This window comes from Methylobacillus sp. DLP286 (assembly GCF_056636515.1).
The window spans coordinates 113,361-170,894 of record NZ_CM153145.1 but is presented as its reverse complement, the minus strand read 5'-3'; the positions used below and the strand labels follow the sequence as shown (position 1 = coordinate 170,894).

Sequence of the window (57,534 nt, the reverse complement as noted above, 5' to 3'; positions counted from 1 at the left end):
TAGGATCGTCACTACCTGAAAGCGTTTGCAACGCAATCTGCTGGGCAATGCCCGGGCTCAAGTATCCCTTGCCCTGTGCCACTTCGCGCACCGCCTGGACCAGATCGTCCGCCGCGCCGGACTTGGCAACATAAGCCCTGGCGCCCGCCCCTAAAGCCTGTGATGCAAACGCCGCATTCTCATGCATGGAGAAAATAATCACACGGGCCTGGGGATAACGCGCAATGATGCGCCGCAAGGCCTCCAGCCCGCCCATACCCGGCATGGACATATCCATCACGACGACGTCGGGCACATGCTCGCCATAGAACTGGTACGCCTGCTCCCCGCTGTCCGCCTCGGCAATGACCTCCACGCCGTCATTTTGCTCAAGCAAGCGCCGCAGACCGGAGCGGACGACCTCATGGTCGTCCACCAACATGACGCGAATATTCACACTCATTGTTTATCCCCTACTGATTCTTGTAATGGCAATTCGACGTTGACGCGCGCGCCGGCAGCCAAAGCGCTTTCCAATGAGAAACGCCCTCCCAGGCCTTCCACGCGCTCCCGCATGCCCGCCAGCCCAAAACCGGATGGCAACTGGGCAGTATTGAATCCTCGTCCGTTATCCTCAACCGTAATCCTGAGCATAGCGCCCTCGATACTGATCCGTATATCCACCTGGCTGGCATGGGCATGCCGGGTCACATTGGTCAGGCACTCCTGCACGATGCGATAGACCGCGATAGCCGTCGTCTCATCCTGGACGTCGTCGAGACGCTCGGGAATGTCAAAACGCACTTCAACCTGCTGGTTACGCTGCTTCCAGGTATTCACCAGGTCTGTCACGGCAGTGCTGAGCCCGAACGCATCCAGGCCCGATGGACGCAACCTCTGCAACATGTCATGCACGATATCCATCATCTGCCGCGCCACTGCGCTGATGGCTTTGGCGCTTTCCTTGGCCCCTTCGATATTCTTGGCATTGAGGATAGCGGAAGCATCCACATGCACGGCCGTGAGGTATTGCCCGATTTCATCATGCAGGTCGCGAGCCAGGTTTTTGCGTTCGTCCTCCTGCAGGCGGATCATCTGCTGCGTGAGCTTATGATTGTTGTGAATGCTCGTTTCCAGCGTCTCGGCCATGGCATTGAACTTCCGGCTGATGCCAGCCAGCTCCGGCAGCTCAAACTCCGGCAGCCGCGCTTTGAGGTTGCCACGCTCCAGCTCATTCAACGCCGTCATCACGCTGTCGACAGGCCGCATCGCGCGTCCCACCGCCCAATACACCAACGCATTGACGGCTACAAAGAAGATCGCGACCAGCAGCAGCAGCCCCATGATATCGCCCAACACTTCCTGGATTTCATAACTAGGATCGGGGGTGACGACCAACTCGCCGATCATGCGGCCGCTGACAAAAATCTTGCGGCGGATTTCAGGCATGGCCGGGGAAATGAATCCCATGGTCCGTACCAGCCAGGAGGTTGGCTCCTGCTTGTCGCCTTCGATATTGCTGTCCCGCAGGCGCCCGTTCGCATCAAAAAACTCGATGCGCAGGTGCCGGACGTTTCCAAGGCTGTGCAACCGGAACATGGAATTGGAGTTTTGGCCATCAGTCTCGCGCAGCCAGGCGAAGTCGGAGGTGTAATGCAGTATTTCCGCATCCAGCAGGTGCATGGCCAGCGTAGCGGTGGATTGCACTTCCGCACGCACGTCATCCCGCGCGTTATGGACCATCATGATTGCAGCAAGCAACAACACCGATGCCAACAGCAGGGTAATGATCAGGTTGAGACGTAATTTTAGGTTCATCGGCGAACTTGATTGAGCAGGAGGTTGCGGGTGATTGCGCAATTTAAATCAGTTCTCCGAAAACAGAAACGGGAAAAAGTCCCGACACCTATCCATTCAGCACGAAATTTGAATGAACATTTCCCCCTGCCCAAGTGACACATTCCTACAGCCACCGGCCTGCTCACTCTCTAGAATGACTCCCAGAAGTTAAGAGTTCACTCCATGTTCTTTGCAACTTCTCCATAGTGTAATGCCAGCGTGAAAACTCACGCTGGCTTTTTTCTTTTATGGATATGTAGATTTGAAATGGGCAACATCCGCTGCCCTGGACATTACTTTTTCTTGGTCTTCAACTCTTCGGTCAAATGCGGCGCCAGGACCTGCAACATCTGTGCGAATACCTTGGGGTTGGCGGCCACGATATTGCCGCTTTCCAGAAAACCCTCGTTCCCCTCGAAATCCCCGACCAAGCCGCCTGCTTCGTGCACCAGCAAAGCGCCAGCCGCAATATCCCAGGTAGACAGGCCGATTTCCCAGAAGCCGTCGAACCATCCGGCCGCGACATAAGCCAGGTCAAGCGCGGCAGAGCCGGGGCGGCGCAAGCCGGCGGTTTTCTTCACCATATCCTTGAACATGCCGAGGTAAGTCTCGAAATGGGTGAAGTCGCGGAACGGGAAACCCGTGCCGATCAGGGAATCCTGCAACTTGGGACGGTTGGTGACGCGGATACGCTTGTTGTTCAGGAAAGCGCCGCCGCCGCGAATGGCCGTGAACAGATCGTTCCGGCTGGGATCGTAGATGACCGCACGCGTGATCTGACCCTTTTGCCTCAAGGCGATCGAAACGGAATATTGCTGGAAACCATGCAGGAAATTGGTCGTACCGTCCAACGGATCAATGATCCAGACGTTTTCCGCATCCTCGTCCTGCTTGCCGCTTTCCTCGCCAAAAAAACCATGGTCAGGATAGGCGTTCTTCAGCACATCAATAATGGCCGCCTCGGCAGCATGGTCGATTTCACTGACGAAATCGTTGTAATCCTTGCTGCGCACCGTCAGGGCGCCCACATCCAAGGAGCCACGATTGATAATATCGCCTGCACGGCGGGCGGCCTTGACCGCATTGTTCAACAAATGCATAGATTCTTTCCGTTATCGATGTCCCGGCAGGCCGGGCTGGTTTTAAAGAACAAGTGGCAAATGTGCTTTTTCGAGCACAGGGCCTAAACTGTTAAAATGATATTTTAAGCTTTATTGCCATGACCTCCAAACCCAACCTGCTGCAACAAATCCGTATCGTGCTCTGCCAGACAAGCCACCCCGGCAACATAGGAGCCGCTGCGCGCGCCATGAAGACCATGGGGCTGTCACGGCTCGTGCTGGTCAACCCAAAATCGTTCCCCCATGCCGAGGCGACCGCCATGGCATCGGGCGCGACGGACGTCCTCGATAACGCCCAGGTATGCGCAACCTTGGCGGAGGCATTGCACGGTACGGCGCTTGCCATCGGCATGAGCGCACGCAGGCGCGAACTTTCACATGCGCTGGTCTCAGCGCATGCTGGCGTGCAACGCGCGATTGACGCAGCCCACGGCGCCCCTGTCGCCATTGTGTTCGGCACGGAAATGAGCGGGCTCTCCAATGCGGAACTCGACCATTGCCAATTACTCGCCATGATTCCCGCCAACCCGGAATACTCCTCGCTCAACCTTGCGGCTGCCGTGCAGGTCATCAGCTATGAACTGCGCATGGCGGCCCTGGACAATCCACAGCCAGTCAGCACCGAATCCGCCCCATTGGCCACCAGCGACGAGGTCGAGCGTTTCTACGCGCACCTGGAGCAGGTATTGGTCGAGATCGGCTTTCTGAACCCTGCACAACCCAAGCGTCTGATGCAGCGCCTGCGCCGCATGTATGGCCGCGCAGGTCTGGAAAAGGAGGAAGTCAACATCCTGCGGGGCATACTCAGCGCCACGCAAAAGCCCTATCCGCCACGAAGGCCATCCCCTTGAGACATCACGCTTGCCTCCAATTTCAGAGTAAAATAGTAGGATGTTCAGCAAAATCAAAGAAGACATCAGCGTCGTATTCGAGCGGGACCCTGCTGCCCGCACGCGCTGGGAAATCCTCACCACCTATCCGGGCGTACATGCCCTGCTCATACACCGGGTCTCGCACCGGCTCTGGCGGCTGCGCCTTTACTGGCTGGCCAGGTTCAGCTCGTATATCGCACGCTGGTTCACCGGCATTGAAATCCATCCCGGCGCCGTCATCGGCCGGCGCGTCTTCATCGACCACGGCATGGGGGTGGTCATCGGCGAGACTGCCGTGATCGGGGACGACTGTACCCTGTACCACGGCGTCACCCTGGGCGGCACCTCATGGAACAAAGGCAAGCGCCATCCCACGCTGCTGAACGGCGTCGTGATCGGCGCGGGCGCGAAAGTGCTCGGCCCAATCACGATCGGCGCCAAAGCCAAGATCGGCTCCAATGCCGTTGTCGTCAAGGACATTCCGGACAATGCCACCGCGGTCGGCATTCCCGCGCGCATCGTCGACCAGGAGCAGCCACGCCAGCAGGACAACATGGCGGAAAAGATCGGCTTTGCCGCCTATGCCGTCAGCGAAAACATGAACGACCCATTGAACAAGGCCATTCATGCCCTCATCGAACATATCGCCTACCAGGACAATCAACTGCAGGAGGTCAAGCAGCAGCTGGCAAAACTCGGTGCAGACATCGAAACGGATGCCGAAGTCGGGCACGCTTTCGATGTGAACTACATCAACAAAATAGTTGACTAAAGTGTTCAGGTATTCTAGAATTCCAGTCTAGAAATCCGTCGTGAAAAAGCCGCGCCAATCCAGTAATGGCGCGCCATCCGAACAATTTTAGGAACCGAACATGCGATTAACCACAAAAGGCCGTTTTGCAGTGACTGCGATGCTGGATCTGGCCCTCAACGAAGAGGAAAAGCCGGTCACTCTTGCTGGCATCAGCGAGCGCCAAGGCATTTCCCTTTCCTACCTAGAACAGCTTTTTAGCCGCCTCCGCCGCAATGGGCTGGTGAAGAGCGTGCGCGGCCCAGGCGGCGGTTACCGCTTGGCCAAAAACCACCATGACATTTCCGTATCGGACATCATCACTGCCGTGGATGAGCTGATCGACGCCACCCAGTGCGGCGGCAAGGAAAACTGCCACGAAGGCAAGCCGTGCATGACGCACGACCTTTGGTCCAGCTTGAACGCCAAGATACTGGAATACCTCTCTGGCGTTGCGCTTGCCGACTTGGTGGCTTCGCAGCGTGAAGGCAAGGAAATCCGCTTCACGGTGCGCCGCGAAACCTCGCGCTCGCAGGTACAGGTCGCGGCCTAGGCCAAGGATTGCAACATGCGCCCGGTCTATTTTGACAACAATGGCACCACAGCCCTCCACCCCTCGGTGTTGCAGGCCATGTTGCCATATTTGTCTGAACAGCAAGGCAATGCCACCAGCCGCCACATTTATGGCCGCTCGGCCCGCAATGCCATCGACCAGGCACGCGAGCGGGTGGCGGATGCAGTTGGCGCGCATCCTTCGCAAGTGATCTTCACCAGCGGCGGCACCGAGGCCGACAACCTTGCCATCACAGGCGTAGCCAATGCGCTGGGTCAAGGCAGGATCGCCGTCAGCAGCCTGGAGCACCCTGCGGTTTCCCGGCCGGCCGAAGCGCTCAGGTGGCAAGGCTGGGAGCTTGACCGGATTGCCAGCAACCAGCATGGGCAGGTTGAAAAAACCTCGCTGGAATCCATATTGCAAAATAAGCCCGACATGGTATCGGTCATGCTGGCGAATAATGAAACCGGCGTGGTACAGGATGTCGCCGGCCTGGGCGAGCTTGCCCGTGAGCACAAGGCTTACATGCATACCGATGCAGTGCAGGCGTTGGGCAAGATGGACGTGGACTTCGCCAGCCTCAATGTGCATGCCATGAGCCTGTCGTCCCACAAGATCAATGGCCCGCAAGGCGCCGGCGCATTGATCCTGGACAAGCGGATCGATATCCAGCCGCTACTCTATGGCGGCGGGCAGGAAAGAGGCCTGAGGAGCGGCAGCGAGAATATCGCCGCGATCGTGGGTTTTGGCGCCGCTTGCGAGTTGGCATCCGCTGAAGCGCGGCAACGCCGCAGCGAATTGGCCTTCCTGCGCGAGCATTTGGAGCAAGGCATCCGCAAACTGGATGCGGTTATTTTCGGCGCAGGAGCCGAGCGTTTACCCAATACCAGCTTTTTTGCCTTTAGCGGCATCGAAGGCGAAACCCTGGTCATGGCCTTGGACAAGCAAGGATTTGCCGTTGCCAGCGGCTCGGCCTGCTCCAGCGACAATACCGAGCCCAGCCATGTTTTGCTGGCCATGGGCATCCAGCCGGATGTCGCCCGCGGTGCGATCAGGGTCAGCCTGGGCGCGAATAACGACATAGATGAGGTCAACGCCTTCCTGCAAGCGCTGGAACGCGAACTCGCAAGATTGAGAAAGTTAACTGCTATCGCAGTTTAGGAAACCGGAAAATGACAGTACGCACGCCAATTTATCTGGATTATTCAGCCACCACCCCGATCGATCCACGGGTGGCGGAAAAGATGATCCCCTACCTTACCGAACACTTCGGCAATCCGGCATCGCGCAGCCATGCCTTCGGCTGGACAGCGGAAAAGGCCGTGGAGAACGCACGCGAGGAAGTAGCCAAGCTGGTGAATGCGGACCCGCGCGAAATTGTGTGGACTTCAGGCGCGACCGAGTCCAACAACCTGGCGATCAAGGGCGCAGCCAATTTCTACAGCCCCTCGAAGGGCAAGCATATCGTGACGGTGCAAACCGAGCACAAGGCCGTGATTGATACGGTGCGCGAGCTGGAGCGCCTCGGCTACGAAGCGACTTACCTGATCCCCGAACCCAACGGCCTCGTGGATCTGGAAAAATTCAAGGCGGCCTTGCGCCCGGACACCGTGCTGGCGTCGGTCATGCTGGTCAACAACGAAATCGGCGTGATCCAGGATATCGAAGCGATCGGCAATATCTGCCGCGAGCAAGGCGTAATTTTCCACGTGGATGCCGCGCAGGCGACCGGGAAAGTGCATATCGACCTGCAAAAGCTGCCTGTGGACCTGATGAGCTTCTCCGCCCACAAGACTTACGGCCCCAAGGGTATCGGCGCCCTGTACGTGCGCCGCAAGCCGCGCGTGCGCATCGAGGCGCAGATGCATGGCGGCGGCCATGAGCGCGGCATGCGTTCAGGCACGCTGGCAACGCACCAGATCGTCGGCATGGGCGAGGCTTTCCGTATCGCCCGTGAGGAAATGGATAGCGAGAACGTACGCATTCGCCAGTTGCGCGACAGGTTGCTCAAAGGCTTGCAGGAAATTGACGAGGTTTATGTCAACGGCGATCTCGAACACCGCGTCGCCCACAACCTGAACATCAGCTTCAACTTTGTCGAGGGCGAATCGTTGATCATGGCAGTAAAAGATATTGCCGTTTCCAGCGGTTCCGCGTGCACCTCGGCTAGCCTGGAGCCCTCTTATGTCCTGAGGGCGCTGGGACGCTCCGACGAGTTGGCGCATAGCTCCATCCGCTTCTCGATCGGGCGCTTCACGACGGAAGAGGATATCGATTACACCGTGCAACTGATGAAAGGCAAGATCGGCAAGCTCCGCGAATTGTCCCCGCTTTGGGAAATGCATCTGGAAGGTGTGGACCTGAATAGCGTGGCATGGGCAGCGCATTAGGGAATACCCAAGGCAACAAGCTGGTTGGCCACACAGGTGGCAAGATTGATAAATGCACCTGCCAATGTGCAGCGCTAGTGACTCAATAACAGCGGCATATTGGCAACATTGAGGAGTAGAAAAATGGCTTATTCAGACAAAGTACTCGACCACTACGAGAACCCACGTAACGTAGGTTCCCTGGACAAGAACGATCCCTCTGTCGGCACCGGCATGGTAGGCGCTCCCGCTTGCGGCGACGTGATGAAACTGCAAATCAAGGTCAATGACAACGGCATCATCGAGGACGCCAAGTTCAAGACTTATGGCTGTGGCTCCGCGATTGCATCCAGCTCGCTCGTGACCGAGCTCATCAAGGGCAAGTCCCTCGACCAGGCGATGGAAATCAAAAATTCCGACATCGCACAAGAGCTGGCGCTGCCTCCAGTCAAGATCCATTGCTCCGTGCTGGCAGAAGACGCCATCCGTGCAGCAGTGGCGGACCTCAAGGCCAAACGGGGCGTCAAGGACGAGCAGGCAGCCTAAAGGAGGTCATGCATGGCAATTTCGCTGACAGAAACTGCAGCCAAGCGGGTGCAGAAGTTCCTCGCCAACCGCGGCAAAGGCGTCGGCCTGCGCCTGGGCGTCAAGACGACGGGCTGTTCCGGTATGGCTTACACCTTGGAATTCGTTGACGACATCCATCCGGAAGACCTGGTGTTTGAAAGCCATGACGTCAAGGTGATCGTCGATCCGAAAAGCCTGGTCTACATCGATGGCACGGAACTGGATTTTGCCAAGGAAGGCCTCAATGAAGGCTTCAAGTTCAACAACCCGAACGTGAAGGACGAATGCGGCTGCGGTGAAAGCTTTACGGTATAGCCAGCTTTCCCCTGCCGCTGGCGGCCAGCAGTAGCCTGGCTGCCCTCTCCTGTTCAATCTCCACCCTTTATGTTCAATATACAGCAGAACCACTTTGAGTTATTTGGCTTGCCAGCCCGGTTTGCCTTGGATATGGCGTTGCTGGACCAGCACTACCGAAAACTGCAGGCAGAAGTGCATCCCGACCGTTTCGTGGCGGCCTCGCCCAACGAGCGCATTCAATCCATGCAATGGGCAACCCAGGTCAACGAGGCCTACCGTACCCTCAAGCATCCAACGTCGCGCGCTCGGTACCTGCTGCAATTGCAAGGGGTGGACACTGAGGAGGAAAGCAACACGGCCATGCCCGCCGACTTCCTCATGCTGCAAATGGAGTGGCGTGAAGCAGTGGAAGAAGCGTTTGACGAGGGCGACGTCACGGCCCTGGACGCCCTGCTCAAGGACATGAGCGAACAGGCCAAGATTCTGGAACAGGCGCTGGCCGACACGCTGGACCGGCAACATGCATGGCAGGAATCCGCTGACATTGTGCGCAAATTGAGTTTCGTCGACAAGATACGCAGCGATGTCGAACTTAAGATAAGCAAACTGGAAGACGAGTAACGGCAAGCTATGGCTTTACTACAGATATCAGAACCCGGCATGAGCACTGCGCCGCACCAGCATCGCCTGGCGGTGGGCATAGACCTGGGCACGACCAATTCCCTTGTCGCGACGGTGCGCAGCGGACTGAGCACGGTCTTGCTGGACGAAGCCGGGCATGCATTGCTCCCTTCCGTCGTGCACTACACCGCCGACGGCCAGATTGAGGTAGGCCACCCTGCCCAGCTACAGCAAAGCCAGGACCCGCAGAACACTATCGTATCGGTCAAGCGTTTCCTCGGGCGCGGCCTGGGTGATATCGGGGATACCAACCATCTGCCGTACCACTTTGTTGAAATGCCGGGCATGGTGCAAATTGAAACCCGCGCCGGGATCAAGACCCCGGTCGAGGTTTCCGCCGAAATCCTGAAAACGCTCAAAACGCGTGCCGAGCAGGTCCTTGGTGGAGAACTGACCGGCGCCGTCATTACAGTGCCGGCCTACTTCGACGATGCCCAGCGCCAAGCCACCAAGGATGCCGCCCGCCTTGCCGGGTTGAACGTGCTGCGCCTGTTGAACGAACCGACGGCGGCCGCCATCGCCTATGGCCTGGATAATTCCTCGGAAGGCATTTACGTCATCTACGACCTTGGCGGCGGCACTTTTGACGTTTCCATCCTGCGCCTGACCAAGGGCGTTTTCGAGGTACTGTCGACCAACGGCGACTCCGCGCTTGGCGGGGACGACTTCGACCGCCGCATATTCTGCTGGATATTGGAACAAGCGCGCCTGCAGCCCCTCAATCCTGCCGATACGCGCCTGCTGATGACCAAGGCCAAGGAAGCTAAGGAATGGCTCACCGAGCATGCAAGCGCCAACATCACCGCCGTGCTCAGCGATGGCGAAATAGTGAACCTGACCCTGGGCCAGGCGAAATTCCACAGCCTCACCCAGCAACTGCTCAACCGCACCTTGGCCCCGATACGCAAAGCATTGCGGGACGCCTCGCTGGCGGTGGAGGACGTGAAGGGCATTGTGCTTGTCGGCGGGGCGACCCGCATGCCGCAAGTACGCCAGGCCGTCACCGGCTTTTTCGGGCAGGAACCCCTGACCAACCTGGACCCGGACCAGGTCGTCGCACTCGGGGCCGCCATCCAGGCCAACATCCTCGCGGGCAACCGTCATGACGACGAACTGCTGCTGCTGGATGTCATCCCGCTATCCCTCGGGCTGGAAACCATGGGCGGGCTGGTCGAGAAAGTCATTCCTCGCAACTCCACCTTGCCTATTGCGCGCGCGCAGGATTTCACTACTTTCAAGGACGGCCAGACGGCCATGAGCATCCACGTTCTGCAGGGGGAGCGCGAGCTGGTGACGGATTGCCGCTCGCTGGGCAGGTTCGAATTGCGCGGCATCCCCCCGATGGCGGCAGGCGCGGCGCGCATTCGCGTAACGTTCCAGGTCGATGCCGACGGGCTACTCTCGGTATCGGCGCAGGAACAGGCCAGCGGCGCCCATGCCAATATCGTGGTCAAGCCGTCCTATGGCCTGAGCGAGGACCAGATCACCAGCATGCTGCAAGCCTCCTTCACCTCTGCGGAGGCGGACAAGCACGCCCGCGCGTTGCAGGAAGCCAGGGTCGATGCCGCCAGGCTGCTGGAAGCAATCGAAGCAGCCCTGCGCCAGGATGGCGCCGCGCTGCTGAACGACGAGGAAAGAACCGAGATCGCCGCGCAAATGGAAAACCTGCGCAACTGTGCGCGACAGGAGGACAGCGACGCGATCAACCAGGCCGTCGATGCCCTCAACCACGCGACGGAAACCTTTGCCGCGCGCCGCATGGATGCCTCGGTCAGGCAGGCGCTTGCCGGGCAATCACTGAATACTCTGGAACTCTAGGCCATGGCAAAAATTACTGTTCTTCCCCATCCGGAATACTGCCCTGAGGGCAAGACGTTCGAAGCGCAGCCGGACAGGTCGATCTGCCATAACCTGCACAAGCAGGACATTGAGATCGACAGCGCATGTGGCGGCGTATGCGCCTGCACCACTTGCCATGTCTATATCCAGAAGGGTTACGACTCGCTATCCGAGCCTGAGGAAATAGAGGAGGACATGCTGGACCAGGCTTGGGGCCTGAAGACCAATTCCCGCCTTTCCTGCCAGGCCATCGTCGGGGACGAGGATATCGTGGTGGAAATACCGATCTATTCCCTCAACCTGGCCAAGGAGCCGCCCCACTAGCCGGAACCATCCCCGGCTCAGGCCTCGGTCAGCCCGGGCTCCTCAAGCTGCAAACCACGGATATGGGTGCGCCCTGCGCGCCGCGCCGTGTCAAAGCGCAGCATGCCGAGGAAATCCTCCTCCGCGAGCGGACGGCTGAAGATATACCCCTGCAGCTGGTCGCATCCCTGCCCCCGCAGGAATTCGAGCTGCGCCTGGGTTTCCACTCCTTCGGCCACCACATTGATCTTGAGGCTGTGCGCCATGGCGATGATGGCCTGCGTAATCGCCATATCGTCGCTATCCTGCGGGATGTCGCGCACGAAGGATCGGTCGATCTTCAACGAGTCGATGGGGAAATGCTTGAGATAGCCCAGCGATGAATAACCGGTGCCGAAGTCATCGATCAGCACATGGCTGCCCAGGTCACGGAAATGCTGCAACATCTGGCTGGCGCGTTCCGCATTCTGCATGATCATGCTCTCCGTGATTTCCAGTTCCAGGCAATCCGGCGTGAGGCCGCTTTCCTCCAATGCATTGCTGATCGCCTTGTGCAGGCTGTCCTCGCGGAACTGCCGCGCGGAAATATTCACGCCCACGCGGACCGGACGGCCTGCAATTGCCTGCCAGCGGCAGGCGTCGCGGCATGCCTGTTGCAGCACCCATTCGCCGATCTCGATAATCAGGCCGGTTTCCTCGGCAATTGGGATGAAGTCCTGGGGAGACACCAGGCCGAGCTCTGCGCTATGCCAGCGGATCAAGGCTTCCGCGCCGATGATGCCCTGCTCGGCCAGGTCCAGCTTGGCCTGGTACAGCAAGGTGAATTCGTTGCGCTCCAGTGCGCGACGCAGGCTGTTTTCCAGCGTCAGGCGGCTGACGCTGCTGGCGTTGCTTTCCGCGGAATAAAAATGGAAGGTGTTCTTGCCGTCGTCCTTGGCGCGGTACATGGCCATGTCCGCATTCTTGAGCAGGGAGAAGATATCGACGCCGTCCTCGGGATAGACGCTGATGCCGATGCTGGCGCTGATGTACAGCTCCTGCTGCATCAGGATGAACGGCTGCGCCAACGCATGCATGATCTTGCGCGCCACGCCAGCCAGGTATTGCTGCTCGGTGAAGTCCTCCACCAGCACCACAAACTCGTCCCCGCCCTGGCGGGCAATGGTATCCGTCTGCCGCAAGCACTCCCTCAACCGGCTCGCCGCCTCCTGCAGCAGCATGTCGCCGGCCTGGTGGCCCAGCGTGTCATTGATAATTTTGAACCGGTCGAGATCGATGAACAGCACCCCTATCCGCTGCTGATAGCGCTGCGCCCTCAACAAGGCCAGCTCGGTACGCTCCTGCAACAATGCACGGTTTGGCAGCCCAGTCAGGCCGTCATGCGTGGCGAGGAACTGCAGCCGCTCCTCGGATTGCTTGCGTTGGCTGATATCCGTCAACACCACGACGTAGTTCTGCAAGATGCCGTTACTATCGTGCACGGTGCTGATGGACACCCATTCCGGGTAGTATTCGCCGCTCTTTTTGTGGGCGAGCAATTCGCCCATCCATTTCCCATCCTGCTGTACCAGGCTTCCGATCGTCTGCCCGCCGTCGCCGGGCTCATCCAGCAGGGACAAGCGCACACCGATGCAATCCCCGCGTTCACATCCGGTCATGTCCAGGTAGGCCTGGTTGACCTCCAGGATATTGAGGTCGCGATCCGCGATCAGGATGGCTTCGCTGGTATTGTCAAACACCTGCTTGGAGAGCTTGAGGCTGGCTTCCGCGGCCTTGCGGGCGGTGATGTCCAGCATCACGCCGAGCAATTCCTGCGGCTTGCCGAACCGGTCAGGGATGACGCGCACGATATCCTGCAGCCAGACCACTCTGCCATCCGCGGCCAGCATCCTGTATTCGAATACATGGTCCTTGAGCTGCTGGGTTTCCCAGGCGCAGAAGTCGACCACCCACTCCCGGTCGTCCGGATGCATGGTCTCCGCCCAGAAACCAGGATTGCCCGTCCATTCCTGTATCGGGTATCCCAGCAGGCTTTCTGCCTCCTGGCTGACGAAAGTGAAGGCCGCATCCGGCGTCGCCCGCCACACCACGGCCTTCACGGACTCCACCAGCTCGCGGTATTCCGCCCGGCTTTGCAGCAAGGCCTCCTCCGCCTGCTTGCGGCTGCTGATATCGATGATCAGCACCACGACGCGCTCGCTGCCGTCACGATAGTTGGCCGCCGCCACCTCGATCGGGATCGGCTTGCCCGACTTGCTGATCGCCATCGCTTCGTAACGGCTCGGCGTATATTCGCCGCGGATGCGTTGCGCATAATGCTGCGCCACGCGCTCGCGGTCGCTCGGATGGATCAGGCTGAGGAAGCTTGAGCCCATCGGGATGTCACGGGCATCGTATCCGCCGATTTTCCATAGGGCCTCGTTGGCGTAGATGATCTTGCCGTCCTCGATCACCACCACGCCTTCGCCGGCATCGGACTGGGCATTGCTCAACGCGTTGTAAAGCCCGAGCTGCCGCCTGAGCTGCTCATCCGCATGCAGGCGCCCGACATGCAGGCCCGACAAGCCCACGCCTATCGACACGGTCACCAACGCAAACATCCAATAATTGAACAAGGCCGCATTGCTGATTTCCATACTGAAATAGCCGTGGTAGCCTCCACCGCCCCACAAGGCCGTCATGACGATCAGCATGGAGGCTAAGGCCGCCCCGCGTTGATGAAAGCTCAATGCCGCCCAGATCACCAACGGAAAGACCAGGAACGCCTTGGCTTCCAGTTCCCCTGCCTGGGACAAAAGATCATTAAACGCAAGGAAGCACAAGCCCAGCAGCATGCCGGCCAGAGCGACGGCTTCCAATATCCTGGTCCTGGTCCAGCGGATAGGCTCGTAGTAGAAGCAAGCCAGGATGGCGGGCGTCAACAGGATGATGCCCAGGGCATCCCCCATCCACCATTGCAGCCAGGTGACATACAGGGCCGGCCCCTGCACGACGCCGAATAGTTTCAGCACCAGACTGCCCAGGCTTGCACTAAGCAATGGGCTGAAGACCGCACCGACCAGCACCATTCCCATGAGGTCGCGCAGACGCGTCATCGCAGGCTCGAACCTGAGGTAGCGCTTGAGGATGTAGTACCCTGCGACAGCGCCGGCGAGCGCGCCGGCACCGACCAATAGTGCGGCGGCGAAGGGCAGGCCGGCACTATATTGTGTCGCCACCACCCCGAACAGCAGTCCAGGCAGCATACGCGCCCCGCCCAGTATCAACACCGCCAGCGCAAACCCGGCAGGCGGCCAGATGAAAGTGGAAAAGGTGGCGGGCGTCCCGAGCTGGATCGTGCTATGCCCGAGGAGGAAATATCCCAGGGCTATCGCCACTGAGATCAGCAAATATCGGATCGGCCTGGTTCGTTGAGCAGACTGGTGACTTGATATATACATAATCTACGCATTGTATTAGTAAATTCCTACAACTGCGGTTAAAAATCTTTCAACAAATAAAAAGCCCGCACATGGCGGGCTGAAGCAGAAGATTCGAACTCTTCTAGAAGTTATACTGCAACTGCAGACGCAGCAAATCACTGTCATATTTGGCGTAAGGCGAATCCTTGAGATTGCTGCGATCCAGCTTGGCATAATAAGCAGTGAACTCGAGTTCAGGCGATGGCTGCCACTCGAAACCGGCCTCCCAGTCATTTACCCTGTTCTGCGGGGCATTGGTCTCGAATTTCTGCGCGCCGTCATAATACTGCCACTTCACGAACGGCAACATCACGCCATAACCAAAGAAATCCTTGATGCGGTACATGGCCTGGATATAGCCGCCATTGAGCGACTTTTCCTCGATCATGGTGCCCGCGTCGTTCAGCGAAGGCCCCTTGCCCCAGTTCCATTCCGCCTGCAGGCCGAAAGGTTGCGGATACAATACAGCATGCACGCCTACGCGCTGATCCTTGAAACCATCTTCCTTGGAGTTGACTGCAATACCCGTATCTTTGCTCGGCTTGAAAGTACCGTAAATCCCCTGAATACCAGCCTCGAAAATCTGGCCGTTTTCGAACTTGACCGGATAAGTGAAACGCGAGACCAGATGCAGGTTGTCGTTGTTTTCGGAACGGTTGGCGCCGGTGCCGTTGTAGGCGCCGAAGGCGAACACGCCGTAGTTGCCCGAGCCCTTCAGGCCGCTGTCCACGAGATATTTGAACATCTCCTGCTTGTCCTTCGGCGTGTAGTAGTAGAACACGCCCAAGTCCCGCTCATCCTTACAGCAGCTGTTCAATGCGTCGTTACGGTCAAGCGCGATACGGTTCTGGCTCGATTGCAGGTTCTCGAAGCTGTAGGGAATCTTGGATTGGCCGACACGCAGGCGGTGCACCCTGTCCTTGGTCAAGTAGATGTCGCCATAGGCGTCGCGTAGCTGGGCAATATTGCCAGTGCCATCGCCTGTCCGGCTCGCAAAATCTGGTTGGATGTAGTAGGACAAACGTTCACTGATGTCGCCATAGAACACCAGGCGCATGCGGCGGATGAGGAAGTTGGTATTATCGCCAATCGAGCGGTCCGCCTGATGGGAAATATCCTTGTCGCCCCCGATGATGGGGTTGCTGCGGATCTGCATGTATCCGCGTACTTTCATGGTTTCCGACCAGTTTTTCTTGGCCGGCTTTGGCGCAGGCGCCATGGCGATCTTGTCGAGCTTTTCCTCCAACTCCCGTTGCCTGAGCTCCAACTCCTGCTTCATTTCAACCAGATCGATGCTGGCAGCGTTCTCGCTCTTGGCTTCTGCTGTGCTATCAACTGACTTGAAGGTCCCCATTTTCACCCGGTTAGGGCCGGGTTCGGAGAAAATCTGTTTGGTCGTGGAGTCCACATATAACTCCAACACTTGCGCATCCGCCATTGCAGTGGCAGATGTCGTTGCCAGTATTACTGCTGTCGCTAAGGCTTTGCGGGCCGTTTTCCCTGTTGTCATCGCAATCACTTTACAATCCATGCACTTATTTTATTTAGGTCTATGTATCAAGCTTGATACCTGCTCGTGGCGGCAAAGGCCGCCTATCGCTGATGGAGCCTGGCTTTCACAGCGATATGGCGTGCAGTATGTGGTTGCAATGTGACTGAATGATGTACTGAAAATGACAGTTTTATGACATCCAGGTAAATTCTGGCATCAAAAAAGAACTAGAAAACCGCTTTCCTTTCCATTATTTTCATCAAACCGTCATGGTTTAACTGCATGATGCGATGAAATTTTTGCCAAATCCTTTCACAAACTTACATTTCTTTACAATAAGTTTTTTATAGAAACAATAAAATTTACCTATAATAATCATATTTATACGGAACAAAATAATTCCTATTATGTCTTTCATAAGACCGATTACACATACATCATCCATTAATACGATAAATTTTTAACTCAGCAGGGGAAGTAAAAACATGTACAAACACCCACTACAAGACCGCGACAAAATGTCGCCGCAAGAAGCCCTGGCCATCCTGCTGGAAGGCAATGAACGCTTTACCCAGAATATTTCAGCCCACCGGGATTTGCTGAATGTGGTGAATATCACCAAGGACAAGCAGCACCCTTTTGCCGCCATCCTCAGTTGCAGCGACTCGCGCACATCAACGGAACTGATCTTCGATCAGGGCCTGGGCGATCTTTTCAGCGTGCGCCTGGCGGGGAATATTGCTTCGCGCAAGGCGATTGGCAGCCTGGAATACTCATGCAAATACCTGGGCAGCAAGCTGATCGTCGTGCTTGGCCATACCAATTGCGGCGCGGTGAAGGCGGCCTGCGACGGTTTCTCCGGCGGCCATATCGGCGAAATCACCAAGATGATCTTTCCTGCCGTCGAAGCTGAAAAGCAGACCAAGGAAAACCGCTCATCCTCGAACGATACCTTTGTCGGCCACGTGTGCGAACTCAACGTCAAGACCCAGATCGACACCATCTGGAACTCCAGCGATATCCTGCGAGACCTCTTGAACAAAGGCGAAATCGGCATTGTCGGCGGCGTCTACGACCTGGCCACAGCCAAGGTGAACTTCCCCGAGACTTACCAGATATTCAGCGCAGACCATCCCTTGGTGCAGAACTAGGCGAACCGCGACTCCTCTTTCTCAGGATTAAACTAGCATGACAACTCAAACCAATACGGCTGAAGTAAAAGCAGGCAGCCTCAGCAAAGACTTCTTTGCCTCCATTGTGGTATTTTTGGTGGCAGTGCCATTATGTCTTGGCATCGCGATTGCCTCAGGCCTCCCGCCGACAGCCGGCATTATCACAGGGATTATCGGCGGCCTTGTGGTCGGCTCGATTTCCGGCTCCCCGTTGACCGTTAGCGGCCCGGCCGCAGGCCTGGTCGTGATCGTGGCCGATATCGTCACCGAGTTCGGCCTTGCCATTTACGGCGTGATCGTATTGGCGGCAGGCTTCGTGCAGATACTCGCCGGAGTGTTCAAACTCGGGGTGTGGTTCCGCGCCATCTCGCCTGCGGTGATCCACGGCATGCTGGGCGGTATTGGCATACTGATCATCGGTTCGCAATTCCACATCATGCTTGACCGCGATCCTCTGTCTAGCGGCATCAAGAACCTACTGGACATCCCCAACGGCCTGCTGGAAACATTCGAATCGCATGGCGGCAATATTTACGCCGCGATTACCGGCATCATCACCATTGCGTCCATCGTACTCTGGACGCGCTATGCCCCTACTCGGCTCAAGCTGATTCCGGGCGCATTGATCGGGGTGGTATTGGCGGTGATCGTCGCCAACTTGTTCAGCTTCGACATCAAGTACCTCACCGACCTGTTCGACGGCCCGACCAACCTGCAGAACATCCTAGGCACCATCATCACCCCGACGATGAGCACCGTTGAAGCCTCCATGACAGCCGGCGTGCTGCTCGCGGTCGTGTCGCTTGCTTTCATTGCCAGTGCGGAGTCATTGCTGTCTTGCGCCGCGGTTGACCAGATGCACCAGGGCGTTCGTACCAAGTACGACCGCGAGCTGATGGCGCAAGGCGTGGGTAACGCCATTTGCGGCTTCCTCAGCGCATTGCCGATGACAGGGGTGATCGTGCGATCCAGCGCCAACGTCGAAGCAGGCGCCACCAGCCGCGTTTCCACCATTCTGCACGGCTTGTGGCTGCTGCTGTTCATCAGTATTTTCCTGTTTACACTGGAATACATCCCGGTCGCCACCCTGGCCGGCGTCTTGGTGTACACCGGCTACAAGCTGGCCTACCCCAAGGTGGCCAAGGAACTGCTGGCTTACGGCAAGGCCGAGCTGGCAATCTACATCATCACCATCGTCACCATCGTCAGCTTCAACCTGCTGGCAGGCGTCGTCACCGGCCTGGCATTGTCGATTGCAAAGCTGCTGTACGTGTTCTCCCATGTCTCCATCAAGGCGGAGCACCAGCCCAACAGCAAGCAAACCACGCTGCACCTGAAGGGCTCCGCCACGCAGCTCGGCATCCCCAAGCTGGTTTCCGTGCTGGACCATCTGGAGGCCGGTCGCGATATCCATGTGCAGTTTGACGATCTCGAATACATCGATCATGCATGCATCGAGCTGCTCAATGGCTGGCAAAAGCAGTATCAGATGACTGGCGGCAATGTCACTATCGAATGGGATAGCCTGATTGGCAAATACCACGCCAAGGAGGCGGCGGCTGCCAACGGCATTTGATCAGCAGCTAGTAGAAGATAATAAAAAAAGCCCCGTCAGGGGCTTTTTTATTATCTCGGGCACCGCGCCTCATGCAGACTGGATACGCTTGACCTTGCTATTGCCTTCATCCGCAGAGAGGGAAGCGATATCGCCAGACAGCTCCCCCCCTTCTTCAATCAGGATCTTGCCATAACGGATTTTCCCGCTCACACGGCCGGTGGAATGAATGATCAGCTGGCTGCGTGCCGTCAATTCGCCTTCGAAATTGCCATGCACCTCGGCCACATCGATACCCACCTTGCCGGAGAAGGCGCCATGTTCAGCGATCTGGATCACGCGACTATCCATCGTGGCCTCAACGCGCCCTTCCACCACCAGGATGTCACAGTCCTGGATCTCGGCTCCTTTCAACTTGACGTCGGGCCCGACAATCAGGCGGCTACCGGTCTGGGCATCGGCATGCACGCCTGCCGTCGACGAGGTTTCTGGTTTGGAGGCGGAAGCGGCCGTATTGGTGACGGGCGTGGCCTGGTACGGCACCGAGGTAGTTTCCGGCTTGCTATTCAAGGGGGTAGAAACTGGGTTGACGCTGGAACTGCTTTGGGGGGTGGAAGTACGGTTGAATAGACCTTGTTTGTTTAACATAGATAAACCTCTCAATTGATGACAGACAGGCCTATTTGATCAATAGGCCAAGACCATCGACAGTCAGCAAGGTATATGCCATGCAATATTAATTGTTCATAATCAACTTATTATGAAAATAAATTCATATTCAACAAGAGATTGCTGCTCAAAATGTCGCTGATGTACGACGTCGCGGGCCTCGCCATCTCAGCGATCCAGCATGGTGAGGATTAAAGCCGTATGGGATACAGCGGCAAACAACGTTATATCAGCCATGCAGATGCGGCGCCTGAAAATCGTCATTGAGTCCTACAGCCGAAGCGCGTGTCGCTGACAGACAACAATCTTGGAGTTATGCAAGCAATAAAAAAGGCCGGTATGACCGGCCTTGGCAGGATTAGTGTTCCGGCCGCATATGCGGGAACAGAATGACATCGCGGATACTGGGACTATCGGTCAACAGCATCACCAAGCGGTCGATGCCGATGCCGCATCCGCCTGTCGGCGGCATGCCGTATTCGAGCGCGCGGATGAAGTCCGCGTCGTAATACATGGCCTCGTCATCCCCGGCCTCCTTGGCAGCCACCTGGGCATGGAAGCGCGCCGCCTGGTCTTCCGCATCGTTCAGTTCCGAGAAGCCATTGGCGATCTCGCGGCCAGTGATGAACAGCTCATACCGTTCCGTGATCGCAGGATCGGTATCGGATGCGCGCGCCAACGGCGAGACTTCGACCGGGTAGTCGATGATATAGGTGGGGTTCCAGAGCTGGCTTTCTGCTGTCTCTTCAAACAAGGCCAGCTGCAAGGCGCCCAGGCCCAGGTGGGCGAACACCTCCACGCCGAATTTCTTCAGCTCCTGGCGCAGGAAAGCCTGGTCGTTCAATTGTTCCAATGTGTATTGCGGGGCGTATTTCTGGATCGCGCCGACAATGGTCAAGCGCTCGAACGGCTTGCCAAGGTCGAGCTCCCGCCCCTGGTACTCCACCACGGCAGAACCGCAGGCAGCGATCGCCGCAGCGCGGATACAGCTCTCGGTGAAATCCATCAGCCACTTGTAGTCCGTGTAGGCCGCATAGAATTCCATCATGGTGAATTCCGGGTTGTGGCGCACGCTCAGGCCTTCGTTGCGGAAATTGCGGTTGATCTCGAACACGCGTTCGAAGCCGCCGACGATCAGGCGCTTGAGGTAGAGCTCGGGCGCAATCCGCATGTACATCTGCATGTCCAGCGCATTGTGGTGCGTAATGAACGGCTTGGCAGCCGCGCCGCCTGGAATCGGATGCAGCATGGGCGTCTCCACTTCCAGGAACTCGTGGCTGAGCATGAAGGCACGGATCGCCGCGACGATCTTGCTGCGGGCCACGAAGGTCTTGCGGGTTTCCTCGGAAACGATCAGGTCGACATAGCGCTGGCGGTATTTGGTTTCCTGGTCTGCCAGGCCGTGGAATTTTTCCGGCAAGGGACGCAGGGACTTGGTCAGCAGGCGCAGTTCGCTCACCTTGACGGAAAGCTCGCCGGTCTTGGTCTTGAACAGGGTGCCGCGTGCCGCGATGATGTCGCCAAGGTCCCACTTCTTGAAGGCGTCGTAGGTTTCTTCGCCGACATTTTCCCTGGTAACGAACACCTGGATGCGGCCACTCTTGTCCTGCACCGTGGCGAAACTGGCCTTGCCCATGACGCGCTTGAGCATCATGCGGCCGGCGATCGCCACGCCCAGCGCTTGGGATTCCAGCTCTTCGCCTTCGACCGGGTCGTAACTGTCATGCAGGCTTTGCGCGGCATGCTCGGGCTTGAAGTCGTTGGGGAAAGCCACGCCCTGCTCGCGGATCGCCTTGAGCTTCTCGCGGCGCTCGGCGATCACATGGTTTTCATCCTGCCGCGCGCTGGCTGCTTCATTCGCCGTCTTGGAATTTTGTGCGTCACTCACCCTTACACTCCCTGCTTCAAACTTTCAGAAATAAACGGATCCAGGTCGCCGTCCAGCACCCCCTGGGTATTGCCGACCTCGACGTTGGTGCGCAAATCCTTGATGCGCGATTGGTCGAGCACGTAGGATCGGATCTGGTGCCCCCAGCCGATGTCGGTCTTGGCGTCTTCCATCGCCTGCTTTTCCTCGTTGCGCTTGCGCAGCTCCAGCGCGTACAGCTGCGCCTTCAGCATGTTCATCGCCTCGTCCTTGTTGCGATGTTGCGAGCGGTCGTTCTGGCACTGCACAACGGTATTGGTCGGCAAGTGGGTGATACGCACCGCGGAATCGGTCTTGTTGATGTGCTGGCCGCCCGCGCCGGAGGCGCGGTAGGTGTCGATACGCAGGTCGGCGGGGTTGATCTCCACCACAATGGAGTCGTCCACCTCGGGGTAGACGAACACGCTGGCGAACGAGGTATGGCGGCGGTTGCCGGAATCGAACGGCGACTTGCGCACCAGGCGGTGCACGCCGCTCTCGGTACGCAGGAAGCCGTAGGCATAGTCGCCGGAGATTTTCAGCGACGCGCTCTTGATGCCGGCCACGTCGCCCTCGGACTCTTCCAATACCTCGACCTTGAAGCTCTTGTTCTCGCAATAGCGCAAATACATGCGCAACAGCATGGAGGCCCAGTCCTGCGCCTCGGTGCCGCCGGAGCCGGCCTGGATATCGAGGAAGCAGTTGTTCGGGTCCATCGGGTGGGCGAACATGCGGCGGAACTCCATTTCCGCAACGATCTTTTCCAGCGCCTGCGTATCGGCGTCTATGCTGCGCAGGGTATCGTCGTCGTTTTCCTCGCGCGCCATCTCGAACAGCTCGCGGCTGTCGCGGACGCCGTTATCGACGTCGGTCAGCGACTTGACGACGAACTCCAGCTCGCGGCGCTCCTTGCCCAGCTTCTGCGAGCGCTCGTTGTCGTTCCAGATGTTGGGGTCTTCTAAAAGCTGTGAAACCTCTTCCAGGCGTTGCTGCTTGGTTTCGAAGTCAAAGATACCCCCGTAGGGCCTGGTGACGCTCCGCAAGGTCATCCAGGCGGTTGGCGATGAGATTAAGTTGTTCCGCTTCCATGCAATGTCCGAACTGACTGAATTCAAAGCGCGTAATTATACATTAATGCCCAGACGGCCGCTGTTTGCCGTGCAGAATACCCATGCCCGCAATCATGTATTCTCATGTACCGGTTTTATCTAGAATTCAACGCATCATATTAATTTAGGATGCACCATGCATACACCCAATCCTGCGTACCTCATGCTGATCGCCAGCTTGATCTTCACCCAGCCGGCGCTGGCGTTGGTTGGCAGCACGCCCACCACCGACTTTGGCCTGGTAGGGCAAATTGTGGGCGGCGCCGACGGCGTGCTGGTGGCGCCCAATTGGGTGTTGACTGCCGGGCATGCGGCCACGACCGGCAAGGTGTTTTCTTCGGGGTACGGCGATGCCGTGATCGATGATAAATTCGTGCTTCCCAATTACCAGTTCCCCGGCAACGACCTGGCGCTCCTGCATTTGGCCACGCCGATTGTCGCTGACAGCTACACGGCGCTGAACCTGGCCTATATCGAGGATGTCGAGCCATATGGCACGGTGACGTTGGCCAATGCGAGCGGGAACGGCGATGGACGCTATGTGGAAACCACGCTGGTCGACAATATTGCCCATGTCGGAAGCTACAACGTGCACTGGATCATCACCGATAGCACGCCCAATGGCAGCGCGATCGTGCAAGGCGGGGATAGCGGCAGCGGGTTATTCCTGGGCGCACACGATGAAGATGATCTGATACTGGGCGGCATCGCCTCCGCCATTTGCCGGACCAACAAGTCTTGCTACGTCCAGCCATCGGCCTATCACGACTGGCTGGATATCACCATGCTGCTTTACACTCCTACCGATCCCGACGAGGCAATCCACCAGAAATTGAACTGGGTGGGCACGCCTTCCGGCTCCAGCACATTGCCGGCCCTCGCTGTGGCCCAGGTCAGCGCCGTTCCCGAACCGGCCTCCTATATACTGCTGATACTTGGCATTGCGCTGCTCGCCTGCCCGCTCGCGGAAGCCAGGCGCGCTCACCGCAAGGCAGGCCCGGCAGCATGACATTTTGCCTATTTGTCACAAATATGAAATATTTACGCTTTATATTTGCCGGGTTGTCATCGGGGCATAATTGATATTGAGGCTCCAGGCAACACTTGACCAATCTACGGAGCCTATATGCAATCCCAATTTGTTCCAAGCCAGTTACTGAAGGCAGCAGGTGTTGCTGCCCTCGTTGCCGCTGTATTCTCCATGCCCCATGCAGAAGCAGCGCCAGCAAAAAACGACATTATCCGCATCGACGGCTCCAGCACCGTTTACCCAATCACTGAAGCGGTGGCCGAAGAATTCCAGAAGGCCAAGCGCATCAAGGTGACCGTGGGCATTTCCGGCACTGGCGGCGGCTTCAAGAAATTCTGCCGCGGCGAAACCGACATCTCCGAGGCTTCCCGCCCTATCCTGACCAAGGAAATCGAAGCCTGTAAGGCAGCCGGCATCGAATTCATCGAACTGCCGGTGGCTTATGACGCCCTGACCGTAGTGGTTAACCCGAAAAACGCATTCATCAAGAGCTTCACCGTCGAAGAACTGAAGAAACTCTGGGAGCCTGAAGCGCAAGGAAAGATCAAGACCTGGAAGCAAGTCAACCCAAGCTGGCCCGACACTCCAGTGAAACTGTTCGGCGCCGGTTCCGATTCCGGTACGTTCGACTACTTCACCGAGGCGATTGTCGGCAAGGCCAAGTCCAGCCGCGGCGACTTCACCGCCTCCGAGGACGATAACGTCCTGGTGCAGGGCGTTGCCAGCGATGTCGCCGCCACCGGCTATTTCGGCTTCGCCTATTATGAAGAGAACAGCAAGCGCGTGAAGGCCGTGCCTATCGTGGCCAAGGCTGGCGCGCCTGCGGTGCTGCCATCCCGCGAAACCGTGATGAACGGTACGTACCAACCGTTGTCACGCCCGCTCTTTATCTACGTCAGCGCAACAGCCGCAAAAAACAATCCCAACGTCAAAGCGTTCATCGATTTCTACCTGGCGAACAGCAAGGAGCTAGTCGAGGAGGTGAAATATGTCGCCTTGCCTGCGCATGAATACGCTGCGGTCAACGAGCATTGGAAGGCACAGAAAGTCGGCACCGGCTTTGGCGGCGAGCCTGAAGTGGGCGTCAAGATCACTGATCTGCTGAAGCGTATCAAGTAATACTTACGATGCTGGGAAGCCGGATATTTTCAGGCTTCCCAGCATCGCCTGCATAACTGCATTCCGTTACAATGCACGGATTATCAATGTGATCATGGTCTCTCAAGTGTTACAAAAACCCGCCGAACTCCCCATCAGTGCCCGCTTGGCCAAGAATGTCCGCCGTCACCTCCTGGAGCGGGTCATTGAATTCATCCTGATGCTGGCGGCGCTTTCCGCCGTCGCCACCACGATTTCGATCGTCGTGATTCTGCTGTATGAATCCTTCACTTTCTTTGAGCATGTATCATTGTGGGACTTCCTGACCGATACGGAATGGACGCCCCTGTTCGAGAACGCCCATTACGGCATCCTGCCCCTGGTGTCCGGCACCTTGACCACCTCGGCCATCGCATTGGCCGTGGCGATTCCCCTGGGTACCATAGGCGCGATCTACCTCTCGGAATTCGCTTCGCACCGTACCCGTGAAATCGTCAAGCCCATCCTAGAATTGCTGGTCGGCGTGCCGACCGTGGTGTTCGGCTATTTTGCCCTGCTGTTCGTCACGCCGCTGCTGCAAAAAATCTTCCCGGAACTGCCCGGCTTCAACATGCTCGGGCCAGGTATCGTCATGGGCATCATGATCATTCCCTATATCAGCTCCATGGCGGAAGACGCCATGCGCGCCGTGCCCATGAGCATGCGCGAGGGCTCCTACGCCATGGGAGCGACCCGCTTCCAGACCGCCATCCGCGTGGTGACGCCTGCCGCCATCTCCGGCATCATCGCAGCCTACATCCTGGGTATTTCCCGTGCCGTAGGTGAAACCATGGTGGTAGCGCTCGCCGCTGGCCAGCAACCCAACTTGACCTTCAACCCGATGGAAAGCGCGGCCACAATTACCGCCTACATCGTGCAAGTCGCCATGGGCGACCTGCCGCACGGCAGCATCGGTTACCAAAGTATTTTTGCTGCCGGCCTGGTGCTGATGCTGATGACGCTCACATTCAACATCATCGGCCACCTCACCCGCAAGAGATTCCGCGAGGTATATTAATCATGACGACACAAGCATCCGTACTGGAAAACCTCGCCGAAGTGCGGACCATGATCCGCAAGCACAAACGCAACGACTTCATTTTCTCCATCGTTGGCTTGCTGGCATTGATGATAGGCCTGCTTACCCTGCTCACCCTGTTCATCGACTTGGTGGCAGACGGCTATCCCCGCTTCAACCTTGACTTCCTGACCAACTATCCATCCCGCCGTGCAGCCAGTGCCGGCTTGCTATCGGCCTGGGTGGGCTCCCTGCTGGTCATGCTGGTGACATTCTTCTCTGCCGTTCCCATGGGAGTGGCTGCCGGTATTTACTTGGAAGAATACGCCCCCAAGAACTGGTTCTCCGATCTGATCGAGATCAACGTCACCAATCTGGCTGGCGTACCTTCGATCGTCTATGGCCTGCTGGCGCTTGGTCTGTTCGTCTATGGCCTGGGCTTCGGCGAAAGCATCCTGACCGCGGGCCTGACCCTTGGCTTGCTCATCCTGCCTATCGTCATCGTGACCACGCGCGAGTCTATCCGCGGCATCCCGGTTTCCATCCGCGAAGCGGCCTATGCCGTAGGAGCAACCAAATGGCAGGTGGTTTTCCACCATGTGCTGCATTACTCCTCCGGCGGCATCCTGACCGGCATCATCATCGGCATGGCGCGTGCGCTGGGCGAAACCGCGCCTATCATCACGATCGGCGCATTGACCTTTATCGCCTTCCTGCCGCCATCTCCAGTCAGCGATGTGGCGCCGTTCATCAATTTTGAATGGCTGCAATCCGGCTTCACCGTGTTGCCTATCCAGATGTTCAACTGGCTGTCGCGCCCCGACCATGCCTTCCACATCAACGCTGCGGCTACCGGCGCCTTGATCATCGTCGTGACCTTGCTCATGAACGGCACGGCGATCTGGCTGCGCTACCGCATCCGCAAGAACATCAAGTGGTAAGCCACATCAAACAGAACGATTTCAGAATCAGGATATTGACATCATGGTAACAACAACTAGCCCGGTCAAAGCCGAATCACGCAACCTGAACTTCTACTACAGCAGCGGCCACAAGGCGCTCAAGGGCATCACCATGCCGCTGTACGAAAAGCGCATCACGGCCCTGATCGGCCCATCCGGCTGCGGCAAGTCCACGTTCCTGCGCTGCTTCAACCGCATGCACGACCTCTACCCCGGCAACAAGTACGACGGCCAGATCGTCATGCACCCGGACAACACCAACATCCTCGACAACGGCGTCGACCCGATCGAAGTGCGCATGCGCATCAGCATGGTGTTCCAGAAGCCCAACCCGTTTCCCAAGTCCATCTACGAAAACGTCGCTTACGGCCTGCGCGTACGCGGCGAGCGCAGCAAGCGCGTGGTGGACGACAAGGTGGAAGAAGCGCTCAAGGGCGCTGCCCTCTGGGACGAAGTGAAAAACCGCCTGCACGACCTGGCTTTCAACCTTTCCGGCGGCCAGCAGCAGCGCCTCTGTATCGCCCGCGCATTGGCGACCGACCCCGAGATCATGCTGTTCGACGAACCGACCTCGGCGCTGGACCCGATCGCCACCGCCAACATCGAAGAGCTGATGTCCGAACTGCGCAACAAGCTCACCATCCTGGTCGTGACACACAACATGCAGCAGGCCGCGCGCGTTTCCGACTACACGGCCTACATGTACCTGGGCGAACTGATCGAGTATGACGACACCGACAAGATCTTCACCAACCCCAGCCGCAAGGAAACCGAAGACTACATTACCGGCAAGTTCGGCTAATCGAGTTTTCAGGCAATGTCAGAAAAGCCGGATTGCTCCGGCTTTTTTATTTTGCATATCGATCCAGCCCCAGGTCGTCATGCTGGATATCCGCTTCCTTACCCGAGATGATATCGGCAAGCAGTTTCCCTGATCCGCAAGCCATGGTCCAGCCCAGCGTGCCATGACCGGTATTCAAGTAGAGGTTTGGCAAGGGCGTGCCTCCGACAGTGGGGGTGCCGTCGGGGGTCATGGGGCGCAGGCCGGTCCAGAAATTAGTCTGGCTCAGGTCGGCGGCGCCGGGGAACAGGTCGTCGACGATCAGTTTCAACGTGCCTTCTCGTCTTGGACTGAGGCGGCGGTCGAACCCGACCAATTCGGCCATGCCGCCCACGCGGATACGATTGTCGAAGCGCGTCACGGCGGTCTTGTAGGTTTCATCCAACACTGTCGAAACAGGCGCTGAGGCCTCGTCAATAATGGGAACGGTGATGGAATAGCCCTTGACTGGGTAAACGGGCAAGTCGAGCACGCCCTTGAGAAAACTGGTCGAGTAGGCGGACAAGGCGACAATATAGGCATCCGCCTGCAATCGCTCGCCATTCACCACCACGCCCTGGACACTGCCAAATTCAATATCGAGACGGGAGATTTCCTGTCCGTAACGGAACTGTACGCCCCTGGCTGCGGCCATTTCCGCCAGGCGGGTCGTGAACAGGTGGCAATCCCCGGTTTCATCATGCGGCAGCCACAAGCCGCCCGTCAGCTTCTGATTAACACGTTCCAGGGCAGGCTCTGCCTTAGACAGCAATGATCTCGGCAGCAACTCGAAAGGTACATGGGCAAAGCGCAATACTTCGATGTCCCGCACCGCAGCATCCAGCTGCTCCTGGGTACGGAACAGTTGCAAGGTACCTTGCTGCCTGCCTTCATATTTAATGCCGGTATCGGCACGCAGCCGATCCAGGCAATCGCGGCTGTATTCGGCCAGGCGCACCATGCGCGCCTTGTTCTGCTCGTAACGCGCGGCCGTGCAATTCTGCAGCAGTTGCCACATCCACCGCAGCTGCTGCCAGGAACCGTCCGGCTTGATAAATAATGGCGCATGGCGGCGCAGCATCCATTTGAGCGCCTTGAGGGGAACGCCGGGCGCTGCCCAGGGGCTGGAATAGCCGGGAGAAACCTGCCCGGCATTGGCGTAGCTGGTTTCAAGCGCAGGACCGGGCTGCCGGTCCAGCACGATGACTTCATGTCCGGCTTCGGCAAGATACCAGGCAGTCGTCACGCCGATCACGCCGCTGCCCAGGACGATCACTCTCACATTGCCTCCTCACCATGCCAGATAAGGCTAGCTTAGCATCAAGCCGGCATCTTGGGCGAGGCAGAGCCTACCGCTTAGAGCCATGAACAAAATCCTTCTGGCGTTGTTGCTCAGCCTTGCCGTACTCCATGTACTGCGTTCCACAGAGCCCCTGGCCAGAATCGTTTCACTGAATTTTGTCAGCGGCTTTTAATTTTCTCAGCAACTCTCAGCCGCCCCGGGCTTTGAGGTTGTTGTCCATATTCATTGCATGGAATGCGCTGCGGCTTTGCACGCGCTGGTAAAACTGCAGCATGCGCTCGGCCTGCAAGCGTGCGGTCCAGCGCTTTACCGCATATTGCCGGGCTGCCTGGCCCAGCTTGGCGCGCTTGCCTGGGTTGGCAAACAGGCTGAACACCTTGGAGGCAAAAATACGTTCATCCTCAGGGGCGATCATCGCGCCCTCCCCTTCTATCAGGATGGACTTGGTGCCCAGCTCCGCCAGTGCCACGACGGGTACGCCTTGTGCCATCGCCTCCAGCAGCACCAGTCCTTGCGTCTCGGTCTTGGAGGCGAAAACGAAGACATCCGCCGCCTTGTAGCAGGCATTCAGTTCGGTGTTGCGGTCCAGGTAGCCGATGAACTTGATGTTGTCGCCCAGCGCCAGCTCGGCACTCAAATCCTCCAGGTGTTTTTGCGCCGGCCCTTCCCCGGCAACGACCAGCAACATGTCGGGCTGCTGGCGCCGCAGCTCATTGGCCATGCGCAGCAGGAAATCGATATTCTTTTCATGCGCGACGCGACCCACGAACAAAGCCACGGGCCGCTGGCGTGAAATGCCGTAACGGTCGCGGAAAGCCTCGCCGTCGGCCTCTTCAAAGCTTTTTTCCTGCAAGCCGGTCGGAATCACTTCCGCGCTGGCCTTGACGCCATAGCTGCGTAACGCATCCAGCATGGGCTGCGATGGCGCGATCACTGCGTTGACCGCATTGCACTGCCGCCGTGAGGTACTGATCGCGATCTTGCGGGCCATGGACTGGGGTATCCATGGCAGGTAGTGGTGCATATAGTCTTCAAAGAAGGTGTGGTAGGTTTCCAGGCAGGGAATATCCAGCAAGCGTGCGAGCTTGATGCCGAGATAATGCGCCACGAAGGGGGTATGGATATGCACGACATCGTAATTCTCGTCGCGCAATTCCGGCAACAGCTTGAGTACGGCAGCGTAGCGCATCAACCTGTCCTCCGGATCGAAATAGATGCTGCGAGCGGGAATGCGCTTGATCCAGGCTTCATCTTCCGTAGAGACGCCGTAATCCGGTGCGATCAGATGCACCTCATGGCCCAGCGCCTGCATCTGGCTCACAAAAGTACGGATCGAGGTGGAAACCCCGTTCACACGGGGAAAATACACATCCGAGATGAACAATATCTTCACGCGCCCTGCTCCAGTATCAACAAACACATATGGGTGAAGATACCTATGGATTGTGACGCTTCAATGAATTGCCATGCGCTCGTCACATTTTTTGACTAGACTTGCGCCATGAGGAATTTTTTCTGTTCATTCGTATTGTTCGCCCTATTGGCGCCCTCAGCTGCCATGGCAGCACGCCCGATGATTACCGACGATGCGCGTGTTGTAGATCCGCAAAGCTGCCAGCTCGAATCATGGGCAAAACGCAACCGTAACAGCACGGAATATTGGGCGTTGCCCGGATGCAGCCCGGCGGAGAACTTGGAGCTGACACTGGGTGGGGCTATTACCCGTGAGGACCGCGCCTCGCAGAACACCGACCTGATGATGCAGGCGAAAGCATTGTTCAAGCCGCTGGAAACCAATAGCTACGGCTATGGCCTGGTCGTAGGCTATGCGCAGCATCCCAGGCTGGACAACAATTCCAGCATGGTGGGCAACGCCTATGCCTATGTCCCGGTCAGCGCCTCGTTCTTCAGCGACAAATTGATCCTGCACGCCAACCTGGGCGCATTACACGACAAGGAAAAAAGCCGGACGGACATGACTTGGGGATTTGGCTCAGAAATCCCGCTCGCAGGCAAATTGGACCTGATTGCGGAAACCTATGGAGACCATCGCGCGCGTCCCTATTACCAGGCAGGCCTGCGCTATTGGCTGGTACAGGACCGGGTACAGATCGACACCACCTACGGCAACCGCATGCACAACAATAGCGACGAGCGTTGGCTCAGCATCGGCTTGCGCCTGCTCTCTGCCCCGCTTTGGTGAGGCACGGCTGCGGCGGGCGAAAATACTTTAGCCGAAGATCAACAGACACCAGACCACCACCAGGTTGATCAGGGAAATCAATACGGCGGCACTGCCGATATCCTTGGCGCGCTTGGCAAGCTGGTGGTTTTCCAACGAAATCCGGTCCACGGTCGCCTCAACCGCCGAGTTGAGTAACTCGACGATAATCACGAGCAGCACGCTGCCTATCATTAAGGCCTTGGCAATCGCATCGTTGCCAAGGTAAATGGCCAAGGGAATCATGATCATCGCCATGAGCACTTCCTGACGGAACGCGTCCTCATTGCGGTAAGCGGCCGCAAGCCCGTCGACAGAGTAGCCAAACGCATTGATCAGACGACGCAAACCGGTCTTGCCCTTGTACGGACTTTCCATGAATTCCTCGGAACAGAATGTGGGAGATTGAGCGCGGCAGTATAGCAAATTGCCAGCAGCCCCTGCCATTGTCACGATAACATCACGGAATTGCCACAATCCATTCATTGCCAGCCAGCACATTAACGGCATGAATACCGGCAAGATATTGACTTCATTGCTGTGGTTCACACCAATCGTGGGCTACAGTGCGGACGCCCAGGCCTGGGGCCTGGTGACCCACGTCTACTTCGCCCACTCGCTGCTCTGGGCCATGCCGTTGCTCGACCCGCGCCTGCAACGCGCCATCAGCCGCTTCCCGCAACTGGTAATGGCGGGAGCGTGCCTGCCGGACCTCGCCATCGTATCGCCGCGCTTCAGCCACAGCCATTACTGGGAAAACGCCCACCAAATGCTGGCCAATGCCAGCGGCGATGAGGAAACCGCGATTGCCATCGGCTACGCCAGCCACCTCTACATAGACGTCATCGCGCACAACCACTTCGTTCCCGCCCATGAAGCCATGTGGATGGAAGGCAGCATGATCACGCACATCGGCGCGGAATGGGCCATGGATGCCTACCTGGCCCCTTTGCTAGAGCATACCCCTGCCCAACTGTTGCTCAACCATCGGCACACCTTGGGACACTTTATCGCCCCCTACTTCAACTGCAGCCCGGCGGAAGCCATCCGCACAATATCAAGACTGGGAAAAGCCGACCGTCTGCTGCGCGTGTCCCGCCTGCCAGGCATGATCTACCATGGCATGCGTTTAATGGATAAGCGCCTGTTCCGCAATTTCGCCTTCTACATCGCCAGGACCCAGAGCGCACTCAGCCATATCGGCACGTTATTGCAAGGCGGCAGGCCGCACTGGGAGCCGGAACTCAACCACGTGCCCAGCGAACAGATGCAACGCTGGCGCAAGCGTTGCCTGGCTGACCTTAAGCGCAGGCTCAATAGCCCGATCGAGTATTTTTACTGATCCTACCTGCCCGCAAGGGCGAGCGCAGCGATGCCAAGCCGCCGTTGACTTACCTCCCGTCTGACTGCGCCGAGTAGCGCAGCCAGACGGGGAGCCCAAGGTCAAAACCGCACTTGGCTTCGCTGCGCTCGCCATTGCGATGATGTGAGGAAAATAGAAACAGCTAGACGAACAAGAAAGATACCGAGGCGATCAAAGCGCCAATTGCAGCTCCTGCCAGCACATCGCTCGGATAATGCAACCCCAGCACCACGCGCGACATCGCCACCAACACAGCAAACGGCAGTATCAGCATGCTAAGTTCCGGATAATAGGCCAAGGCGACCATGCTGAATGCGACTGCGTGCAGGGTATGGCCCGAGGGGAAGCTGAACTTGTCGAGCGGTTTTCCGGCTAGCCACACGTCCTGGTGGACAGCATAAGGTCGTGGACGCAAGGTTTTGCCCTTGAGCCATTTGTAGATCAACGTGCCGCTCAGGCCTACGACCATCATATGCAGGCTGGCCGCAATGCCAGCCTCTCCTTGTGTGAGGATCAGGCCCAGCATGATGGCATACCAGAACACGCCATCGCCCAGGCGGCTCACCAGGCGGAAACTCCAGCGTACCAGGCGGTAATGGCTGCTGCGATTGACCTTGATGCACAAGGCACTGTCCAGCGCACAGATACGTTCAAGATAATTTGTCAGCAGTCGGTTATGCATGGGCGCAGATTGGCACTCCCTCATGACAAAACCGTGTCACTACGCTGAATTTATGATGACAGCCGCTCTTAGTTTCCTGCCGCTTGCCGCACCACAGCGGCAATATTCTCGGCCAAGCTCTGCACAAGGTTCCGGTCCTGCCCTTCGACCATGACGCGAATCTTGGGCTCCGTGCCGGAAGCGCGCAGCAAGACGCGGCCGCTGCCGTTCAATGCATCCTCGGCAGCCTTCACCGCCGCCTGCAATTCTGGATTGCCGTCCAGGTCAATGCGTTGCGCGACCTTGACGTTGATGAGTACCTGAGGATAGAGTGGCAAGCGCCTGCCCCAATCGGCCAGGCTCAGGCCGGAGGCGCGCAAGGCATGCAGCACCTGCAATGCGGCGATGATGCCATCGCCGCTGCTATGCTTGTCCAGACAGAGGATGTGCCCTGAGTTTTCCCCGCCCAGCTGCCATTCATTGGCATTGAGCAATTCCAGTACATAGCGATCACCAACCTTGGCACGCTGGAATGGGATGCCTTCTTTGCCCAGCGCATGTTCGAGCGCTAGGTTGGTCATGAGGGTACCGGCTACACCGCCACCCAACCGGCCACGTTGATGGCGATGGCTGGCGATAATGTAGAGCAGCTGGTCGCCATCCAACAGCTGGCCTTGGCTATCGACCATGACCACGCGGTCGCCATCGCCGTCGAACGCGATGCCGAGGTCGGCCTGATGCTCGACCACGGCCTGCTGCAAGGACTCTGGATGGGTGGAGCCGACGTCCAGGTTGATGTTCAGGCCGTTCGGCTGGGTACCGATGCTGATGACTTCGGCGCCCAACTCGTGGAACACAGGCGGCGCCACATGGTAGGTCGCGCCGTTGGCGCAATCGAGCACGATCTTCAGCCCGCGCAAATCCAACGCATTCGGGAAGGTGCTCTTGCAGAACTCGATATACCGGCCTGCTGCATCGTCAATCCGCTTAACCCGACCGATCTGTTCCGTCGGGACCAGCTCCATGGGCTGGTCCAATTCGGCCTCGATGGCGAGTTCTACCTCGTCCGGCAACTTGGTGCCTTGCGCCGAGAAAAACTTGATGCCGTTATCGTCAAACGGGTTATGGGATGCCGAAATCACGATGCCGGCCTGCGCACGCTGCGCACGGGTCACATGGGCGATGGCGGGCGTCGGCAACGGCCCGGTGATACGGACGTTGACGCCGCCTGCGCAAAGACCGGAGACCAGTGCCGTCTCGAACATATACCCCGAGATGCGGGTATCCTTGCCGATAATCACCAGCGGTTTGGTGCCGGGCGCCAGGTGATGGTCCATACGCGTCAACACACGACCGGCCGCATAGCCAAGGCGCATGACGAAATCAGGGGTGATGGGAAACGTCCCCACCTTGCCGCGCACACCATCCGTACCAAAATATTTTCTGCTCATTTTTATGACTCGTTAAATTTTTTACCAGCGCCGCTCATGCATTGATGACGGCATCGACTACCTTTAGCGCATCCACCGTGGCCTTCACGTCGTGCACCCGCACAATACGGCCGCCCTTCATTGCCGAAATCACCGAAGCCGCCAGGCTGGCATGCAGCCGTTGATCAACGTCACTACCGACGATCTGCCCAAGCACGGACTTGCGCGACAAGCCGACCAGCAAGGGGCGGCCCAGCTCTAGGATATCCGGCAGGCCGTTGAGCAGGGCAATATTATGCGCCGTGCGCTTGCCGAAGCCGAAGCCCGGGTCGAGCACGATGCGCTCAGCAGGAATGCCCGCCGCCTCACATGCCTGCAAGCGTTGCAGGAGGAATGCCTTTACTTCCTGCACCACGTCCTGATAAACCGGGTCCTTCTGCATGGTCTGCGGCGTCCCCTGCATATGCATGACGCAAACCCCGGCATTGCCCTCCGCAGCCGCCTGCAATGCGCCAGGCTCCTGCAAGCCGCGAATGTCGTTGATGATGGCGGCACCGACTTTTACCGCTTCGCGCATCACTTGCGGCTTATAGGTATCAATGGAAAGCGGTACATCGACTTCCCTTGCCAGGCGCTCTATTACGGGGATTACCCGGTCCAGCTCCTCCTCCAGCCCGACAGGGATTGCATTAGGCCGGGTAGACTCGCCGCCGATGTCGAGAATATCGGCACCCTCGGCTACCTGTTGCAAGGCATGCGAGACGGCCAACTCGGTCGAGGCATAGCGCCCGCCGTCTGAAAAGGAATCCGGGGTGACATTGACGATGCCCATGACATGGGGCCGGGTGAGGTCAAGTTGGTACTTGCCGCAAATGAATTGGTTAGAGATTTGCATATTTCATCAACAGACGGAAACAATAAAGGCCACAAGTCCCGAAGTATTTGCTTTCGAGTCAATGTGGCCTAGAAGCGGAAACTGAATCAGGCTTTTGCAGCAGGCTGCGGCGCTGGCTCTGTGGTCGTGCCGCCGCCATTGTCGCTATCTGCGGCAGGCTTGCTGCTGGATGGCGCTGGTTTGGGCGGACGTGGCGGCTTGCCTTCCATGATGTCCTGGATTTGTTCCGCATCGATGGTTTCCCATTCCAGCAAAGCTGCCGTCATGACTTCCACCTTGTCACGGTTCTCTTCCAGCAGCTTGCGCGCCACGGCATATTGCTCGTCCAGGATACGGCGGATTTCCGCGTCCACTTTTTGCTGAGTCGCCTCGGACACAGTCTTGGCTGACATACTGCCAAACATGGAGTCCTGCTCGTTACCCGCATACACCATGGTACCCAGCACATCGGACATGCCGTACTTGGTCACCATATCGCGTGCGATCTTGGTGGCCCGCTCGAAGTCGTTGGAGGCGCCAGTGGACATCTGGTTCATGAAAATTTCTTCCGCAATGCGGCCGCCAAACAGGATGGAGATTTCCTCCAGCATCTTGTCCTTGTAGTTGCTGATACGGTCATGCTCAGGCAACTGCCAGGTCAGGCCAAGCGCCCATCCACGCGGCATGATGGTCACCTTGTGCACGGGATCGGCATGCGGCAACAGAGCAGCCACGACGGCATGGCCAGATTCGTGGTAGGCCGTATTGCGGCGTTCTTCCTCGCGCATGATCATGGATTTGCGCTCAGGCCCCATGAATATCTTATCCTTGGCATCCTCGAAGTCCTGCATATCGACGGTGCGCTTGTTACGGCGCGCGGCAAACAACGCCGCTTCATTGACCAAGTTGGCCAGGTCGGCACCCGAGAAGCCGGGCGTGCCGCGTGCCAGGATATCTGCCTTGACGTCGGCATCAATCGGCACCTTGCGCATATGCACCTTGAGAATCTGCTCTCGGCCCCGGATATCGGGCAAGCCAACCATCACCTGGCGGTCGAAACGCCCCGGACGCAACAGCGCCTTGTCGAGCACATCGGCACGGTTGGTCGCAGCAATCACGATCACACCGGAATTGGCCTCGAAGCCGTCCATTTCCACCAGCATCTGGTTGAGGGTCTGTTCGCGCTCGTCGTTGCCGCCGCCGGTGCCTGCGCCACGGTGACGGCCCACGGCATCGATTTCATCGATAAAGATGATGCAAGGCGAATTCTTCTTGGCCTGCTCGAACATGTCGCGCACGCGCGCCGCGCCCACGCCGACGAACATTTCAACGAAGTCGGAACCGGAAATCGTGAAGAAAGGCACCTTGGCTTCGCCGGCGATGGCTTTGGCAAGCAATGTCTTACCGGTCCCAGGAGGGCCCACCATCAGCACGCCGCGCGGGATGCGTCCGCCCAGCTTCTGGAACTTGGTCGGGTCGCGCAGAAATTCCACCAGTTCGGACACTTCTTCCTTGGCTTCGTCGCAACCGGCCACGTCCGCGAAGGTAGTATGGTTGGAGTTTTCATCGAGCTGGCGCGCCTTGCTCTTGCCGAACGAGAACGCACCACCCTTGCCGCCGCCCTGCATCTGGCGCATGAAGAAAATCCAGACGCCGATCAGCAGCAGCATGGGGAACCATGACACGAAGATGCTCATGAGGATGGATGGCTCTTCGTCGGGCTTGGCTTCCACCGTCACATTGTTCTTGAGCAGGTCGGACACTAGCCATGGGTCGGAAGGCGCATAGGTATTGAACTTGCGGCCTTCGTTGGTCACGCCGCGCAGCACGCGTCCATCAATGGTGACCTTGGCGATCCTGCCCTCTTTCACCTCATTGATGAACTGCGAATACACCACCTGGCTCTCAGAAGAACCCTTGGGGCCGAACTGGTTAAAAACCGTCATGAGCACCAGGGCCACAATCAGCCAGATGGCAACGTTCTTTACGATGTTATTCAAAGTCCTGATCCTTATTCAATGGACATTTACTGCTTTATTCTAAACCTATTTGCACCGTCATGCCCTACAATTCAGGCATTCTTGCGCTTCAGGCCCAGAAGATAAACTTCACTGCTGCGGTCCCGCGACGCCTTAGGTTTGCGCGTCACCACTTTCTCGAAACTTTCTCGCATTGCCAGCACAATCTCGTCGAAGCCGGAGCCGATGAATACTTTGACCAGGAAATTGCCCCCCGGTTTCAACCATTCCCGGCTAAACTCCAGTGCAAGCTCGGTGAGGTAGGCCGCCCTTGCCTGGTCCACGTCGCTGATGCCACTGATATTGGGGGCCATATCGGCAATTACAAGGTCTACCGGCTTTCCGTTCAGGGTTTTTTCAAGGGCCCGCAGGATTTCCTCCTCGCGAAAATCCCCCTGGATGAACTCGACGCCAGGCACCGGCGGCATTTCCAGAATGTCCAGCGCGATCACGCGCCCTTGGCCGGCAAGGCGCTGGACTGCCACTTGCGACCAGCTGCCAGGCGCAGAGCCCAGATCGACGATGGTCATGCCCGGCTTGATCAATTGGTCTTTTTCATCAATTTCGAGCAATTTGTAGGCGGCACGGGCACGGTAGCCGTCACGCTGGGCACGTTTGACGAACTCGTCATTCACATGTTCCTGCAACCAAGCTTTACTGGTAGGTCGGCGTTTCATCTGCTAAACTGCGAGCCTTTTCGAATCAACAAGATAAATCAATTGAATTCCAAACAAATCAGCTTTTTGCGTGGCCTGGGCCACGACCTGCATCCTGTAGTGATGATAGGTAATAACGGCCTGTCAGAACAGGTCTTGAAAGAGATTGAGGTCAGCCTGAAGTCGCACGAGCTGATCAAGATCAAGGTATTCGGCGACGACCGGGCGGCCCGCGTCGCCATGCTGCAGGAAATCTGCGAGAAGACCGGCGCCATTCCCGTGCACCATATCGGCAAGCAATTGATCATCTACCGCCAGGCCGAGCAGCCCAAGATCGCCATTCCGAAATAGAACGAGCCCTTACCTAAGACAAAAGCCGCAACTCATCATCATTGTGAATTGCGGCTTTTCTCCGTTATGGCTTTGCCTTGAATATCAGCACCAGGCCAAGCAAGCTCTGAACCAAGTAGCCCACGCTGGCGATGCCGTGTACTAGGCTGAACTGGTCCGCGAAGTCGCTATGCATTACATCGGCAGGCAATGCCTGCGCCTTCAGATCCGCCATCATGGGCTGTATGACGAACTGCCCGCCGATCGCGATCAGGAGCATGATGACAACAGCCCAGAAAAAGCCTTGCTTGAATGCAAAAAACCCTGAACGCAGTAGGCGGTGCAGCAGCAAGTAGACCGCGCTTGCAAAGCCGATGTAGGCCACCAGTTCGAATAAACGTCCCGCAAGATTTCCCGCCAATGGCTTGTCTGCAGCAAGTTGGCTGAACAGGCTGGGCGCCACGACATAGCCGACTATCCACAAGGCTCCTACCCAAAGGGTAATGACGATTAATGCCAACCTGTCAGACCATGCATTCATTCGCCTAGCCTCTCTAGATATACTGCACGTTGAGCACTTCGTAGGAGCGCAGGCCGCCAGGAGCCGCCACTTCAGCAACATCCCCCTCGACCTTGCCAATCAATGCACGGGCAATCGGCGAACCAATCGAAATCTTGCCGCTTTTGATGTCCGCCTCGTCGTCGCCTACGATCTGATAGGTCGCCACGTCCCCGCTATCCAGGTCTTCAACCTCAACCGTGGCGCCAAATACGCAGCGGCCCTCGGCATTCAAGGTTGCGGGATCAATGACCATCGCATTGGAAAGCTTGGCCTCGATTTCGGCAATCCGGCCTTCAATGAAGCTCTGGCGCTCCTTGGCCGCATCATATTCCGCATTTTCGGAAAGATCGCCTTGGGCGCGCGCTTCCGCAATGGCCTGGATCACGTCAGGCCGGTCCACGCTGCGCAGGCGCTGCAATTCGGCCTTGAGGAGTTCAGCGCCTTTGACGGTAATTGGGATTTGATTCATTTGTTATTCCTTGGCATCCACAACTTGCTTGAAAACAATGCATTGCCTGCCGAAACGAACCGCAACAGGCATGCCGGATAAAAATAAAACCACACCTGCTTGTACAGGCGTGGTCTGGTCAGTAACTATGTTATTACTTAGAAAGCTGTTTATGCAAGCTTTGCAAGGACTGCACTTCCAGTTCCTGCATATGCGCCATGCCGATGCAGGCGGCCTTGGCGCCAGCCAGCGTAGTGTAATACGTCACCTTCTGCTGCAGGGCGCTGCGGCGGATTTCATAGGAGTCCGCCACGGCACGCTTGTCTTCGGTCACGTTGACAATGAAGCTGATCTCGCCATTCTTGATCATGTCCACGATGTGCGGGCGCCCTTCCGCCACCTTGTTCACCGGCGTCACGCTCAATCCGGCCTCGGTCAGCGCGCCAGCGGTGCCGCGCGTAGCCACCAACTGGAACCCGAGTCCGGCGAGGGCCTGTGCGATTTCGACCACGCGCTCGCGGTCCTCGCGCCGTACGCTGATGAACGCCTTGCCGCCCTTGGGCAGCTTGGTGCCGGAACCGAGCTGCGACTTGACGAAGGCTTCGGCAAAGGTCTTGCCTACCCCCATCACTTCGCCGGTAGACTTCATTTCCGGCCCAAGAATGGTATCCACGCCCGGGAACTTGATGAACGGGAATACCGCTTCCTTCACGGAATAGTAAGGCGGCACGACCTCGCGGGTCACGCCCTGGTCCTTGAGCTTGCGCCCGGTCATGCAGCGCGCCGCGATCTTGGCCAGCTGCAAGCCGCAGGCCTTGGACACGAAGGGCACGGTGCGGGACGCGCGCGGATTGACTTCCAGCACGTAAACGGTATTGCCCTGAATAGCGAACTGCACGTTCATGAGCCCGACCACGCCCAGCGCCTTGGCCATCTTGACGGTCTGCTCGCGCAGCTCGTCCTGCATCGCAGCAGACAAGCTGTATGGCGGCAGCGAGCATGCGGAGTCGCCTGAGTGCACACCGGCCTGCTCGACGTGCTCCATGATGCCGCCGATGATGACGTCTTCGCCGTCGGAAAGCGCATCCACATCCACTTCAAGCGCATCGTTGAGGAAGCGGTCGAGCAATACCGGGGACTCGTTGGAAACCTTGACGGCCTCGCGCATATAACGCTCGAGCTGTGCCTGCTCGTGCACGATTTCCATCGCGCGGCCACCCAGTACGTAAGAAGGACGCACCACCAATGGATAGCCGATCTCCTGCGCCAGGCGGATCGCCTCCTCAGGCGTACGCGCCGTGCGGTTGGGCGGCTGCTTCAGGTCGAGTTCCTGCAGCATCTGCTGGAAGCGCTCGCGGTCTTCCGCACGGTCGATCGCGTCCGGGCTGGTGCCAATGATGGGCACGCCGGCCTTCTCCAGGTCGCGCGCAAGTTTGAGCGGAGTCTGTCCGCCATATTGCACGATCACGCCTTCCGGCTTTTCCAGCGCCACGATCTCCAGCACGTCCTCCAGCGTCAACGGCTCGAAATAGAGGCGATCGGAAGTGTCGTAATCGGTGGATACGGTTTCCGGGTTGCAGTTGACCATGATGGTCTCATAGCCGTCCTCGCGCATCGCGAAGGCGGCATGCACACAGCAATAGTCGAACTCGATGCCCTGGCCGATACGGTTAGGCCCGCCGCCCAGCACCATGATCTTCTTCTTGCTGGTCGGCTGTGCCTCGCACTCCTCTTCATAGGTGGAGTACATATAGGCGGTGTCTGTCGAGAATTCGGCAGCGCAGGTATCCACGCGCTTGTAGACCGGGCGCACGCTCAATGCCTGGCGGTAGGCGCGCACGGCATGCTGGTCGGTGCCCAGCAGCCTGGCGAGGCGCTTGTCGGAGAAGCCGCGGCGCTTGAGCTGGAACAGCGCGTCGCGATCCAGGTCGGCGAGGTGGCGGCCCTTGAGCGCCTGCTCGCGCTTGATGATGTCCTCGATCTGCACCAGGAACCAGCGGTCGATCTTGGATAGGTCGAATACCTGGTCCACCGTCAGGCCGGCACGGAACGCATCGCCAACGTACCAGATGCGCTCAGGGCCGGGCTCGCCAAGTTCCTTCTGGATTTCGTCCAGGTCAGTCGTCTTTTCGTCCAGGCCGTCCACGCCTACTTCCAGGCCGCGCAGGGCCTTCTGGAATGATTCCTGGAAAGTACGGCCAATGGCCATCACTTCACCCACCGACTTCATCTGCGTCGTCAAGCGGGAGTCAGCCTGCGGGAATTTCTCGAACGCGAAACGCGGGATCTTGGTGACGACGTAATCGATGGAAGGCTCGAAGGAAGCCGGTGTCGCGCCACCCGTAATCTCGTTGCGCAGCTCGTCCAGGGTAAAGCCGACCGCGAGCTTTGCCGCCACCTTGGCAATCGGGAAACCGGTGGCCTTGGATGCCAAGGCGGATGAACGCGACACGCGCGGGTTCATCTCGATCACGATCATGCGGCCGTCGTCGGGGTTGATCGCGAACTGCACGTTGGAACCGCCGGTATCCACCCCGATCTCGCGCAACACGGCGAGAGAGGCGTTGCGCATGATCTGGTATTCCTTGTCGGTCAGGGTCTGCGCAGGAGCGACAGTGATCGAGTCGCCGGTATGCACACCCATCGGGTCAAGGTTCTCGATGGAACAGATGATGATGCAGTTGTCCTTGCTGTCGCGGACCACTTCCATCTCGTATTCTTTCCAGCCGAGCAGGGATTCTTCGATCAGCAGCTCGCTGGTCGGGGAGGCCTCCAGGCCGCGCTCGCAAATCGTGATGAACTCTTCACGGTTGTAGGCGATGCCGCCGCCGCTGCCGCCCATGGTGAACGAGGGGCGGATGATGGCGGGATAACCGATCGAAGCCTGCACCTGCAACGCCTCTTCCATGCTGTGCGCCACTGCGGAGCGGGCGGAGCCGAGGCCGATCTTGGTCATGGCCTGCTTGAACTTCTCGCGGTCCTCGGCCTTGTCGATGGCTTCCTTGGAAGCGCCGATCAGCTCGACATTGTATTTTTCCAGCACGCCGTGCTTGGCCAGGTCCAATGCGCAATTCAGCGCGGTCTGCCCGCCCATGGTCGGCAACAGCGCATCCGGGCGCTCGATGGCAATGATCTTCTCGACCATCTGCCAGGTGACAGGCTCGATGTAGGTTGCATCCGCCATGTCCGGATCGGTCATGATGGTCGCCGGGTTGGAGTTGACCAGGATGACGCGGTAGCCTTCTTCGCGCAACGCCTTGCAGGCCTGGGCGCCGGAATAGTCGAATTCACAGGCCTGGCCGATCACGATCGGGCCGGCGCCTATGATGAGTATGGATTTGATATCGGTACGTTTTGCCATGGTATTTATTGCTTTTGCTGTCCCATCAGGTTGATGAAGCGGTCGAACAGGTAGCTCATCTCGTTAGGGCCCGGGCTGGCTTCGGGATGCCCCTGGAAGCTGAACGCAGGCTTGTCGGTACGGGCGATCCCTTGCAGGCTGCCATCGAACAAGGAGACATGGGTAGACTTGAGGTTGGCTGGCAGGCTTTCCGGATCGACTGCAAAGCCATGGTTCTGGCTGGTGATGAATACACGCTTGTCGTCCAGGTCCTGCACCGGATGGTTGGCGCCATGATGGCCGAACTTCATCTTGACGGTCCTGGCGCCGCTCGCGAGGGCCAGCAGTTGGTGCCCCAGGCAGATGCCGAATACCGGCACCCCGGTATCGACCAATGTGCTGATGGCCTTGATCGCGTAATCGCAAGGCTCCGGGTCTCCCGGGCCGTTGGAAAGGAAGATGCCGTCGGGATTCAACGCCAACGCTTCCTCGGCAGTCGCCTGGGCTGGGAGGATGGTCACCTTGCAACCGCGCTCCACCAGCATGCGCAGGATGTTGTGCTTGACGCCGTAGTCGAAAGCGACCACGTTGAACTTGGCATGATCTTGGGCGGCATAGCCTTCGCCAAGCTTCCATTCGCCCAGCTCGAACGTGCCTGCGTCCTTGCGGCTCACCACCTTGGCCAGGTCCATGCCGGCCAGGCCAGGGAAGCTGCGCGCCAACTCCAGCGCGCGCGCCTCGTCCACCTCGCCTGCGATGATACAGCCGGCCTGCGCGCCCTTTTCACGCAGGATGCGGGTAAGCTTGCGGGTATCGATATCGGCAATGGCCACCACGTTGTTTTCGGCCAGGTATTCTGACAGGGGTTTCTCGCTGCGCCAGCTGCTGCTCAGCAAGGGCAGGTCGCGAATGACGAGGCCGCTTGCGTAGACATGCCCGGACTCGACATCTTCGACATTGACCCCGACGTTGCCGATATGCGGGTAGGTCAATGTGACGATTTGCTTGGTATAGGATGGGTCGGTGAGAATTTCCTGATAACCGGTAATGGAGGTGTTGAAGACCACCTCCCCTACAGTCTCACCCAAGGCACCGATTGAAATGCCCCTGAACACTGTCCCGTCTGCGAGCACAAGTACGGCTGGGGTTTGCGGCAATTCTAACTCCTTGTAACTATTTGATATTCCGCACAAAGACAAGCACGGAAAGCGGATGTGCAAAGCGGGACGGGCTCCCGCCCATCCCGCTTTAATTTTTGCGGAATTATAGCCTAAAGCGGCATTGCCTTCAACGCGCGCATTAAACAATTTTCATACTACGGCCATTCGGCACGACCGCAAGCCGCCGATTCGCTATTTTTTCAGGCCAAGCACATCCTGCATGTCGTACAGCCCGGCCTTGCGGCCAGCGAGAAACTTCGCCGCCCTCAGTGCCCCCAGTGCGAAAGTGGCGCGGCTGGACGCCTTGTGCGTCAGTTCCACACGCTCGCCGATGCCGGCGAACAGCACGGTATGATCCCCCACCACGTCGCCGCCGCGCACAGTGGCAAAGCCGATGGTATTGGAATCGCGTTCGCCCGTCACACCTTGGCGGCCATAGATGGCAGTTTCATCCAGGTTGCGGCCCAATGCCTCGGCGGCCGCTTCGCCCAGGCGCAACGCCGTGCCGGAAGGCGCATCCACCTTGAAACGATGATGCGCCTCGATGATTTCCACATCGTAGCCTTGGTCCAGCACCTTGGCCGCGGCCTGCACCAGGTTGATCAACAGGGTCACGCCCACGCTCATGTTCGGCGCAAACACGATGGCGACGTCCTGCGCCGCACGCTCGATCTGCTGCTTTTCCCCGGCACTGAAGCCCGTGGTGCCGATCACCAACTTAACGCCCGCCTGGCGGCAGGCTTCCAGGTATTCCAGGCTGGGCTCAGGGCGGGTGAAATCCACCAGCACGTCCGCGCCATTGATTGCCGCGGCAATGTCAGCGGTAATCTTGACGCCGGTTTCGCGGCCGAACTGCTCGCCGGCATCGCGCCCGATCTGCGGACTGTCCGCACGGTCGAGCGCGCCATGCAATTCCAGCCCCTCATCCTCAAACACCCCTTCGAGAAGGGCATGCCCCATACGGCCGGAACAACCGGCAATGACGATTTTTTGCATTTTCAAACCACATTCATTGATTGATTAAACTGCCACGCAAACCTAGAAGCCGATCTTTTCCAGCATGCGTTCGAAGTAGCCGGGCTCATCCTCAGATGGCAAGTCGTCATCATCCTCTTCTTCATCCGTATCAACGGTTGGCTGGGTTGCCGCAGCTGCACCGGCGGCAGGTTGCGCTGCGGGCTTGGCCGCAGGCTTCGCTGGCGCCGGCTGGGTAGCGGACTGAGGTGTCGACGGCTGGACTGTAGCTGGAGCAGCTGCAGGCGCAACACCGGGAGCTGCCAGCTCCGGCACAACCTTTCTCGGCGCGACAGGGTCTTCCTGCACGACCGGGGCAGTCGGCTTCATATCGTAATATTCGGCTCCGCTGGGCTGCTCGTCATCGCTCTTCCAGAACTTCAGGCGATCGAGCATGCCCTTCTTTTCCGGCGCCTTCGGCTCTACCACGATGGGTGTGGCAGGCGTTGCCGCCGTCACCGCGGTATCTTCCGGCGAGGCGGGAACGACGTCGCCGCGCACACGCTTCAAGGCGTCGTTCTCGAACTCCATGATGACCCGGCGCTGTTCTACGACCTTGCCGCCCTTGCGCATCTGATAGAAATAATCCCAGCGGTCGCGATGGAAGCTATCCTGGATCAGGGGCGACCCCATGATGAAACGCACCTGCGACTTCGTCATGCCAGGCCGCAATTGCAACATCATCTTGGATGTCACGACATTACCTTGCTGGATGTCCATCTTGTAAGGCTTGAAGGAAGGCAGTGCAGAGCTGCAGGCTACGCACAGCAGCGCAGCTAAAAGGATTATATGACGCATCACACCATGACTTTGGCAAGAAATGGCGTAATATACCACGACATTAAAGCCGGTTTTCAGGCATATTGCCGCCATGCCAGATTTTTACATGCCGAGATAGCTCAAGCGCTGGCAGCCAACATCTCGCTCGCGTGCTGCAACGTCGTCTCGGTGATCTCCACCCCGCCCAGCATGCGCGCTACCTCGTCTACACGCTGCGCATGCGTCAGCGCCTCGATCCGGCTCAGGGTCTGCCCATCCTGCAGATGCTTGCTTACCCGCAGATGCTGGGCGCCTTGCGCCGCCACCTGCGGCAAGTGGGTAATCACCAGCACCTGGCGCTGATTGCCCAATGTCTTGAGCAACTGCCCGACCACCTCGGCAACGCCGCCGCCGATGCCGACATCCACCTCGTCGAAAATCATGGTCGGCGTATCGCCCTGCTGCGCCGTGACAACGCGAATCGCCAGGCTGATACGCGACAGCTCGCCGCCCGAAGCCACCTTGGATAAAGGACGGGGCGCCACGCCGGCATGGCCGGCCACCAGGAACTCGACTTGTTCATTTCCTGTCGCAGCAGGCTCCTGCGCATTGAGCGCCACGGCAAATTTGCCGCCGCTCAATGAAAGCCGCTGCATTTCGGCGCTGATCTTGTCGCCAAGGCTTAGCGCCGCCTGCCGGCGCGCGGCACTCAAGCGCTGCGCCAACGCATCATAGCCGGCGCGCGCATGCTCTTCCTCTTGCTGCAACTGGCCGTTGTCGTTCGCGGATTCAAGTTCCGCCACGCGCGCTTGCCATGATGCGAGCAACCCTGGCAGCTCTTCCGGCCGCGACCTGTATTTGCGCGCCGCGGCATGCAAGGCCTGGAGTCGGCTTTCAACCTCGTTCAGGCGCTCGGGGTCCAGGTCCGCACGCTGCAAGTAACGGTTGAGGAAACGGTCGGTTTCCTCCAGCTGGATCACGGCGCCTTCCAGGGTGTCCAGCGCCTCCTGCAATCCGCTGTCGTACGCCACCAGTTCCTGCAGTTTGTGCTGCACGCTGCTCAACTGCCTGATCGCGGCCAGTTCGCCCTCGCTCAACAATTCCCGGCAGGCCTCACCGCCGGCCAATATGCTGGCACCGTGGGCGAGGCGCACATGCTCCTGCTGCAATGGTTCCCACTCCTCGGCGGAAGGCGCCAGCGCAGCCAACTCGCGCACCTGGTCACGCAACTCGGCCAACTCTGCGGCATAGGCTTCGGCATTCTTCTCGGCGTCCATCCGCTTGCGGTACAGCACCTGCCAGGCCTGGTAGGCACTGGCGACTTCCGCCGCCTGGCTTTGCAGGCCGCCATAGGCATCCAGCACCTGCCGCTGCGTGCTGGCTTTGAGCAAGGCATGATGGGCGTGCTGGCTATAGATATCGACCAGGAACTCGCCTATGTCACGCAACTGCTGGATGGTCGCAGGCGAGCCGTTGATAAAGGCGCGCGAGCGCCCGTCGGCATAGATGACGCGGCGCAGCAACAATTGCGCATCATCCGCGTCGATCTCGTTTTCACGCAGCCAAGCCTGCAAATCCGGCAGGGTTGCGATATCGAACACTGCGTTGATCTCGGCCTTTTCCGCTCCGGCGCGCGTGATGCCGCCCTCCCCGCGAGCGCCCAGCACCAACGACAATGCATCGATCAGGATGGACTTGCCAGCGCCGGTTTCACCGGTCAATACGGTAAAGCCGGGGCTGAACTCGAGCTCGAGCTTATCGACGATGACGAAATCACGGATCGAGAGTGTCTGCAGCATCTATGGCCTGCTCCCTCTGTCTTGGCAACGCGGATATGAATTTTCTGTGAGCATGCCTATCCCCAATGCAACTTTTCACGCAAGACGTCGAAATGGTTATGCCCCGGCGGATGCAGCAATGTAATGGTGTTTTTCGCGCGCTTCACCTGTACATGGTCGCCGGGCTGCAACGCCATCTTCATTTGCCCGTCCAGGTGCACGCTGGCATCCTCGGCGTGGACTACCTGGATCACCACGTCGCTGGCGCTGCTGATCGCAATCGGGCGGTTGCTCAGCGTATGCGGACAAATGGGGACCAGGGCGATCGCATCGAGCGTTGGATACAGGATGGGCCCGCCGGCGGATAATGAATAAGCCGTCGTCCCGGTGGGGGTCGCGACGATCAGACCGTCAGAGCGCTGCTTTTGCACGAAGTGCCCGTCGATATGGATTTCCAGCTCGATCAGGCGCGCCAGGCCGTTCTTGTTCACGACCACATCGTTCAAGGCGTATCCCTGCCCGACCGTCTTGCCTTCGCGCACGATGCACGCCTCGAGCAGGATGCGCTGCTCGGTATCGAACACGCCGTCCAGGATCGCGGCCATGCTTTCCAGCATATGGTCCGAATTGATATCGGTCAGAAAGCCGAAACGGCCGCGATTGACGCCCACCAGCGGAATCTTGTAATCCACCAGCGCCCGCGCCACCGTCAGCATGGTGCCGTCGCCGCCCAGCACGATCGCCAGATCGGCATAAGCGCCTATGGCGTTCATCTGCAGCGTGGTATAGCCCTTGATGCTGGAATGCTGCGCCGTTTTTTCCTCGATGAACACGCCGATATGGCGTTCCCCGAGGAACCGCGCCAAGGCAAGAATCTGATCCCGGGTTTCCGGGTTCATGTACTTGCCGATCAATGCCACTGTCTGGAACGCACTTTTCATGGCTGGCATTAAATCATAGAAGATTGGCGCGTAAAACCCTGCCGCATGTCAAATCAATCATCGGGATCAATAATAGATTGCGCAAGACCGGCCTGTATCGGATAATTTTTTCATTTATTGAAGCCTGTCGATATGCATTGAATTTATGCATTGAATTAGCAATGTCACATCCTCATCTATAAGAATATGCTAGACAAACGCGCCCAGATATTGCTGAAGACCCTGATAGAGCACTACATTAGTGACGGTCAGCCCGTGGGCTCGCGCACGCTGTCGGTGGCCTCCGGGCTCGACCTCAGCCCGGCCTCGATCCGCAATATCATGTCGGAGCTCGAGGACCATGGCTTTATCGCCAGCCCGCACACGTCTGCGGGCCGCATTCCCACCCAGCGCGGCTACCGCTTGTTCGTGGATACCCTGCTCACAGTGCAGCCTTTGCAGAACCAGGAAATCCGCAAGCTGGAGCATGTGCTGTCGTCCCCTGACCCGCAGGAACTCATCAACTCTGCCGCGGAGCTCCTGTCCAGCCTGACGCACTTTGCCGGCCTGGTCCTGATCCCCAAGCGCCAGAGCATTGCATTCCGCCACCTGGAATTCCTGCCCTTATCGGAAAAACGCATCCTGGTCATCATCGTTACAACGGACGGCACGGTACAGAACCGCATCATCCTCGCAGACAAACCATATAGCGCGGCAGACCTCACGCAGGCGAGCAACTTCTTCAATCAGAACTATGCCGGCAATACCCTGGACGAGGTCAAGCAAAAGCTGCATGAGGAACTGAAGCAGATGCAGTCCGACATGACGCGCCTCATGGCTGCAGCGCTGGAGGCCAGCAGCAAGACCGCGGACAATAACAAGGACGGCGTCGTCATTGCGGGGGAGCGCAACCTGCTGAACGTGCAGGATCTTTCCACCAATGTCAGTTCCTTGCGCAAACTGTTCGAGATGTTCGAGCGCCGCACCTCGCTCATGCAACTGCTGGACCATAGCCAGAAAGCCAGCGGGGTGCAGATTTTCATCGGCGGAGAATCGGGCTACCTGCCGCTGGATGAATGCAGCATGGTGACCGCCCCTTATGAAACCAATGGGCAAACCATCGGCACGCTGGGTGTGATTGGCCCGACGCGCATGGCTTACGAGCGGGTGATCCCCATCGTGGACATCACGGCGAAACTACTGTCGAATGCATTGTCCAACAACCACTAAGCCACGCCAGACCGGCTTGCAGCATTTCAAGAGCTAGCCAGGCGACGTCCGTGGCAAGCTGTGACCCAACAAGAGGAACGTGCATGTCTTTTTACTTGAAAGAGCCGAACATCTCCGCCCAGGAGCCTGAACGCACCGGCATCCTGGTCATGAACCTGGGCACCCCGGAAGCCCCTACCGCCAAGGCCCTGCGCCCCTATCTGCGGCAATTCCTCAGCGACCGCCGCGTCATCGAGATTCCCCGCTTCATCTGGTGGTTCATCCTCAACGGCGTCATTCTGGTACTGCGCCCGCGGCAATCCGCGCATAAATACGCCACTATATGGGACAAGGATGGCTCGCCCTTGATGGTGAACAGCCAGAAGCAGGCCAGGCTGCTGGAGGGCTACCTGCACGAGCAGGTGGCTTCGCCTTATGCCGTGGAGCTCGGCATGCGCTACGGCCGACCCTCGGTCCAGTCCGCCATCGAGAAGCTCAAGGCAAAGAACTGCAACCGCATCCTGCTGTTCCCGCTCTATCCGCAATATGCCGCGAGCAGCAGCGCCTCTGCGCTTGACGAGGCGATGCGCACGCTGATCCGTACCCGCAACATGCCGGAAATCCGCACCATACGCGACTATCACACGCACCCGGCCTATATTAACGCAGTGGCGGAAAGCATCCGCCTCCATTGGCAACAGCATGGCAAGCCCGACAAGCTGGTCATGAGCTTCCACGGCGTGCCGCGCCGCACCTACGACCTGGGCGACCCCTATTACGATCAATGCCAGGCCAGCGGTAAATTGATTGCCCAGGCGCTGGACCTGACGGAAGACCAATACCTGATTGCATTCCAGTCGCGATTCGGCGCCGCGGAATGGTTGCAACCCTACTTCGCCCCATCGATCGAGGCGCTGGGCAAACAAAAACTGCGCCGCGTGGACGTGGTATGCCCGGGCTTTTCCAGCGACTGCCTGGAAACCCTGGAGGAAATTGCCATGGAGGGGAAAACCCTGTTCCTTGAAGGTGGCGGCGGCGAATACCACTACATTCCTGCCCTCAACGACAGGGATACCTGGATAAAAGCCATGCGTGAAATCGCCCTCGACAATCTGCAGGGCTGGGTGGCGCTGCGTTAGTGCGTCTGCGTTAATCTTGGTTAAACCTCGCCCAATAGGGAATGGGCTTTTGCTATACTCTCGAATTAGCTAGAAACGGATTCAAACAATGATAGTCATCACTGGCGGCGCAGGCATGATAGGCAGCATGATGGCCTGGCATCTCAATACCGTGCTGCAACGCGACGATATTGTGATCGTAGACCGCATTGCGCACCCCGAACAATGGCAAAACCTTTGCCACCGCCGTTATGCCAATTACCTGGACAAGGACGAACTACTCGGCTGGCTGCCCAAGATCGGAAAAATAGATGCCATCATCCATATGGGCGCCATCAGCGCCACGACGGAACGCGATTTCAACAAGCTGGTGCAGGACAATATCCGCTATAGCCAATTGCTATGGGGCTGGTGTGCGGAAAACGAAGTCCCGTTCCTCTACGCAAGCTCCGCCGCCACCTACGGCGGGGGCGAGTTCGGCTATGATGACGAGGAGTCGGCGATCGACCAGTTGCGGCCGCTCAACGGCTACGGCTACTCCAAGCAGTTTTTCGACCAGTGGGTTCTGCGTCAAAGCAGCGAAGGGCTGGCAACCCCGCCGCAATGGTGCGGATTCAAGTTCTTCAATGTCTATGGCCCGAATGAATACCACAAGGAACGCATGGCCAGCGTCGCCTTCCACACCTTTAACCAGTTCCGCGAGCAAGGCCATGTCAAGCTGTTCAAGAGCCACAAGCCCGGTTTTGAGGATGGCATGCAATTGCGCGATTTCGTCTATGTGAAGGACGCCGTGGCCGTGATGGCGCATTTCCTCGAGCAACCCCAGCATTCAGGCCTGTTCAACATCGGCACAGGCGAGGCGCGCGCATTCAAGGATTTAGCCACCGCCGTCATGACCAGCATGGGCCGCGAACCCAGCATCGAATACATCGACATGCCGCAAGACCTCATGGGCAAGTATCAATACTTTACAGAGGCTAATATCAGCAAGTTGCGCAATACAGGCTACACCGCCCCGTTCCACACGCTGGAGCAAGGTGTGCAGGATTACGTCCAGCAATACCTCATGCAAGCCGACCCTTATTGCTGAGCCTAGCCAGGAGAACACCATGAATGCTGTCGACACCTTGAAACAAGCTTTCAGCGAACACCAGGCCGTCATTGCCGCGCTGGAGCCGCTGCTGCCCAAAATCGCCGATGTGGCGCAAGCGATGCGCGCCTGCCTCGCCAACGGCGGCAAGATATTGCTGTTCGGCAACGGCGGCAGCGCCGCCGACAGCCAGCATATCGCCGCTGAAATCGTCGGGCGCTACAAGAAAGAGCGCCGGGGATTGCCAGCCATCGCCTTGACTACGGACACCTCCATCCTCACCTCGGTCGGCAACGACTACGGCTTCGACTTTATTTTCTCCCGCCAGGTGGAAGCGCTCTGCCTGCCCGCAGACCTGGTGATTGGTTTTTCCACCTCGGGCAATAGCCGCAATGTGGTGCTGGGCATAGAAAAGGCACGCGAAATCGGCGCCGTCACCGTGGCCATGACTGGCGGCAGTGGCGGCAAGCTCGCGAGCCTCTGCGACCACGTGCTGACCATGCCCACCAGCGATACCCCCCGCATCCAGGAAGCCCACATCCTGATCGGGCATAGCCTGTGCGACTTGGTGGAAGCCGACTAACACTTCATCATATTTACCCATATGCGCGAGTTTTTCCTCAATACCATTCAGCATCGCTTCGGACATGACCCGTTGTGGATACTGGTCATCGGCGACCTCATGCTGGACCGCTACCTGTTCGGCGATGTCCAGCGCATCTCGCCGGAAGCGCCGGTGCCTGTCGTGTTGCTCAAGTCGCAAGACGAGCGCGCCGGGGGGGCGGCCAACGTGGCGGCCAACCTGGCCGGCCTCGGAATCAAGACCAGGATCGCGGGCGTGATTGGACAGGATAACGAAGCACAGACCCTGCTCGGCTTGATGCGCAATATCGGTGCAGACACGCAGCACGTCCATCGCAGCACGCTCAGGCCCACCATCACCAAGACCCGTATCCTTGGCGGCCACCAGCAAATGATGCGCCTGGACCAGGAAGACGCCGCGGCATTTTCAGCAGAAGAACAACTTGCCCTGCAAGCCGCCATCAGCACGGCACTGACGGACGGACCAGCCGCCGTCATCCTCTCCGACTATGCCAAGGGCGTACTGAGCGAAACCTTGTGCCAGTCGGTGATTGCGCAAGCCACAGCCGCCAATATCCCGGTACTGGTCGATCCCAAGGGGCGCGACTACAGCAAATACCAGGGCGCGAGCGGGCTGACCCCGAACAAACGCGAAACCGCGGAAGCCTGCCATGTCGCCATCCATGACGACCAGGCACTGCTTGCTGCTGCAGAACAGCTGCGCAGCGCGCTGCAGCTCGAATTCCTCGCCGTCACCCGCGGAGAAGAAGGCATCACCGTGCTGGATCGCCAGGGCAGCGCGCATCTGGCTGCCACTGCACGCCAGGTCTACGACGTTTCAGGCGCCGGCGACACCGTGATCGCCACACTCACTGCAGGCTTGGCACACGGCCTTCCCCTGCACGATGCGATCGAGCTCGCCAACATCGCGGCAGGCATCGTGGTGGGCAAGGTCGGCACGGTGCCGATCAACAAGGCGGAACTGGAACATGAGCTGCAATCCCAGCAATCCGCAGCGCAAGCGGACAAGGTCTGCAACCTGGACAGCCTGCTAGCCCGGGTAAGAACCTGGCGCAATCACAGTGAGCGTATCGTCTTTACCAACGGCTGCTTCGACCTGCTGCATGCCGGGCATGTCACTTACCTGGAGGCAGCCCGCAACACCGGCGACCGCCTAGTGCTGGGCCTCAACACGGACCGCTCGGTGAGTGCGTTGAAAGGCCCGACCCGCCCGGTGATCCATGAGCAGGACAGGGCCCGTGTGCTTGCCGCGCTCGAATCCGTGGATGCCGTCATCCTGTTCGATGAAGATACGCCTATCGACCTGATCAAGGCCCTCCGCCCTGACGTCATCGTCAAGGGCAGCGACTACACGGAAGACCAGGTAGTAGGCGGCGCGGAAGTCAAATCCTGGGGCGGCAAGGTCTCATTGATCGATGTCGTGCCGGGCCGTAGCACCAGCAATATCATCAGGAAGCTTGCATCCTGATGGCCGAGGTTCGCTAGATGGTCAACAACCGGCAAGACAAAATCCTCGTCATGGGCCCTTCCTGGGTAGGCGACATGGTGCTGGCGCAAAGCCTGTTCAAGACCCTCAAGCAGCAAAAACCGGACTGCATCATCGAAGTCGCAGCGCCGGCATGGACGTTGCCGTTGCTGGAGCGCATGCCGGAAGTGAATAATGCCATTGCTCTGCCCTTCCAGCACGGCCAGTTGGCATTGAAAGAGCGTATCCGCTTTGGCCGCAGCCTGAAGGAACGGCACTACACCCAATCCATCATGCTCACCAACTCCTTGAAATCCGCTATCCTGCCCGCGGCCAGCGGAATCAAGCAGCGCACCGGGTTTCTCGGTGAAATGCGCTATGGCCTGCTTAACGATATCCGACTATTGGATAAAACCCAATTACCTCGCACGGTGGATCGCTTCGTCGCTCTCGGCATTGATGCCCAGAGCAGTATGCCCAGCCACATTCCCAACCCCAGCTTGGTCGCTAACCGAGATAATGCCTTTGCCTGCCTGGAAAAACTCGGTATAGCAGCACCACACCCCCCCGTATTGGGACTTTGCCCAGGCGCAGAATATGGCGAAGCCAAACGCTGGCCGCTGGAACATTATGCTGAAGTGGCGCGCGCTGCCCATGCCCATGGTTGGCAGGTCTGGCTGTTCGGCTCCGACAAGGATGTACCCTACACCGCCGAGATCAACCGGCTGAGCGGTCAAGTATGCGAGGATTTCGGCGGCAAGACCAAGCTGGGCGATGCCATTGACCTCATGTCGCTATGCGACGCAATCGTCAGCAACGACTCAGGCCTCATGCATGTGGCGGCGGCCTTGGATATAAAACTCATCGCCATTTACGGCTCCTCTGACCCACACCATACACCGCCCATGAGCAGCAAGGCGGTCATTGAATATCTCGGGCTGGCATGCAGCCCCTGCTTTCAACGTGAATGCCCACTGGGTCATTTAAATTGCTTGAAGCAGATTCAGCCGATAACCGTTATCTCAGCACTGCTCACTGAATACTGAACAATGAAAAACCGCATCAAAGTATTACAGCTACAGCCCGATTACAATGTAAAGCCCAATGATGCCTCCGATCTGGCCGAGCAAATCGTCAAGGGCCTGCCGGTAGAGCAATATGAAGTGTTCTCAGGCTATTTGTCTGGCCGCCCCACGAGCACGCAACCAAGCAGCATTGCCGAGCATATTGAATATTTCGACTTAAAAGAAAAGGACGTCACTGGCCTGCGCCTGAAAGCCATGTGGAAACTTTACCGATTCTGTCAAAAGCATCGTCCTGATGTCATTATCTGCAATAGATTCAAGGTAATCAGTTTAGTTCTTCAGCTCAACAAGATCATGCGTGTGCCTTTATGCATTGGCATTGCACACAGCATGGATGAATACAAGCGCAAATATCGGCAATGGCAGGTCAAACTACTGTCCGACCAGCACTGGCGCTTTGTGGGCGTTTCAGAAACTGTACGTGAGAGACTCATTGCATACCAGTCAGGCTTCAAGACAAACAATACTGTCACTATTCAGAACGCGATCGACATCGATAAGGTTGCTGCACAGCAACTGGAGAAACATAGGGCTAGAGAACATCTTGGATTACCCCAGGATGCCATCATCGTCGGCGCACTCGGCAGATTAGTGGCCGTCAAGGGGCATCGCTATCTTATTTCCGCCTTCGCACGTATCAAGGATGAATTTCCCTCTGCTCGATTGGCAATCATTGGGAATGGCAAAGAAGAAAGTGCGCTGAATACACTGATCAAGGAATCCAATATTGCTGATCGTGTAGATATGCTCGGATGGCGCGACAATGCGGCACAATATGCCAAAGCCTTTGATATTTGGACACTCCCTTCGCTGCAGGAAGGCCTGCCGCTAGCGTTGATGGAAGGAATGGCTGGCCGCCTACCTTTGATTGCTTCGGATATTCCACAATTACGTCATATTATTTTGGGGGCTGGTGGAATCGCCGTAAAACCCAAAGATGTCGATGGCCTTGCCGAGGCCCTACGTGCCTATTTATCTATGGATATCCATGCGCTCCAACAAAAGGGAGAACATGGGTTCCGCTATCTGGTAAAGCACCATGGCATTGATCACTACCGCCAAAGCTATCGCCAGCTTATCGAAACGACTATAAGCAATTAAGAAAGAGCTTCATGAGGTTTCTCCAGTTTTTACGCAGTCCAACCTTTGCACTATACTCAATCAGTGCATGGATAATCAGTTTCCTCGTTATTGCAGGCTCACAAGCTCATAACAATGCGGGCTATCTCCTATTATTCATACCGGTCTTGATTTCATTGCAATTCAAAGAAATTAAGCAATTTTTTCGGCACCCTTTAGCAAAAATACTTCTCATCGTTATCTTGACGCTTATTTTCTCGGCCTGCATTGGAGACGGCAGCCCCTGGAAACAAGCCAAGTTCGGCCTAGTTGTTTTGTTGTTTTATCTCGCAGTGGCAAGATTGCCACTGCTCCTTGATGAAACAGTTTACAAAGCAGCTTGGGCATTTTTAGGCTTGTTGATTGCATATGTGATTTTCAACGCCGTACTGCAATCTATACAAGGCAGCTGGGCCTTAGGTTCGAGACTAGGTGAGCTGTATGCAAAACTTGAAAACGTCATTTACGTCACCAATAGCATGGGAGGCATGCTGGCGATCATCACACTTCTTGGGCTTAAGGCCAAACGCTATCGTGCAGTACTCCTCGCTCACATACTCGTTCTATTTTTTGCGCTGACTATACTGCAAACACGAAGCATCATCGGTATTTGGGCGTTAATCACCCTATTGTCTGGGCTCTCCCTTTATCGCCAGCGACTAGCCAATCGCAAGCTCATGGTCTCGCTGATTTCCGTTGGGCTGGTACTTATCATCATGATGATTGGACTGGTCTTCTTCAGCTCGATTGGCGATAGTTTGCTCGCACGCAAATTCTATCGCTTTGAAATATGGGGTGGTTTTATTGCGGAAACATTGCGCTGTGGCGTCTGGCTAGGTTGTGGGCCAGAACATGAGTTTACTTTCACCACCCAAGATCAAGTGCTTATCGTGCACCCACATAGTGTATTCGTCACCCAGTTTTACAAAGCCGGTATAGTTGGGTTCATTCCTCTTGTGATTCTTACCGCCTGGGCAATCGCCAGAGGCTTGCGGGAAAAATCTTGGGCAGGTTGGTACTTCACAGTGGGCGTATTGGGCTTATGCTTTGATGGAAGCAGCTTGTTCCACAGCACAAGTCAGCGCTGGCTACTTTTCCATTTACCGCTGGCATTGCTGATTGCGCAAGACTTACATCGCTCAATCAAGCAAAACAATCAGAACTCTACTCAGGTAACGATGTGATTCGCTTACGCTTGGCATCTATAGCTTATTTTGCATGAGGGCGCACATCTCCTGCGCCCTCGCTTCCCAGGTAAAACGCTTGAGGTAAGCAGCGTGTCCCTGCTGGGCGATTGCCATGCGCTTCTCTGGGTGAGCTAAATAGAAGCGTACCTTTTCCTGCAACTCCTGAGGCCCATGGAAGGTTTCAATTTCCTCCCCAGGCTTAAAGAGCTCAGCGACCTCGTCACAATAATCCGTGATCAAGAAACACCCTGCCGCGAGCGCCTCGAAAATTCTCAAGTTC

General features: G+C 57.7%; 53 protein-coding genes (2 of these 53 running past the window's edge). 28 read left to right on the top strand and 25 right to left on the bottom strand.

Annotated elements, in window-relative coordinates; all coding sequences use genetic code 11:
• The 3 genes from ACWXTG_RS00810 to ACWXTG_RS00800 form a co-directional block, all read right to left on the bottom strand.
• Nucleotides 1-442, bottom strand: the 5' portion of a protein-coding gene (locus tag ACWXTG_RS00810; protein WP_309564761.1) for a response regulator. Its footprint begins 200 nt before the window's first position; only the first 442 of its 642 coding nucleotides appear in the window; its start codon is at nucleotides 440-442; its stop codon lies beyond the left edge, outside the window.
• On the bottom strand, nucleotides 439-1,797 hold the full coding sequence (locus tag ACWXTG_RS00805) for an ATP-binding protein (protein WP_309564760.1): 1,359 nt from the start codon (nucleotides 1,795-1,797) through the stop codon (nucleotides 439-441). Before ACWXTG_RS00805 ends, ACWXTG_RS00810 begins: the two co-directional genes overlap by 4 nt.
• 314 nt (nucleotides 1,798-2,111) lie before the next feature.
• Nucleotides 2,112-2,918 (bottom strand): inositol monophosphatase family protein, encoded by an 807-nt coding sequence (locus ACWXTG_RS00800; RefSeq protein WP_309564759.1) that lies wholly within the window; start codon nucleotides 2,916-2,918, stop codon nucleotides 2,112-2,114.
• Between the two features lie 119 nt (nucleotides 2,919-3,037).
• Here ACWXTG_RS00800 and ACWXTG_RS00795 point away from each other — a divergent pair, with 119 nt between their 5' ends.
• From ACWXTG_RS00795 to fdx, 10 genes are all read left to right on the top strand, one after another.
• On the top strand, nucleotides 3,038-3,790 hold the full coding sequence (locus ACWXTG_RS00795; protein ID WP_480220382.1) for an RNA methyltransferase: 753 nt from the start codon (nucleotides 3,038-3,040) through the stop codon (nucleotides 3,788-3,790).
• A 40-nt stretch (nucleotides 3,791-3,830) separates the two neighbouring features.
• Nucleotides 3,831-4,583: a serine O-acetyltransferase gene (cysE, locus tag ACWXTG_RS00790; RefSeq protein ID WP_309564757.1), complete on the top strand. Its 753-nt coding sequence runs from the start codon at nucleotides 3,831-3,833 to the stop codon at nucleotides 4,581-4,583.
• Between the two features lie 100 nt (nucleotides 4,584-4,683).
• Nucleotides 4,684-5,154 (top strand): Fe-S cluster assembly transcriptional regulator IscR, encoded by a 471-nt coding sequence (gene iscR, locus ACWXTG_RS00785; protein ID WP_309564756.1) that lies wholly within the window; start codon nucleotides 4,684-4,686, stop codon nucleotides 5,152-5,154.
• A gap of 15 nt (nucleotides 5,155-5,169) precedes the next feature.
• Nucleotides 5,170-6,315, top strand: coding sequence for a cysteine desulfurase family protein (locus ACWXTG_RS00780; RefSeq protein ID WP_480220381.1), 1,146 nt, complete (start codon nucleotides 5,170-5,172; stop codon nucleotides 6,313-6,315).
• Between the two features lie 11 nt (nucleotides 6,316-6,326).
• Nucleotides 6,327-7,544 carry an IscS subfamily cysteine desulfurase gene (locus ACWXTG_RS00775; RefSeq protein WP_480220380.1) on the top strand — a complete coding sequence of 406 codons (1,218 nt, stop codon included), beginning with the start codon at nucleotides 6,327-6,329 and terminating at the stop codon, nucleotides 7,542-7,544.
• A 123-nt stretch (nucleotides 7,545-7,667) separates the two neighbouring features.
• Complete coding sequence (gene iscU / locus ACWXTG_RS00770; RefSeq protein ID WP_309564753.1) at nucleotides 7,668-8,069, top strand: Fe-S cluster assembly scaffold IscU; 402 nt, start codon at nucleotides 7,668-7,670, stop codon at nucleotides 8,067-8,069.
• 12 nt (nucleotides 8,070-8,081) lie between these two features.
• Nucleotides 8,082-8,405, top strand: a complete 324-nt coding sequence (gene iscA, locus ACWXTG_RS00765; protein WP_309564752.1) for an iron-sulfur cluster assembly protein IscA — start codon at nucleotides 8,082-8,084, stop codon at nucleotides 8,403-8,405.
• A 69-nt stretch (nucleotides 8,406-8,474) separates the two neighbouring features.
• Entirely contained in the window at nucleotides 8,475-9,008 is a 534-nt protein-coding gene (gene hscB / locus ACWXTG_RS00760) for a Fe-S protein assembly co-chaperone HscB (protein WP_480220379.1), read from the top strand.
• Nucleotides 9,009-9,017: 9 nt separating this feature from the next.
• Complete coding sequence (hscA, locus tag ACWXTG_RS00755) at nucleotides 9,018-10,886, top strand: Fe-S protein assembly chaperone HscA (RefSeq protein WP_480220378.1); 1,869 nt, start codon at nucleotides 9,018-9,020, stop codon at nucleotides 10,884-10,886.
• Between the two features lie 3 nt (nucleotides 10,887-10,889).
• Nucleotides 10,890-11,231 carry an ISC system 2Fe-2S type ferredoxin gene (gene fdx, locus ACWXTG_RS00750; protein WP_480220377.1) on the top strand — a complete coding sequence of 114 codons (342 nt, stop codon included), beginning with the start codon at nucleotides 10,890-10,892 and terminating at the stop codon, nucleotides 11,229-11,231.
• Between the two features lie 17 nt (nucleotides 11,232-11,248).
• On the opposite strand, the gene ACWXTG_RS00745 is transcribed toward fdx, so the two are convergent.
• Both ACWXTG_RS00745 and ACWXTG_RS00740 read right to left on the bottom strand, forming a co-directional pair.
• A complete protein-coding gene (locus ACWXTG_RS00745; RefSeq protein WP_480220376.1) occupies nucleotides 11,249-14,599 on the bottom strand; it encodes a bifunctional diguanylate cyclase/phosphodiesterase in 3,351 nt (1,116 codons plus the stop codon).
• 154 nt (nucleotides 14,600-14,753) lie between these two features.
• Entirely contained in the window at nucleotides 14,754-16,109 is a 1,356-nt protein-coding gene (locus ACWXTG_RS00740) for a porin (RefSeq protein ID WP_407995865.1), read from the bottom strand.
• A 539-nt stretch (nucleotides 16,110-16,648) separates the two neighbouring features.
• Here ACWXTG_RS00740 and ACWXTG_RS00735 point away from each other — a divergent pair.
• Nucleotides 16,649-17,314, top strand: a complete 666-nt coding sequence (locus ACWXTG_RS00735; protein ID WP_309564746.1) for a carbonic anhydrase — start codon at nucleotides 16,649-16,651, stop codon at nucleotides 17,312-17,314.
• A gap of 37 nt (nucleotides 17,315-17,351) precedes the next feature.
• Nucleotides 17,352-18,911 (top strand): SulP family inorganic anion transporter, encoded by a 1,560-nt coding sequence (locus tag ACWXTG_RS00730; protein WP_480220375.1) that lies wholly within the window; start codon nucleotides 17,352-17,354, stop codon nucleotides 18,909-18,911.
• 69 nt (nucleotides 18,912-18,980) lie between these two features.
• On the opposite strand, the gene ACWXTG_RS00725 is transcribed toward ACWXTG_RS00730, so the two are convergent.
• The 3 genes from ACWXTG_RS00725 to prfB all read right to left on the bottom strand — a co-directional run bounded on the left by ACWXTG_RS00725 (nucleotide 18,981) and on the right by prfB (nucleotide 22,554).
• Nucleotides 18,981-19,538, bottom strand: coding sequence for a bactofilin family protein (locus tag ACWXTG_RS00725; protein WP_480220374.1), 558 nt, complete (start codon nucleotides 19,536-19,538; stop codon nucleotides 18,981-18,983).
• 379 nt (nucleotides 19,539-19,917) lie between these two features.
• The gene (gene lysS / locus ACWXTG_RS00720) at nucleotides 19,918-21,447 is read right to left on the bottom strand and encodes a lysine--tRNA ligase (protein ID WP_480220373.1); all 1,530 of its coding nucleotides are present in this window, start codon (nucleotides 21,445-21,447) and stop codon (nucleotides 19,918-19,920) included.
• A 2-nt stretch (nucleotides 21,448-21,449) separates the two neighbouring features.
• Nucleotides 21,450-22,554 (bottom strand): peptide chain release factor 2 gene (gene prfB, locus ACWXTG_RS00715; protein ID WP_309564742.1). Its coding sequence is split into 2 segments (ribosomal slippage): nucleotides 21,450-22,472 and nucleotides 22,474-22,554, totalling 1,104 coding nucleotides; the frame shifts between segments, so codons are not numbered across the junction.
• Nucleotides 22,555-22,710: 156 nt separating this feature from the next.
• Between prfB and ACWXTG_RS00710 the strand changes: the two genes are divergently transcribed.
• The 5 genes from ACWXTG_RS00710 to pstB all read left to right on the top strand — a co-directional run bounded on the left by ACWXTG_RS00710 (nucleotide 22,711) and on the right by pstB (nucleotide 27,523).
• A complete protein-coding gene (locus ACWXTG_RS00710) occupies nucleotides 22,711-23,583 on the top strand; it encodes a trypsin-like serine protease (RefSeq protein WP_480220372.1) in 873 nt (290 codons plus the stop codon).
• A 117-nt stretch (nucleotides 23,584-23,700) separates the two neighbouring features.
• Nucleotides 23,701-24,723 carry a PstS family phosphate ABC transporter substrate-binding protein gene (locus ACWXTG_RS00705; RefSeq protein ID WP_309564740.1) on the top strand — a complete coding sequence of 341 codons (1,023 nt, stop codon included), beginning with the start codon at nucleotides 23,701-23,703 and terminating at the stop codon, nucleotides 24,721-24,723.
• A gap of 94 nt (nucleotides 24,724-24,817) precedes the next feature.
• Complete coding sequence (pstC, locus tag ACWXTG_RS00700) at nucleotides 24,818-25,759, top strand: phosphate ABC transporter permease subunit PstC (protein WP_309564739.1); 942 nt, start codon at nucleotides 24,818-24,820, stop codon at nucleotides 25,757-25,759.
• A gap of 2 nt (nucleotides 25,760-25,761) precedes the next feature.
• Nucleotides 25,762-26,700 carry a phosphate ABC transporter permease PstA gene (gene pstA / locus ACWXTG_RS00695; protein WP_309564738.1) on the top strand — a complete coding sequence of 313 codons (939 nt, stop codon included), beginning with the start codon at nucleotides 25,762-25,764 and terminating at the stop codon, nucleotides 26,698-26,700.
• Nucleotides 26,701-26,743: 43 nt separating this feature from the next.
• Nucleotides 26,744-27,523: a phosphate ABC transporter ATP-binding protein PstB gene (gene pstB / locus ACWXTG_RS00690; protein ID WP_407995858.1), complete on the top strand. Its 780-nt coding sequence runs from the start codon at nucleotides 26,744-26,746 to the stop codon at nucleotides 27,521-27,523.
• 46 nt (nucleotides 27,524-27,569) lie between these two features.
• On the opposite strand, the gene ACWXTG_RS00685 is transcribed toward pstB, so the two are convergent.
• Nucleotides 27,570-28,823, bottom strand: coding sequence for a D-amino acid dehydrogenase (locus ACWXTG_RS00685; RefSeq protein WP_480220371.1), 1,254 nt, complete (start codon nucleotides 28,821-28,823; stop codon nucleotides 27,570-27,572).
• Between the two features lie 208 nt (nucleotides 28,824-29,031).
• A complete protein-coding gene (locus ACWXTG_RS00680; RefSeq protein ID WP_407995857.1) occupies nucleotides 29,032-30,237 on the bottom strand; it encodes a glycosyltransferase in 1,206 nt (401 codons plus the stop codon).
• A 165-nt stretch (nucleotides 30,238-30,402) separates the two neighbouring features.
• On the opposite strand from ACWXTG_RS00680, the gene ACWXTG_RS00675 reads away from it, so the two are divergent.
• Entirely contained in the window at nucleotides 30,403-31,047 is a 645-nt protein-coding gene (locus ACWXTG_RS00675) for a hypothetical protein (protein WP_407995856.1), read from the top strand.
• A 27-nt stretch (nucleotides 31,048-31,074) separates the two neighbouring features.
• Here the strand turns inward: ACWXTG_RS00675 and ACWXTG_RS00670 are convergent, their stop codons facing one another.
• Nucleotides 31,075-31,443, bottom strand: a complete 369-nt coding sequence (locus tag ACWXTG_RS00670) for a diacylglycerol kinase (RefSeq protein WP_407995855.1) — start codon at nucleotides 31,441-31,443, stop codon at nucleotides 31,075-31,077.
• A 130-nt stretch (nucleotides 31,444-31,573) separates the two neighbouring features.
• On the opposite strand from ACWXTG_RS00670, the gene ACWXTG_RS00665 reads away from it, so the two are divergent.
• Nucleotides 31,574-32,407 carry a zinc dependent phospholipase C family protein gene (locus tag ACWXTG_RS00665; protein ID WP_407995854.1) on the top strand — a complete coding sequence of 278 codons (834 nt, stop codon included), beginning with the start codon at nucleotides 31,574-31,576 and terminating at the stop codon, nucleotides 32,405-32,407.
• Nucleotides 32,408-32,570: 163 nt separating this feature from the next.
• Here ACWXTG_RS00665 and ACWXTG_RS00660 read toward each other — a convergent pair whose 3' ends face one another.
• The 5 genes from ACWXTG_RS00660 to rlmE form a co-directional block, all read right to left on the bottom strand.
• Nucleotides 32,571-33,110: a phosphatase PAP2 family protein gene (locus tag ACWXTG_RS00660; protein WP_407995853.1), complete on the bottom strand. Its 540-nt coding sequence runs from the start codon at nucleotides 33,108-33,110 to the stop codon at nucleotides 32,571-32,573.
• A gap of 68 nt (nucleotides 33,111-33,178) precedes the next feature.
• Nucleotides 33,179-34,540 (bottom strand): phosphoglucosamine mutase, encoded by a 1,362-nt coding sequence (gene glmM, locus ACWXTG_RS00655; RefSeq protein ID WP_407995852.1) that lies wholly within the window; start codon nucleotides 34,538-34,540, stop codon nucleotides 33,179-33,181.
• A gap of 34 nt (nucleotides 34,541-34,574) precedes the next feature.
• Nucleotides 34,575-35,414, bottom strand: coding sequence for a dihydropteroate synthase (gene folP / locus ACWXTG_RS00650; RefSeq protein WP_480220370.1), 840 nt, complete (start codon nucleotides 35,412-35,414; stop codon nucleotides 34,575-34,577).
• An 86-nt stretch (nucleotides 35,415-35,500) separates the two neighbouring features.
• Complete coding sequence (ftsH, locus tag ACWXTG_RS00645) at nucleotides 35,501-37,393, bottom strand: ATP-dependent zinc metalloprotease FtsH (RefSeq protein ID WP_480220369.1); 1,893 nt, start codon at nucleotides 37,391-37,393, stop codon at nucleotides 35,501-35,503.
• Between the two features lie 71 nt (nucleotides 37,394-37,464).
• Nucleotides 37,465-38,088 (bottom strand): 23S rRNA (uridine(2552)-2'-O)-methyltransferase RlmE, encoded by a 624-nt coding sequence (rlmE, locus tag ACWXTG_RS00640; RefSeq protein WP_407994330.1) that lies wholly within the window; start codon nucleotides 38,086-38,088, stop codon nucleotides 37,465-37,467.
• Nucleotides 38,089-38,121: 33 nt separating this feature from the next.
• Between rlmE and ACWXTG_RS00635 the strand changes: the two genes are divergently transcribed.
• Nucleotides 38,122-38,418 carry a YhbY family RNA-binding protein gene (locus ACWXTG_RS00635; protein WP_407994387.1) on the top strand — a complete coding sequence of 99 codons (297 nt, stop codon included), beginning with the start codon at nucleotides 38,122-38,124 and terminating at the stop codon, nucleotides 38,416-38,418.
• A gap of 64 nt (nucleotides 38,419-38,482) precedes the next feature.
• On the opposite strand, the gene ACWXTG_RS00630 is transcribed toward ACWXTG_RS00635, so the two are convergent.
• From ACWXTG_RS00630 to ACWXTG_RS00595, 8 genes are all read right to left on the bottom strand, one after another.
• A complete protein-coding gene (locus ACWXTG_RS00630; RefSeq protein ID WP_309564726.1) occupies nucleotides 38,483-38,938 on the bottom strand; it encodes a DUF4149 domain-containing protein in 456 nt (151 codons plus the stop codon).
• 13 nt (nucleotides 38,939-38,951) lie between these two features.
• Complete coding sequence (gene greA, locus ACWXTG_RS00625) at nucleotides 38,952-39,428, bottom strand: transcription elongation factor GreA (protein WP_309564725.1); 477 nt, start codon at nucleotides 39,426-39,428, stop codon at nucleotides 38,952-38,954.
• Nucleotides 39,429-39,561: 133 nt separating this feature from the next.
• Entirely contained in the window at nucleotides 39,562-42,768 is a 3,207-nt protein-coding gene (gene carB / locus ACWXTG_RS00620; RefSeq protein ID WP_480220368.1) for a carbamoyl-phosphate synthase large subunit, read from the bottom strand.
• 5 nt (nucleotides 42,769-42,773) lie between these two features.
• Complete coding sequence (carA, locus tag ACWXTG_RS00615) at nucleotides 42,774-43,904, bottom strand: glutamine-hydrolyzing carbamoyl-phosphate synthase small subunit (RefSeq protein ID WP_480220367.1); 1,131 nt, start codon at nucleotides 43,902-43,904, stop codon at nucleotides 42,774-42,776.
• A gap of 195 nt (nucleotides 43,905-44,099) precedes the next feature.
• Nucleotides 44,100-44,903 carry a 4-hydroxy-tetrahydrodipicolinate reductase gene (dapB, locus tag ACWXTG_RS00610; protein ID WP_480220366.1) on the bottom strand — a complete coding sequence of 268 codons (804 nt, stop codon included), beginning with the start codon at nucleotides 44,901-44,903 and terminating at the stop codon, nucleotides 44,100-44,102.
• A 42-nt stretch (nucleotides 44,904-44,945) separates the two neighbouring features.
• Entirely contained in the window at nucleotides 44,946-45,719 is a 774-nt protein-coding gene (locus ACWXTG_RS00605; protein ID WP_480220365.1) for an outer membrane protein assembly factor BamE, read from the bottom strand.
• A gap of 101 nt (nucleotides 45,720-45,820) precedes the next feature.
• Nucleotides 45,821-47,479 (bottom strand): DNA repair protein RecN, encoded by a 1,659-nt coding sequence (recN, locus tag ACWXTG_RS00600; protein WP_480220364.1) that lies wholly within the window; start codon nucleotides 47,477-47,479, stop codon nucleotides 45,821-45,823.
• Between the two features lie 56 nt (nucleotides 47,480-47,535).
• The gene (locus ACWXTG_RS00595; protein WP_480220363.1) at nucleotides 47,536-48,399 is read right to left on the bottom strand and encodes an NAD kinase; all 864 of its coding nucleotides are present in this window, start codon (nucleotides 48,397-48,399) and stop codon (nucleotides 47,536-47,538) included.
• A 186-nt stretch (nucleotides 48,400-48,585) separates the two neighbouring features.
• Here ACWXTG_RS00595 and hrcA point away from each other — a divergent pair, with 186 nt between their 5' ends.
• The 8 genes from hrcA to ACWXTG_RS00555 all read left to right on the top strand — a co-directional run bounded on the left by hrcA (nucleotide 48,586) and on the right by ACWXTG_RS00555 (nucleotide 57,251).
• On the top strand, nucleotides 48,586-49,608 hold the full coding sequence (hrcA, locus tag ACWXTG_RS00590) for a heat-inducible transcriptional repressor HrcA (RefSeq protein WP_480220362.1): 1,023 nt from the start codon (nucleotides 48,586-48,588) through the stop codon (nucleotides 49,606-49,608).
• Between the two features lie 83 nt (nucleotides 49,609-49,691).
• Complete coding sequence (gene hemH / locus ACWXTG_RS00585) at nucleotides 49,692-50,726, top strand: ferrochelatase (protein WP_480220361.1); 1,035 nt, start codon at nucleotides 49,692-49,694, stop codon at nucleotides 50,724-50,726.
• 88 nt (nucleotides 50,727-50,814) lie between these two features.
• Nucleotides 50,815-51,795 (top strand): ADP-glyceromanno-heptose 6-epimerase, encoded by a 981-nt coding sequence (rfaD, locus tag ACWXTG_RS00580; RefSeq protein WP_309564716.1) that lies wholly within the window; start codon nucleotides 50,815-50,817, stop codon nucleotides 51,793-51,795.
• A 19-nt stretch (nucleotides 51,796-51,814) separates the two neighbouring features.
• Nucleotides 51,815-52,378, top strand: coding sequence for a D-sedoheptulose 7-phosphate isomerase (locus tag ACWXTG_RS00575; RefSeq protein ID WP_480220360.1), 564 nt, complete (start codon nucleotides 51,815-51,817; stop codon nucleotides 52,376-52,378).
• A 21-nt stretch (nucleotides 52,379-52,399) separates the two neighbouring features.
• Nucleotides 52,400-53,866, top strand: a complete 1,467-nt coding sequence (gene hldE / locus ACWXTG_RS00570) for a bifunctional D-glycero-beta-D-manno-heptose-7-phosphate kinase/D-glycero-beta-D-manno-heptose 1-phosphate adenylyltransferase HldE (RefSeq protein ID WP_480220359.1) — start codon at nucleotides 52,400-52,402, stop codon at nucleotides 53,864-53,866.
• A gap of 17 nt (nucleotides 53,867-53,883) precedes the next feature.
• Entirely contained in the window at nucleotides 53,884-54,909 is a 1,026-nt protein-coding gene (waaF, locus tag ACWXTG_RS00565; RefSeq protein ID WP_480220358.1) for a lipopolysaccharide heptosyltransferase II, read from the top strand.
• Between the two features lie 3 nt (nucleotides 54,910-54,912).
• Entirely contained in the window at nucleotides 54,913-56,049 is a 1,137-nt protein-coding gene (locus ACWXTG_RS00560; protein ID WP_480220357.1) for a glycosyltransferase, read from the top strand.
• 11 nt (nucleotides 56,050-56,060) lie between these two features.
• Nucleotides 56,061-57,251 (top strand): hypothetical protein, encoded by a 1,191-nt coding sequence (locus tag ACWXTG_RS00555; RefSeq protein WP_480220356.1) that lies wholly within the window; start codon nucleotides 56,061-56,063, stop codon nucleotides 57,249-57,251.
• Nucleotides 57,252-57,269: 18 nt separating this feature from the next.
• Here the strand turns inward: ACWXTG_RS00555 and ACWXTG_RS00550 are convergent, their stop codons facing one another.
• Nucleotides 57,270-57,534: the end of a CgeB family protein gene (locus tag ACWXTG_RS00550; RefSeq protein ID WP_480220355.1), read on the bottom strand. Its footprint extends 797 nt past the window's final position; only the last 265 of its 1,062 coding nucleotides appear in the window; its start codon lies beyond the right edge, outside the window; it ends in the stop codon at nucleotides 57,270-57,272.

What these genes read in the sequence shown, in the direction of transcription:
- ACWXTG_RS00805 (WP_309564760.1), bottom strand. Translation starts at nt 1,797, where the DNA reads ATGAACCTAAAATTACGTCTCAACCTGATCATTACCCTGCTGTTGGCA.
- ACWXTG_RS00800 (WP_309564759.1), bottom strand. Translation starts at nt 2,918, where the DNA reads ATGCATTTGTTGAACAATGCGGTCAAGGCCGCCCGCCGTGCAGGCGAT.
- ACWXTG_RS00795 (WP_480220382.1), top strand. Translation starts at nt 3,038, where the DNA reads ATGACCTCCAAACCCAACCTGCTGCAACAAATCCGTATCGTGCTCTGC.
- cysE (WP_309564757.1), top strand. Translation starts at nt 3,831, where the DNA reads ATGTTCAGCAAAATCAAAGAAGACATCAGCGTCGTATTCGAGCGGGAC.
- iscR (WP_309564756.1), top strand. Translation starts at nt 4,684, where the DNA reads ATGCGATTAACCACAAAAGGCCGTTTTGCAGTGACTGCGATGCTGGAT.
- ACWXTG_RS00780 (WP_480220381.1), top strand. Translation starts at nt 5,170, where the DNA reads ATGCGCCCGGTCTATTTTGACAACAATGGCACCACAGCCCTCCACCCC.
- ACWXTG_RS00775 (WP_480220380.1), top strand. Translation starts at nt 6,327, where the DNA reads ATGACAGTACGCACGCCAATTTATCTGGATTATTCAGCCACCACCCCG.
- iscU (WP_309564753.1), top strand. Translation starts at nt 7,668, where the DNA reads ATGGCTTATTCAGACAAAGTACTCGACCACTACGAGAACCCACGTAAC.
- iscA (WP_309564752.1), top strand. Translation starts at nt 8,082, where the DNA reads ATGGCAATTTCGCTGACAGAAACTGCAGCCAAGCGGGTGCAGAAGTTC.
- hscB (WP_480220379.1), top strand. Translation starts at nt 8,475, where the DNA reads ATGTTCAATATACAGCAGAACCACTTTGAGTTATTTGGCTTGCCAGCC.
- hscA (WP_480220378.1), top strand. Translation starts at nt 9,018, where the DNA reads ATGGCTTTACTACAGATATCAGAACCCGGCATGAGCACTGCGCCGCAC.
- fdx (WP_480220377.1), top strand. Translation starts at nt 10,890, where the DNA reads ATGGCAAAAATTACTGTTCTTCCCCATCCGGAATACTGCCCTGAGGGC.
- ACWXTG_RS00740 (WP_407995865.1), bottom strand. Translation starts at nt 16,109, where the DNA reads ATGGCGGATGCGCAAGTGTTGGAGTTATATGTGGACTCCACGACCAAA.
- ACWXTG_RS00735 (WP_309564746.1), top strand. Translation starts at nt 16,649, where the DNA reads ATGTACAAACACCCACTACAAGACCGCGACAAAATGTCGCCGCAAGAA.
- ACWXTG_RS00730 (WP_480220375.1), top strand. Translation starts at nt 17,352, where the DNA reads ATGACAACTCAAACCAATACGGCTGAAGTAAAAGCAGGCAGCCTCAGC.
- ACWXTG_RS00725 (WP_480220374.1), bottom strand. Translation starts at nt 19,538, where the DNA reads ATGTTAAACAAACAAGGTCTATTCAACCGTACTTCCACCCCCCAAAGC.
- ACWXTG_RS00710 (WP_480220372.1), top strand. Translation starts at nt 22,711, where the DNA reads ATGCATACACCCAATCCTGCGTACCTCATGCTGATCGCCAGCTTGATC.
- ACWXTG_RS00705 (WP_309564740.1), top strand. Translation starts at nt 23,701, where the DNA reads ATGCAATCCCAATTTGTTCCAAGCCAGTTACTGAAGGCAGCAGGTGTT.
- pstC (WP_309564739.1), top strand. Translation starts at nt 24,818, where the DNA reads ATGGTCTCTCAAGTGTTACAAAAACCCGCCGAACTCCCCATCAGTGCC.
- pstA (WP_309564738.1), top strand. Translation starts at nt 25,762, where the DNA reads ATGACGACACAAGCATCCGTACTGGAAAACCTCGCCGAAGTGCGGACC.
- pstB (WP_407995858.1), top strand. Translation starts at nt 26,744, where the DNA reads ATGGTAACAACAACTAGCCCGGTCAAAGCCGAATCACGCAACCTGAAC.
- ACWXTG_RS00675 (WP_407995856.1), top strand. Translation starts at nt 30,403, where the DNA reads ATGGCAGCACGCCCGATGATTACCGACGATGCGCGTGTTGTAGATCCG.
- ACWXTG_RS00670 (WP_407995855.1), bottom strand. Translation starts at nt 31,443, where the DNA reads ATGGAAAGTCCGTACAAGGGCAAGACCGGTTTGCGTCGTCTGATCAAT.
- ACWXTG_RS00665 (WP_407995854.1), top strand. Translation starts at nt 31,574, where the DNA reads ATGAATACCGGCAAGATATTGACTTCATTGCTGTGGTTCACACCAATC.
- ACWXTG_RS00660 (WP_407995853.1), bottom strand. Translation starts at nt 33,110, where the DNA reads ATGCATAACCGACTGCTGACAAATTATCTTGAACGTATCTGTGCGCTG.
- glmM (WP_407995852.1), bottom strand. Translation starts at nt 34,540, where the DNA reads ATGAGCAGAAAATATTTTGGTACGGATGGTGTGCGCGGCAAGGTGGGG.
- folP (WP_480220370.1), bottom strand. Translation starts at nt 35,414, where the DNA reads ATGCAAATCTCTAACCAATTCATTTGCGGCAAGTACCAACTTGACCTC.
- rlmE (WP_407994330.1), bottom strand. Translation starts at nt 38,088, where the DNA reads ATGAAACGCCGACCTACCAGTAAAGCTTGGTTGCAGGAACATGTGAAT.
- ACWXTG_RS00630 (WP_309564726.1), bottom strand. Translation starts at nt 38,938, where the DNA reads ATGAATGCATGGTCTGACAGGTTGGCATTAATCGTCATTACCCTTTGG.
- greA (WP_309564725.1), bottom strand. Translation starts at nt 39,428, where the DNA reads ATGAATCAAATCCCAATTACCGTCAAAGGCGCTGAACTCCTCAAGGCC.
- carB (WP_480220368.1), bottom strand. Translation starts at nt 42,768, where the DNA reads ATGGCAAAACGTACCGATATCAAATCCATACTCATCATAGGCGCCGGC.
- dapB (WP_480220366.1), bottom strand. Translation starts at nt 44,903, where the DNA reads ATGCAAAAAATCGTCATTGCCGGTTGTTCCGGCCGTATGGGGCATGCC.
- ACWXTG_RS00605 (WP_480220365.1), bottom strand. Translation starts at nt 45,719, where the DNA reads ATGCGTCATATAATCCTTTTAGCTGCGCTGCTGTGCGTAGCCTGCAGC.
- recN (WP_480220364.1), bottom strand. Translation starts at nt 47,479, where the DNA reads ATGCTGCAGACACTCTCGATCCGTGATTTCGTCATCGTCGATAAGCTC.
- ACWXTG_RS00595 (WP_480220363.1), bottom strand. Translation starts at nt 48,399, where the DNA reads ATGAAAAGTGCGTTCCAGACAGTGGCATTGATCGGCAAGTACATGAAC.
- hrcA (WP_480220362.1), top strand. Translation starts at nt 48,586, where the DNA reads ATGCTAGACAAACGCGCCCAGATATTGCTGAAGACCCTGATAGAGCAC.
- hemH (WP_480220361.1), top strand. Translation starts at nt 49,692, where the DNA reads ATGTCTTTTTACTTGAAAGAGCCGAACATCTCCGCCCAGGAGCCTGAA.
- rfaD (WP_309564716.1), top strand. Translation starts at nt 50,815, where the DNA reads ATGATAGTCATCACTGGCGGCGCAGGCATGATAGGCAGCATGATGGCC.
- ACWXTG_RS00575 (WP_480220360.1), top strand. Translation starts at nt 51,815, where the DNA reads ATGAATGCTGTCGACACCTTGAAACAAGCTTTCAGCGAACACCAGGCC.
- hldE (WP_480220359.1), top strand. Translation starts at nt 52,400, where the DNA reads ATGCGCGAGTTTTTCCTCAATACCATTCAGCATCGCTTCGGACATGAC.
- waaF (WP_480220358.1), top strand. Translation starts at nt 53,884, where the DNA reads ATGGTCAACAACCGGCAAGACAAAATCCTCGTCATGGGCCCTTCCTGG.
- ACWXTG_RS00560 (WP_480220357.1), top strand. Translation starts at nt 54,913, where the DNA reads ATGAAAAACCGCATCAAAGTATTACAGCTACAGCCCGATTACAATGTA.
- ACWXTG_RS00555 (WP_480220356.1), top strand. Translation starts at nt 56,061, where the DNA reads ATGAGGTTTCTCCAGTTTTTACGCAGTCCAACCTTTGCACTATACTCA.